The organism is Halorhabdus salina, assembly GCF_013839425.1.
Taxonomy (GTDB): domain Archaea; phylum Halobacteriota; class Halobacteria; order Halobacteriales; family Haloarculaceae; genus Halorhabdus; species Halorhabdus salina.
Window position 1 is genome coordinate 263077 of record NZ_JACDNP010000004.1, and the last position, 57671, is coordinate 320747.

A 57671-nucleotide genomic window follows, 5' to 3' on the forward strand; every position below is an offset into this window, starting at 1 on the left:
GACTCGTGAGAAGGATGCCGAGTTTCTGTGGCTCGATGAATCCATCCCTCGGATTCCGTCGATGGGCGAATCGGAATTCGACCTGCACTTTGATTCGATGGGATTCATGCACACGGCCCACGCCGTCGCCCGCGGCGAACGGCCGCCGGAAGATCTCTTCGAGAAGGTCCGTGCCCGGCGAGCCTACGGGTTCCCCGAACACAGCCGCATCATCAACGCCACCGAGAACCACGACGAATCGCGGATCTATCACGAGGCTTCGGCCAACGGCGTCCGCGACGACCCGGCCGCCGCCGAGCGAGGAGCACTGGCGGCGTCGTTCACACTCCCTGGCGTGCCGATGCTGTACTACGGCCAGGAGCGACTCATCGGTGAATACGGCCAGCGCCGTGAAAGCCCGTTCAGCGATCGCGAGGACGAGACCGACGACATCGAAGCCGACCCGTACAAGCGGGCGTTCATGAACTGGGAAGAGTACGACCAAGACCATCTCGGATTCGTCTCGGATCTTGTCGACTTCTATCACGACTCGCCGGTCACGGGCCCGGAAGCGACGCTGGTCCGTGAAGCCTACCGGACTGATGCCAGCGAGGATATCCTGGTGTTTGGCCGGGACGCCGGCGAGGAAAAGCGTGTGGTCGTCGTAAACTTCGGCGCGGAACCCCAGCAGGTCGATCTGCGCGCCGTCGTCGACACGCACGATCAGTTCTCCGGAGAGGACCTCGGGGTCACAACCGCCGACGACGCGGTGACCGTCGAGGTCGAGACACTCGCTGTCTTCGAGACGCCGACGCTGTTCGATCAGGGCAACTCCGAGTGAAGTCGTCAGCTGAGTGGCTTGCAGTCCGGTGACTCTTCGGTGCGTAGCGCGAATCCACACGATCGGTCCCGAAAACCGGGTGAGTATCGACTGTACGCGTCCAGCAGGTACTCCCGGACCATCCGGCGAGTGTGATAATAGGGCCGGTGAACGCGATCGTCTGGCCCAACACATCGAGCCACTCCTCACGATCGGGAGTTCGTCGGGGCAACCGAACGGTTCGATTCGCCAGAACAGCCGTTACGAGTGGGCGACGTCCCCACGGCAGCAACTCGGAAGGCTGTTGGCAGGATGAGACACGCCGATTCGCACAGGGAGAAAGTCAATGAGGGGGAAGCACTGTGGCAAGCGTGCACGTGAGGCAGCTACGTACCAAGAGCATTGAACGCACGGCCCGGTTCGGTTATGGCTGTTGGTCCGAGAGACGCCAGACGTATGTGTGTCCGTCGAGGTCGATCCCGTCGATCGTGCGTGACTCCGTCGTCACGTTGGTGTACGTGGACAGGGCCCGGTCCCCGTGGGTTCGCGTCGAGACGAAGACGCCATTGTCAGCCCGGTAAGTCGGTTGTTCGGTGAACAACGCCGGATTACGAGTTCGGGTCTCGATCATCTCCTGAAGGCCGGTCCAGATCGTGTGGGCGTCTGGGTCGTCGCCGGTCATCGCGGCTACCTTGCGCTCTTCGTCGAAGGGGCCGCGATGGAGGTAGCGACTGTCGTCGTAGCCGAGTTTCTCGTTCATCTCCTCGAAGAACCGCCGATCGTTCGACATCCCGATCTCGTCACCGTAATAGATAATCGGCGTTCCCTCGACGGAAAACAAAAGCGAGTACGCGAGCAGGACGCGATCGGGATCTGTCTCGAGAAGGTCGTACAGCCGCCCGGAGATCCCCTCACCGTCACGGAAGTCCCAATCGTCGGCCCGGCGGTACTCGTCGTTGAGGAGGTGGCGCTCATCCGGGCTGACGAACTCCAAGGTCAACTCGTCGTGGACACGCAAGAACGTGAACCACTGGGCGGTATCGGGGACGTCAAGCCTCTCTAAGCGGTCAAGCTCGTCGGTGATATAGGTCGGATCGTTCTCAGCGAGCGCCAGGAAGAACGTCGGCATAATTGGAAAATTATACGCGACATGACACTCGTCGCCGTTGCCGAAGTAATCGACGACATCGGACGGTTCCTGATTCGCCTCGGCGATCATGAGTGTGCCCTCCGAAACGTAATCGAAGGCCGCCCGGAAGAGTTGCAAGATCGCGTGTGTCTGGGGGAGGTTCTCACAGTTTGTCCCCTCGCGCTTCCAGAGGAAGGGCGCGGCATCCATCCGGAACCCGTCGACGCCCGCCACTTGCCAGCGGGTCAGGATCCGGATCATATCGATCAGGACTGCTGGATTCTCGTAGTTGAGGTCCGGTTGGACGTCGTAGAACCGGTGGAAGTAGTAATCGTCCGTGGGTTCGTTGTACGTCCAGTTCGAATCCGAGACGCCTTTCAAGAGCAGGCGTGTCTCCGCGTATTTCTCGGTACCGTCGTTCCAGAGATAGTAGTCACGGTAGTCGGCATCTGGGCTTTCGCGAGCATTTTGAAACCACGGGTGCTGGTCAGACGTGTGGTTGATCGGGACATCAAACACTACCTTGATATCGCGGTTGTGAGCCGCCTCGACGAACTCGAGGAACGCCTCGGTCCCGCCGAGTTCGTTCCGGACGCTAGAGAAGTCAGCGACGTCGAATCCCTGGTCGACCATCGGCGATTCGAGGACTGGCAACAGCCAGACGACCGTCACGCCCAACTCTTCGAGATACTCGAGTCGCTCGATCAGCCCGTGAAAATCGTCGGCGAACAAATCCACATACAGCGAGTAGACGACGCCGGTTTGATACCAGTCGGTCTCTGAGGGAACGTACGTAGTCTGTTCGCTGCGTTCCTCGAGTAATTCGAGGAGCGTTGCTTTCCTGTCTGGATACGCCGTCCCATAGATGTCTTCCCACAGCGTTTCGATTGTGTCTGTCATCGTAATCACTCCGTTCGCGGCGTCCCGCACGGGGGTGGCTCCGCAATACGTCACGATGTGAGAGGTACGTACAAAGGTTCGCCGGTCGAGTCCCGACAGTTTCGAGGAGAGACTCATTCGAGAGTCCGCCTGCGATCGTGTCCGTGCCGACATTTAACTCCGCCTACCCGAAAGAGGACGTAATGAGCGACTCGACACAGCCGGGTCGGGACAACGGATTGCCCAACAGGACTCGTGCGCATCGGGGGGGAGGACGCAGTCCACGACGTGGGCCGCCCGGTCGAGAGACGAGCGCGGCCACGTCCAACTATCGCCGCGAGTTTCTGGCGATTGGGAACCGGACAGGAAGCCAGAAGGGGCAGATCGGAGTGTTACTGGCCGATATCGGTCGGATCACCGCTGAGGTCGGAATCCTCACACTTCCGGTGATGCTGTACCTCCCAGTCGCCCCGGTCCGGGAACCCCCTGCCCTGTTCGAAACGTGGATTGTGGCCCTGCTGACGATGATCGTCGGCGGCACGCTCCTCAGGAGTGGCTGGATCTCGCCACCGTTCACCAACGCTCCAGGGTGGGCTCGCTTGTTTCCCACGCTACTCGTGCTCAGACTGCTCTACTTTAATGGCACCCTCCTCGTGGCAGTCCACAGTGGGAGTGTCGTCGCTGGCCAAACAGGGATGGTGGGGGCTGGACTGCTGTGGTCGCTCGGTGTCAGCGGAACGGCGACATTGCTATTCCCCCGTGTGGTCGATACGTGGATGGCTGGCACAGGGTAATGCGATCGATCCGATAAACAATTGGGGAGTTACGTGAAATACCTCGGGGACAAGCCCCGAGGCTTCGCCGTTTAGGACCGCACTGCACCAGCAGGCGAATTTGATTCCCCCCGACCTTCTCCGTGAGGAGGCGACTGGAATTAACACCCGAACGCACGATGCGTCCGTGAGGGGCGGTCGCTCCACCACGACCCGTTGAAACTCCCGTCGCACCGCCAGTGGCGGGACTCCGACTGCGTCTTGTGGCTATGTCCGTACAGAGAGCGATCGACGCCAATGTTCTTGGACCCCATGGAAGGAACGCCCACTGTGTTCGCGGCAGAGAGGAACAACCGTGTGCCAATGAGAGAGATCGGCGACGACGAAGTGACGGGAAATAGGGCCAAGACGTTCTCCGCGGTAGTGTGAAACTCGTGTATGGCACCTAGAGAGACGCCCAGATCGCCTGGAGCCCCTATTGTCGGTGACGGGACACGAGTCAACAGAGCTGCAAAACAACGCTGTGAATCGGTGAGTACCGCATCGTGTCACAAAAGGATGTTATTTGTCGGGAGTGAGAGGGTTTTACAACGACTGTAGTTATATTAGGGGAACATTTAAGTGATCATAGAACACTGGCATAAAATATGCCCAACGGCAACAAAGACAGTTCGTCGAACGTGTCCCGACGGCGGTTCATCCAGGCTGCTGGCGCAGCAGGCGTGACAGCGGGTCTCGCAGGGTGTGGCGGTGGAGACACCACGACAGACAGCGGGGGCGAAACGACCGGTGACGACCAAACCGACGGAGGCATCACGACTGGTACGGCCGACGGTGACGAGATCGGCGGGAAAGTCTCGGTGTTCGCGGGGAAGGTGTGGGAACAGAACGAAGAGAAGTTCACAAAAGTCCTCCACGAGCAGGGCGTTCCGGATTCCGTCGACATCCAACTCAACTCCGCTGCCCAACAGACGGGAAGCAAACAGCAGCGGCTCAGAACACAAATCAACGCAGAGTCGAAAGACCCTGATCTCGTGTTGACCGACAACGGGTGGACGATTCCGTTCATCGTCCGGGGCGACCTCGTCAACCTGACCGATGCGATGAGCGACGAGTTCATCTCACAGGTGAGAGAAGAAGGCGTCCAGTCGATGATACAGACGGGGGAACATCCAAGCACGGGTGATTTGTACTCGATCCCCGTCTTCCCGGACTTCCCGACCGTGCAGTATCGGAAGGACCTCTTCAAAGAGGTCGGCTACACCGAGTCCGACTTCCAGCAGTGGCAGTCGAACCCGATCGGCTGGGGCAAGTTCTCAAGTATCGTCGCAGAAGCTAAGCAGGCCAGCGATGTGGATTACGGCCACGTTTGGCAGGGCAAAAACTACGGCGGACTGTCGTGTTGTACGTTCAATGAATTCCTGACGAGCATGGGTGGGTCCTTCTTCGGCGGCGAGGACAACCTCTTCGGGCCGGTCGGCGATCGACCGGTCACGATCGGAGACGAGAAAGCCATCGACGGTATCGAACTAGCGCGCGATCTGATCTACGGCGAGGGCGAATCGCCGATGGACGTCAAGGGTGTTTCGCCCAAGGAGGTCGGTGGATGGATCGAACCCGACACGAAGAGTATCTTCGAAGCCCGGAACGCCGTCACCCAGCGCAACTGGACGTACGCCATCGGTGGTGCAGCGGACAAGTTCGACGGAACGGACGCAGAACTCGGTGTGATGCCACTGCCGAAAGGGCCCAACGGCTCCTGGCACGCCCAAGGTGGCTGGATCCTCTCGATGAACCCGTACAGCGACAACAAAGCTGCAGCCAAGGAAGTTATCAAAGCCTGGTGGAGCGACGCGATGCACAAAAAGCAACTCGACGTCGCAAACTACATGCCGCCGAAGCCGTCGCTGTACGATTACGTCAAGGAACACCCGACCTACGGGCCGTACTTCAAACCCCTCAATTACGCCGCCGAGAACCTCATGCCGCGGCCGACGACGTCCGTCTGGCCCACGCAGTCGACCATCATCTCGAAGCAAGTCAACGCCGCACTCACGAAAAAGAAATCGGCAGCCGACGCGGCCCAGCAATTGGAAACCAAGATCAAGGCTATCGAGGAGCAGGCCTAGGAAAGACCGCGTCGAAAGCCAGTTCGGCTGGAACGGACACCGACCAAACCCGATGGTGTACCTGTAGTGGGGCAGGTACCAGCGAACGACGGATACCCGTTCCAACGGGCATCTCGTCGACACGTTGGTCGGTCTGGACCGAGCCCGTTGGCAAGTAGGGATAAGCCAAAGACAAGACGCACATTCAAACGAACCACAATATTCAAATGATAGACTTGAGGACGATCGAACGTATGGTTGAGTGGCAATTACACGCAAACGCCAATGGAAGTGCCCCGACCCATGGGAGTTGAGCGAACACAGTCGGCGGGGAGGAGTAGCATCGTCTCGCGCCTGGCGACGTGGACGGAAAACCTGAGCGAGCAAACTTACGCGTTGTTATTGCTGGCTCCAGGATTTCTCATCTTGCTCCTGTTCGCCTTCTGGCCGCTAGCATCGTCGTTCAGGATGTCGTTCTTCGAGGACGTCATCGTCGGCCCGGAGAGTCTCGGCGGGTTCGTCGGGCTCGAGAATTACGTCAGTTTGCTCACCGACTCGAACCCCTTCGCGACGTTGACGTTCCTGGATCCGGCAATGGAAACACCGATCCTTCAGCAGGCACTCATCCTGACGCTGTTGTTCGCGATTATCAGCGTCGCCGGGGAGACCCTGCTTGGGTTCGCGTACGCGATGTTGATGAAGGCGGAGTACCGTGGCCAGCGACTCGTCCGCGTACTGATTATTATCCCGTGGGCCATTCCGATCGTCATCCAGGGGATGATATTCTTCCTGCTGTTCCGGCCCGGGTACGGGTTGTTGACCGGCCCGCTACATCAACTGGGCATCTTCTCACAGTTACCACTGGGAGATGCGTTCAGTGGCTTTGTCATCGTCACGGTAGCCGACATCTGGAAGACGTCGGCGTTCATGGCATTGTTGATCCTGGCCGGGATGGAGAGTGTCAATCAGGACCTGTATGAGGTAGCCGACGTTATGGGCGCCTCAACCTGGCAGCGGTTCCGGTACATCACGTTCCCGCTGGTCTTCCCCGCGCTCATGGTCGCGATGCTGTTCCGGACGATGGGAGCACTCCGCGTGTACGGGATCATAGAATCCACCGGAGTCGGCTGTTCGACGGTTCCATCGATGACGTGTCTGGTGACGGAATTCACCTTCGGATCGACAACGCTGTACGGATCAGCGGCAGCGGTGAGCGTCCTCATCGCCATCACAGTCGGCGTGTTCATCTCCGTATACTTGCTGTTTATCCGATACAGCAACCAGAGCCTGGGGTTGACATAGCATGAGTATCGACGCACAAGACCACGACGACGCAGAAACGCTCGATGATCAGGACGAAGAGTCGAAAAATCGAGTCCAGGCGTGGGCCGCCGACTGGATACGCAATCCACAGAAGGCCTACGCAGTGATGGGCGTATTCATGGGTGGCGTCTTGCTGGCGACGACGTTGTTCCCATTGTACTGGCTGTTTGCGGTCGCGATGGCGCCGCCAGGCCAGACGAACATCCCGCTGATTCCCACGGAGATCGACTTGTACGCTTTCGTCGACATTTTCCAACAGGTGCCGTTCGCACGGTACATGTTTAACAGTCTGTTCTACGCGACCACAGTCACCGTTGTCGTGATTATCGTCGCGAGCCTGGCGGGATACGCGTTCGGTCGCCTGAACTTCCGGGGCAAACTCCCGCTGTTGTTCTCACTACTGGTATTAAGCTGGTTCCCGCCGGCGACGCTGTTCTTGCCGTTGTTCCGGGCATTCAACCAGCAGGTGAAGATGCTCGGCCTCTTCATGCTCCCGGCGGAGATATACGGGACCCCAGGAGCAGTTATCGCCCCGCTCAGTGCGTTCACAATGCCGCTTGCGGTCTTCATCCTTATGACCTTCTACGCGCAGATTCCCGACGGCCTCGAAGACGCCGCCAGAGTCGAAGGATCGACCCGAATCGGGGCGCTATTCAGGGTTATCATGCCGTTGTCGGCACCTGGAGTCGCCACAGCCGGCATCCTGACCTTCATCACCGTGTACACGGAGTTTTTCTTCTCGTTCCTCATGACCGGCGATGCGGCCAGCGAGTGGGCACCGATCGTCAACGGCGTCCTTGCCTTCCAGTCGCGGTACACCGTTCGGTACGACCTACAGGCCGCAGCGAGCCTCGTTGCGATCGTGCCGGTCGCGATCCTCGTCGTCCTCGCACAGGACAAAATTGTAAGCGGACTGACGCAAGGAGCACTCAAGGAGTAAACTAACGATGGCACGAGTTAAACTCGACGACGTATCGAAATCATACGAGGACGTAGTGGCAGTCAACAACATGAATCTCGATCTGGCGGACGGCGAGTTCATCACGCTCGTCGGTCCATCCGGCTGTGGGAAATCGACGACACTCGAGACGGTCGCCGGGCTCACCAAGCCGACGTCAGGGACTATCCATATCGGCGAAAAGGAGGTCACGAACCTCCCGCCAAAGGACCGTGGGATCGCGATGGTGTTCCAGAACATCGCGCTATTTCCCCACATGGACGTCTATGACAACATCTCCTTTGGCCTCCGACTTCGTGATTTCCCGAAAGACGAAATAGACGAGCGCGTCGAAGAGGCAGCCGAAGTTGTCGAACTGGAGGGAATGCTCGATCGGATGCCCGACGAGCTGTCCGGCGGCCAGCGTCAGCGCGTTGCGATTGCCCGGTCGATCGTCCGGGACCCGGACGTATTCCTGATGGACGAGCCGCTGGCGAACCTGGATGCCAAACTCCGAGTCAACATGCGGACCGAACTCCAGCGGCTGCACAAGCAATTGGAGACGACGATCATCTACGTCACCCACAACCAGGCCGAAGCAATGACGATGTCCGATCGGATCGCCGTCATCAATGGGGGCGAGCTCCAACAGATTGCCCCGCCGCTGACCTGTTACAACAAGCCGTCCAACCGGTTTGTCGCGGGATTCATCGGCTCGCCGTCGATGAACTTCACTCCCGCGACAGTTCGAGAGGGCGACCTGCAGGCCGACGGGTACTCCCTGTCGTACGATACGGCCGCCGTCGAAGGCCTCGCTTCCCGCGAGGCGGTCGAAATCGGAATCCGTCCCGAAGATATCTATCTCGTTGAAAACGAGTCAGAAGCGGCCGAGCCGAGTACCCGCGTAGAAGTTGTCACCGACGTGCTCGAACCGATGGGCGACGAGATTTTCGTCTATCTCAAGCCGGTCGAAGCCGGAGCCGAAGACGGGATGGGGAGCGTCGAAGAGCGTGAGGGCCTGTTGATGAGTGTCGATCCAGCGACCGACATCACCGAAGACCAAACGGTCGAGATTGTCTTCGACCGTGCCCGGCTCCACCTCTTCGACATGGAGAACGGCAACGCGATCTCGCACGGAGTGATCCAGGGTGCAATGATGGATACCGGACCCGGCGAAGACGAAGCACAAGCCGACGACTAATCGAGGGCCTCTTTTCGGATCGATAGCCAGGCCGAACCGATCGTCTGACGTCTGGCTCAATCGTCGTATTGCCAGATATCGTCCATCGTCCAGACATCGAGCGAGTGCAGGGAGGCCGATCCTCGACGCGCGACCAGCGAGATATCGGTACTTTCCGCGTCCGGGTACACCCGCGTCGTGAGTGTCTGGCGGCCGTTGGCGAACACCTCGACAATGGTCTTGTCGACGAACACCCGAAGATCAAGTAACTCGTCGTCGTCGAGTTCAAGCGTGCCGACTTCCGGCGGACGCGCCAGTACCTCGGCATCGGTACTCGACCGACTAGTGTCGATCCCGAGGGCGTCACTTCCGCGCCAGTAAGAAATCGTCGTCCGTTCGGACCCATCCCGGGAGCCCAACACCCCGATATCGAGTTGATCGGCATCACCGGGATCGATCGTCGCGTGGAGTTCAATACTCCGACCCCCGGGCTTGGGAAATTGCCACTCGTCTTCGGGCGAGAGAGAGACTGAGTCGACGCGACGGTGATCGCGCCGTATCGTCGTGAGTTCGTCGACGGGTTCGAGACGGAGTCGGCCATCCTCGATCGAGAGATTACGGGGCAGTCCGATCACGCCCGTCCATCCCCCAGTGGGATGATCCTGCCAGTCCATTCGCCCCTCAACAACGTTGAAGAAAGCAACGCGTCGGTCACCCTCGTGGAGGACCGACGGGGCATGGAGGTTGCCCTGATCGACTGGGCCGTGATTCAAGCGGCCGTGCGTTTCGATGTCGAAGGTTAGCTCTTTTTTGTCATACTCGCCGACGTAGTATTGGGGCCCTCGTGGATGGGAGAAAAAGAGAAGGACGTGTTTGTCATCGAGGGCAAAGAAGTTCGGGACGGCCCCGTCCTCGTCAGGGTCTGTGTAGAAACCGTCCTGGATCAGTGGCCCGCGATAGGTCCACTCCCGGAGATCGTCAGATTCGAAGAGAAACTCCGTGGCCCGTCGGTCGGCCTTCCAGCCCGAGAGCGAGCGATATGTCTCTCCGTCGGCCCATAGGCAGGGATCGAAGATCTCGTAGGGCGCGTCTTCGTCGATCGGGACGACGGGGTTGTCCTCGAACTTCTCGAACTTGAGGAGATGGTCGTCAGTTCCCGTCGCGATACAGTTGCCCGCGTCCGTTCCGAAGTACATCAGGATCACACGATCATCCTCGACGAGTGCCTGTCCGGTGTAACACCCGCGTTCGGGACCACTGTCGGGCGCGAGAGCAATCGGGAGATCACGCCAGTGGACGAGATCGTCGCTGACAGCGTGCCCCCAGTGCATGGCTTCTGCCCAATCGCGGGTTCTAGAGATATCCGGCGGCCAAAACTGATAGAAGAGATGATACCGGCCGTTCCAATACACGGCCCCGTTGGGATCGTGAAGCAGTCCGCCCGGCGGGAAAAAATGATAATTCGGACGGAACGGGTCATCGGCAAAGCGTTGTCGCCGGACCCGCGCGTCGGACGTTCGCTCCTCGATAGCGTCCGGAAGTGCCGTCACGTGGTCCATACTACGGGTGCGGGCGAGCGGAAAATAAACCCGACGGGAAGTCGTGACGCAGCGTCGGCGAATTCGTCTCGGGGCAGTCGTCAGTCTTCGATCGATTCGACGACGAGGCGGGTCGCCTCGTAATCCTCGATGACTGCGCCCCAGCCACCGATCTCGATTTCCCGATCCCCGTTATCTAGGACGATCGTCGCCTGGCCGCCGTGATACAGGACCGGCACGTCGGCCGGATATTGCTCAATGCCGGTATAGTGTACGTCGACGATCGTCCCGGCGAGGGAGATCGATGCTTCGGTGTCGATGTCGATAGCGTCGATTGTCGCAGTGATCGTTGCCCCGTCCGAGAGAGGGTCAGCAATGTCCCGGATGCACTCACGGACGTTAATGTACGTCATCGGCGGAGTGTCATCGCTCGTCACGAGTTGCTCTAAGTTCGACTCCCAGATACCCGCGAGGAAAAACCAATGGAAGATATAAGCGTAGGTTCGATCCTTGACGATCATCCCGTATCGGTTCATCGAGAGTTTGTGCGGCGCGAAACAGGTCGTTGTCCGATCAACGACCGCGACGAACGGCACCGGGACTGGCCGATAACCGACTTCCGCTGCGACGCTTTGCAACTCGGAGAGATCGGGGAATTGCGCTCCACTATCTTCGTCAATATAGATCCCAATCCGGATATGAACACCGTTCTCGTGGGCGGCCTTGAGCGCCGGGCGGAGTTGCTCGTACTGGTCGAGATTCACTGCCAGCTGAACCTGATCAGTCGCTTCGCGGATGATCGCCGCCGCCTGATCGAGAACCGTGTCGATCCGTTTGACGAAATTTACCGTGTGGGTCTCGATGGTTGGTGCTTCCCACAGATTCTCAATCTCGTCGGCAGCGGTCTCGAAGTTGGTCGCCCGCTCATGGAGATCCCCTAGAATGGCCTCGGGGCTGAAAGCTCTGGCCCGAAGGCTATCCTGTTCGTAGGTCTCGATGTACCCGGATTCCTCCAAATCTCGCAGAACGTCGTAGATCCGTGGATCGGGAACGTCGCTCTCCTTGGCGATTGTCGTCGCCGAAGCCGATCCGAGTTTGAGAATCTCGACGTACGCGCTCGCCTGGTACGGAGAGAGACCAGCGTCTTCAAGTACCGCCGTGAGTTTCGCTTCGTTCATTGGCTGTGTTTCCGAGGAATTCGTCATTGTACTGAAAAGCGTGACGTCGGTACGGTTTCGGTCGTCACGCCGCCAGCGACGACCCGACTGTTCCGCCGCGTCGAGCCAAGGCCGCCAGTGCAGCCCATCACAAGCAACGTGAGCTGTCGACTATTGTAACCCATTTCAAAGACATATTTACAACCTCAATTGTAAAAACCTTTCCGCGAGCTAGTTTGTTGGCGTACGCGAAACAGCGTATTAAAAGACGTCCGCGAATGTTGACGCCCCGGGCATCAGTGGTTAGCATCCGGCCGACCGGTTGGCAAAGACGGCATCGCCCGTGTTGTCAGCGTCCTCTTAACGCTGGTGAAAGACTGGTGACCGCAAGCGGTGGCTGGCACCCAGTCAGGCAACGCTGTCCTCGGCGGGAAACTCGAACACCCGCTGTTCACACTCCGGGCAGATGCGGAGGTCTTTCGGGGGAACACCAGAGTCCGCATATGCCCCACAGCAGTTAGCCTCTGTCGACGGGACGATTTCGGAGCCACAAACGGGACAGACAGTGAGAAACATCCGAAGGGACCGGGCACCAGCGAGTCGAAGCGAATCGTCGAGAAACGAGTCCAGCGCCCGATAGCCCCCCAACTCAGAGATTGCAACAAGTTTGGAGAGATATTCGTCGTTGGTTCCGAGCACGAACCACAGTTGGTCGTCAACTTCCAGTGGCTCGGCGTCGTCGACATGCGGAATCGTTCGTTCGATCTCGTTTGCAAGTTCCCCGTCTGAAAGCACCGCGAGACGGTCCATTTCCTCGTGCCAGCTCGAATCGACCGCATCAGTGAGTTGGACCGTTTCGTCCTCGACCATGACAACGTCAGCTGCCGCCAGTTCGTCCAGAACGGCACCACCGTCGTCCGCAACGTCCCCGAGTGACGTGGACTCGGCGGGACCTGGTGTCGTCCTGCCGTCGTGAAATATCGAAGACGGGATCGGAGCGGCCTCGATGAGGCGAGGTGCAAACGTTGGCGTGTATGGAACCACATAGCCGCGAATGTAAATCAGGCCCGCGCCAATCGTTGCCACCGCAAGGCTGGCGAGCGTTCGATCTCGTCGATACAGCCACGCCGTGGCCACGCCTACCAGAATGGCGTTGACAACAGTACACGGCAAGCATCGATTCTCGCCGGTATAGGCTGGCTCCCTGAGCCGCTCGAGAAGATCCATATTCCCAGTTTTCGTGACGAGCCGTAATGACTGCTGTGGATACGATTCCTCACGAGGGCGATTACTTGACATCCTCCCCGCGCTGAAGCGCGAGGCTTTCTCCTTGATTCTGCGTAAGTTCGTGGGGATTTTCGCCACTCAGGGGACCGAAATCCTCCCGAGATGTTACAGCCGGCAGTATCACCAAATGTCGCCAGCGATCGATCAAAACAGCAATGGGCGAGGGCTTCCCAGATGAGGCGAGAAGTGAACGTGAACCCACTTTGTGACACGGTCGACGGTATATAGCACTGTCACTGCCGGAATCAAAAGTATGAGCAACCTGAAACACGACGATGGGCTCGAAGTGAGCCAGCAGGCGGATTGCCGTACCCAACCCTCCGGACGCCCGCAGGACAGGCACCGACTCGTTGCCAGCAGTCAGGACGGCTGGCGTACCGAGTGCCGTAGTAGTGGGAAACCGAGCAGCGGAACGATCGAACGGTAGTAACGGACACCGAGCACAGGATACTAGAAGACAGATACGATGGATAGACACGATCCCGACGTCAACCCAGCCAACTGGGACGACGACAATCCGGTGGAAGCGCTACACGAACGACTCACGGACCGCTATGCCGACCACCCTGACGCCGATATCCTCCGTGACCGCATCAAATCGCACCTACAGACGTTCTGGGAGGCGTTCTCCACAGTCTACGGCGATAGCGCCCAATCAGCCGAGTGGGCAATACGGGCTATCGATGCGGCCGTTTCGGGCTACGAAGATCGCAACGACGAGCTCCGTGTACTCGATCGTGAGCGCGCCCGGAATCCCGACTGGTTCCAGCAACCCGACCACATCGCGTACATGGCCTACGTGGACCTGTTTGCTGGCGACCTCGATAGCGTCCGTGAGAAGATCCCATACCTGAAAGAACTCGGGGTGACCTACCTCCACCTTATGCCCCTGCTAGAGCCCCGGAACGGACAGTCAGACGGAGGGTACGCAGTCAAAGACTACCGATCGGTCGATCCCGATCTCGGGACGATGGAGGACCTCCGCAAACTGGCCGCGGACCTCCGAGAGGAGAACATCTTGCTGTCGTTAGACTTCGTGATGAACCACACCGCCCGCGAGCACGAGTGGGCCCAGGCTGCCCGTGCCGGCGAGGAGCGTTTCGAGGACTTCTATCTCACGTTCGAGGATCGAACGAAGCCGGACCAATACGAGGAGACGGTTCCCGAGGTCTTCCCCGACTTCGCGCCGGGAAATTTCACATACAATGAGGCGATGGACCGGTGGGTTTGGACGAGTTTCTATGACTTTCAGTGGGATCTCGATTACTCGAATCCGGACGTCTTCGTCCAGCTCTTGCGAGAACTGCTCTTTGTCGCGAATATCGGGACCGATTCGCTGCGCCTCGATGCGGTTCCGTTCCTCTGGAAAGAGATGGGCACTGACTGCCGAAACTTACCCGAGGCACACTGGATCTTGCGGGCCTATCGCGCCCTAGTTCGGATCGCTGCCCCGGGCGTTCTATTTAAAGCCGAAGCGATTGTCTCACCCGAGGAGACAATCAAGTACCTCGGGACCGGCGGCCACGAGGGCCAAGAGTGTGAGATTGCCTATGGCGCACCGCTAATGGCCCACGCCTGGCACGCGCTGGCTCGTGAGGACGCCCGATTGCTCTCTCACGCGATGGCGGAACTTCCAGCAACACCCGAGTCGGCGACCTGGCTCAACTACGTCCGGTGTCACGACGACATCGGCTGGGGACTCGACAACGGTGACGTTCGGGCCGCCCTCGGACGCGATCCGACAGCCGAGCGCCGGTTCTGTGCTGACTTTTACGCTGGCGACACGACCGACAGTTACGCCGAGGGCTACCGCTTCCAGGTCGAAGAAGCGACCGGTGAGGCCCGGACATCCGGGACGATGGCGGCGCTGACCGGCCTCCAGCGTGCCCGGATCGAAGGCGACAGCGAAGATGTCGACATGGCGATCCGCCGTGGACTCCTGTTACACAGCGTCGTCTACGCGATGAAGGGCATGCCACTCCTCTACAGTGGCATCGAGATCGGACAGCGCAACGACTTCTCGTACCTTGCGGATCCGATGAAAGCCGATGACAACCGCTGGGTCCACCGCCCGTCCTTCGATTGGGACGCCGCCAGGAAACGAACCGAAGACAATACCGTCGAACAGCGACTGTTTGACGGGATCGCCGCTCTCTCGGATGCCCGCAAGGGACTGACGCCAGTACACGCCCAGGCCCAAGAGCGTATCTTGGACATCGGACCCGCGGAAATCTTCGTCGTCGAGCGCGTCTACGACGGCGAGCGCATGTTGGCGATTGCGAACTTTTCCGCTGAGCCACAGGCAGTCCCACTGGAGGGGCTCACGGATGTCTGGACCGACAGCGGGCTAACGAATATCCTCGACGACGAGACGGGCATCTTTGCCGACCGGCGAGTCTTCCTGGCTCCCTACGAGTATCGGTGGTTCCAGCCCGAGCCCAGGTTCGAGTCAGGCGAGCCCGTCTCGACGACCCTCGCGGTCGATGTCGAGACCGACTGGGGAGAGGAAGTCTATCTCACGGGGAGTCTCGACGCCCTCGGTTCCTTCGATCCCGACGACGCAGTCCCGATGAACGCCGAGGACTACCCGACATGGACGACCGAGATCGACGTCCCTAATGGAACGTACTTCGAGTTCGAGTGGATCAAGAAACGAGACGAGACGGTAACCGAGTGGTCGCCAGGTCGGTACGGCGCGAAAGCCGGTGAGGGGATGACGCTCTCCGGGCTGGATCGGCCGTAATCGGCGTTCGTGAACGGGACCACGAGGCAGATTACGGATCGTTCGGCAGCGGCTCGCCTTCGTGCCAATCGTTGTGGCCCTGATCGAACAGCGTCGGCGTCTCGAAGACAGCGAGTGTCTCGACCTCGACAGTGACCGCGTCCTCTTCGCGATCGACGAGTAAGTCCTCGCCGGTGAACAGATCGTATGTCTCGACCGGCAGCCGGAGATCGATCCAGTGAGGGTGGTCAGCGAAGTTGATGACGACGACACGTTTTTCCTCGCCGGCGTCCCGGCCAAACACCAGCACGTCGTTGCCGGCTTCCGCGCGGTGGGCTTCCCGGACCAGCGTCGCTTCCGGGCCCAAGACCGGCGAGTCGTGATAGAAGTCGACGAGATCCGAGACGAATCCGAGATGGTCTTGGTCGTACTCTTCCCAGTTCATGAACGCCCGCTTGTACGGGTCGGCCTTGATATCGCCTGTCTGATCCTCGCGGCCGAAGTAGGGACTCTCGCGGCGCTGCCCGTACTCGGTAATGAGTCGCTCCTGGCCGTAGTACAGCATCGGCACGCCAGGGAGTGTAAACGCCGCGGCGAGAGCCGCGCGCTGGGCCGCTGCGGGGTCGTCACGATGGCCGTGGGCTTTCGCTTCGTGGTACAGTCGGGACTCGTCGTGGTTCTCCGTGGAATTGATCACGCGAGAGTATGCTGGGAAGCCGTCGTGTTGGCGCGCTTCAATCGCGCTGAGGAGATCCCTGGGCGGCCGCTCACCCCGGGCGACGGCGTGGGCGGTTCGCATGAACTCCGTCGAATCAAAGTGCAGGTCGAATTCCGATTCGCCCATCGACGGAATCCGAGGGATGGATTCATCGAGCCACAGAAACTCGGCATCCTTCTCACGAGTTAACTGTCGGGCTTCCGTCCAGAAGGAGTGGGGAACCCCCCACGCGATGTCACACCGGAATGCGTCGACAATATCAGACCAGAAGTCCACGACGGCGAGGATATGCTCTCGAAGCGCTAGATTGCCGAAGTTGAGGTTCGGGTGTAAGCGGACATCGAAGAAACTCGTCTGTGCGGGTGTAGCGTCGATGCCGTTGGTCCGTGACTGCCGGTCGAACCAGTCGAAATACGGTGAATCGGTATCCCAGGACTGAACGTCGGGAAACGCGTACGGATCGTCGGGCTCCCCACCGAGGTCACCGATCGTGTCTTGCCAGGCCTCGTGGTCCCACCCAACGTGGTTGATGACGAGATCGAAACAAACTTTGATATCGTGATTGTGACAACTCTCGACGAAGCGTTCGAAGTCTTCGATCGTTCCCAGATCCTCGGCGACGGAGAAGTAATCGCTGGCGTCGTAGCCGTGCGGGCCGCCCGGCGCAGTATCGACCGTGGCACTCCAAGCCGGCACGATCGGCGTCAGCCAGACAACGTCGACACCCAATTCCGCGAGGTAGTCGACCGTCTCAGTGAGGAACGCAAGGTCGGTTTCGCCGTTCTGGCCGGCGAACGATCGGGTGAAAATCTCGTAGACGACAGCGTCATCGATCCACGCCGGCGGCCGGTTAGGAAGGTCGACGTCCGCGTCGTCCGGATCGAGAACGATTTCGTCGGTCGTACCCAGGCGTACCCCGTCGTAAGGGGCGGCAAACAGTCGCGTCGGTGCCTCGAGCGCTTCGCGGGGAATCCGGGCGGTCGTCCCGTCGACAACGATCTCCGACCGGTCGAGGGACGCAGCGTCGTGCGGGAGGAAAGAGACGTCCAGATCCTCGGGGACAGCGTAGCTGTCGGGCGCGAGTTTCGGGTTCGATTCGATCACGAACTCGCCGGCGTCAGCATCGTAGTCCCCGTCGAGTTCGAGCCGTGGCGGTCCGCCGGTCGCCTCTCGGGCGTCAGTTGGGAGTTCGTCTTCGATGTCGAACAACTCGACGCCATCTTCGGTGACTGGCGGCGGAAACACTTCCAGCGTCAACTCGTGGGTGCCATCCGGTGCATCGAGCTCGAAGACATACATTCCGGGCTCGTCAGGTTCGAACTCGACGGTGCTGTGAGTACCCTCGTCGTACTGCTCAGCATCCGCTTCGAAGGGTGTCGGTGCGTACTCCAGGCCGGCTTTGCTGCCGTCGGGTTTCTCTCGAAGGCGCCAGACGAATGCCTCTTTCCGGTACGGGCTAGGATCGCGTTCTGGCGATCCCGCGATCGTCGGCGCAAGGTTGTCCCTGTCGTAACCATGTGCCATATCAACGTAGATTGGATCGACGATGCTCTCTCCCAACTGTAGGAACCGTGGCGGGCCCGGATGGTGACTGTCAGAATCGTAGTGTTCTACCATAATATTCACCGAATAGACAACAACAGGTGTGAATATTTGAGAGGAGTATCCGAGAGCGTGTTAACCCTTCCCCAGTAGTGCCGTGAGGGCTGGGTGGACGATGAACGTCGATGGCACAGCTATTTTCAACACCCGTTTCCAACGAGTAGATTATGTCCATGCACCATCCCGGACCACCCCGGTTCCTGGCCGTGGGAGAGTCGACCGAACTCGCCCCGCGAAAGCCTGATCCGTCGGGTGCGTACACCTGGCGTATCGAGGCGGCCCCGGACGGAAGTCACGCAGTAGTGGGCGACGACGCCGTCGAGACGTTCGCCCCGGACATCCCCGGACGGTACACTGTCGTCCTCGCAGCACCGGACGGCGAACACGAGCTCACCATCCGGACGTTCCCAGCTAGGATGGCGATCGCCGATGAGACAGCGACCCCCACAAACGGACACAGCGGCGCGAGCGGTAGCAGGAGGAGTGGAAGAACAAGCGGCGCTGAGAGCCGAGCCGATTCGGGCGTCGGCTCCGGGCGCACCCCTCCAGAGCCGGGCAAAGCGCGACCGCGGCTCACACTCGAGGGCGAACAAGACGGTGGAACGGTTGTCTTGCGAGCCCAGCCACAGACCGAACCACACCGCGGCGCGCCACCCGCCAACCTCGACGTCGAATTCTACGTCGACGACCGTGACACACTCGATGACTATTCGGTCGACGGTCGTGTGCTGGAAGTTCCAATTGAGGCACTCGACGACGACGCGCGCGTTCATGCCATCGCGGTCGGCGAGCAGTACAGCGTTCCCGATTCGGTTCGCGTCCACCCGAATGGCGATGTCGATCGCCTCAACGAGCCCCCAGCCTGGAGCAAGGAGATGACACTCTCGGAGATCTACGTCCGGGGATACGTCGACCCCGAGCCCGGCCAATCGATATTCGACGCGATCACCGAGAAACTCGACCACATTCAGGACCTCGGTGTCGACACACTGTGGTTCACGCCCGTCCTCCAGCACGACGGCAATGACCATGGCTACAATATCACAGAGTTCTTCTCGATCGCAGAGGACCTCGGTGGGGAGGACGCATTCCGGGCGTTCATCGCCGAGGCCCACGACCGGGACATGCGCGTACTATTCGACCTCGTCCTCAACCACTCGGCCCGGGACCACGAGTTCTACCAGCGTGCCCTCGCCGGGGACGAGCAGTACCTCGAATGGTACGACTGGGTGGACCAGGAGGCTCGTGAACCTGAGACGTACTTCGACTGGGAGTTGATCGCGAATTTCGACTATACGAACCTCGAAGTCCGTCGACACCTGCTTGATGCCGTCGAGAAATGGGCCGGGATCGTCGACGGCTTTCGGTGTGATATGGCCTGGGCCGTACCCATGCCCTTCTGGCAGGAAATCCGCGAGACGGTCAAAACCATCGACGAAGAGTTCCTGTTGATGGACGAGACGATTCCATACGTCGCGGACTTCCATAACCTCTGTTTCGACGTCCACTTCGACGCCGGATTGTACTTCGATCTGTTGCAGATCGGTCAGGGCAATCAACCGGCCAAACAGCTCTATCACGCCCTGGAGAGTCGCCACCGAATCGGCTTCCCGGATCACGCCGGCTTCCTGACGTACATCGAGAACCACGATGAGGAACGGTACGTTTCGGCAGTTGGCACGCATGCTGTCCAGGCGGCCGCGACAGCGACGTTCACGCTGCCCGGCATGCCGATGCTCTATGCCGGCCAGGAGTTCGGCGAGCGCCAGCGGCGCGGGAAAAGCGACTGGGACCACCGCGACGAGGATTTGCTCGCATTCTATCAGCAACTCAGCGGCACGCGCGAGGAGATCGACGCCCTACGATACGAGGGCGACTTCGAACCGATCGAGGTCGACACAGACTCAGAGCAAGTCGTTGCCTACGCTCGCGAGAACGAGACAACCCGCTACGTCGTCGTTTTGAACTTCGGTCACGAGGTCAAAACAGTCGGACTTCCCGAAGAAACTGTCGAGCCGGTCGACGAACTTAGTGACGAGAACGTAGCCGCGGAGGCCGGTGTTACCGTCGAGGACGCCGTGATCCTGCCAGCAGAGTGAGAGATTTTCGGCCGGCAACGTGGTGGACGTTTCGCACGTCTAATACAGTCGACGCAGGCCACCAGTGCCAGGCGTCGTCTTCAGCAGACAAGATAGAGGAGACAGAAGCAACTCCGAACTCGACACCATTGACAGCCTCCCCGCCCTGAAGGGCGGGGCTTTCTCCTTGTACTTCCGTAATTTCGTCGATCGTTTCACGGGATTGCATCCAGAGAAGGTGATGGTGAAGCGGAGTTCGACGGGACGGAAGTTCTCTCACGAACAAAGAATCCCCAGCGCGTACGGAGTACGCCGATACGACGAGTTACCCTGGCCCGGGTCGGTCGGACCAACCGGGCAGGGCTGCCAAAGGGACTGCACGGCCGTAGCGAGGAAATCGACAAACTCGTGAGTGGGCTCACCGAGCGTGCCGAACCCATCAGGCCCAGACAGCGAGGACAAGTGCAGAAAGACACCGCGCTATCTCCCGAAAGACATGCCCGGAGCTTCCACGCGGGGTGGGTTGAACGGATGTGATTGTCACAAAAGAGAACCGAAGCGACCGATCACAAAGCCGTTCACTTCGTATACGCGTCCAGCAGGTACTCCCGGACCATCCGGCGAGTGTGATAATAGGGGCCGTTGAACGCGATCGTCTGGCGCATCACGTCGATCCACTCCTCGCGATCGTCGTAGTACGTCGGGACGACTTCGTTCTCGAGTTGGTCGTACAGCGCCATCGCGTCCTGGCGGGTCTCTTCTTCGTCGGAAGTCTGGTCTGGGGTACTCTCTTCGGGTTCGGGGCCGATTTTCCAGCCCGTTTCGCCCTCGATATGGCCCTCGACCCACCAGCCATCGAGCGTCCCGAACTGCGGGATGCCGTTGTAGGCAGCCTTCATCCCGGAGGTCCCACAGGCTTCGAGTGGGCGGCGGGGGTTGTTGAGCCAGACATCGACACCCGAGGTGAGCTTTGCGCCCAGTTCCATATCGTAATTCTGGACGTACTCGACATCGACGACACCCTCAAGCTCTTTGGCGTTGGCGACGACATCGCGGATCTTCTGCTCGCCGTTCTCGTCCCCCGGGAACGCCGTCCCGGCGTAGATGACCTGGAAGTCGCCAACGTTCTTGGCGATCTCTCGCAGGCGGTCAGTGTCGTAAAACAGCAGGTCGGCACGCTTGTACGCGGCCGCCCGCCGGGCGAAGCCGATCGTCAGCGTCTCGGGATCGAGATTTGCCCCCTCACGCTCGTTGATGAATTCGATAGTCTCGCGCTTCTGTGCCTGGTGGGCCTCCCAGAGATCCTCGTCGGGAAGCACCGTGGCGTGTTTGAACTTGTAGGGGTTCTCCCGCCACCCCGTGATATGCTCGTCATAGAGGTCACCAAAGGCGTCCCCGATCCAGTAGGGGACGTGAACGCCATTGGTAATCGCATCGATATCAAACTCGGGGAACATGTTCCGCGAGACCTCCTGGTGTTTCTTGGCGACGCTGTTGGCGTAGCCCGAGAGGTGCAGCGCCAACAGTGACATGTTCAGCCCTTGATCGTGACTGTATGCTCGAAGCGGGTCGATGTCGAAAGACGGACCGAGAGCGTCCTCGACCATCGCCCAGTCGAACTGGTCGTGACCGGCCTCGACCGGCGTGTGGGTCGTGAACGCGCTCTTCTCGCGAACCTGCTCCGGGGATAGCCCCCGCCCCTGCAGTAGTTCCGTCGTAAGGAACGCCGCGTGGCCCTCGTTCATGTGGTACGTATCGACCTCGTAACCGAGTTCGTCGAGGATCCGGGTCCCTCCGATCCCGAGAACAAGTTCCTGAGCCAGGGTGACGTCCTCACCGTATCCGGGAGCATAGAGGCGCTGTGTGAACTGGCGGGCTTTTTCGTCGTTGTCGTCGACGTTGGTGTCCAGAAAGATGATCGGGACGACGCCGTCACTCTTCGTCGACTCGACATCGTACCGCCAGGCCGTCACAGTCACGTCTCGGCCGAACACGGAGACGGTCGTCTCGACATCCAGTCGGTCACAATGGTCTTCTACCGGCCAGGGGTCCGGTTCGCTAATCTGTGAGCCATCCGCTTCGAGAGTCTGTCGACAATACCCCTTCTCGTTGAGCTGTGTGACACAAACAGCAGGGACCTCCATGTCGGCCATCGATCGGATCGTGTCGCCAGCGAGGACACCCAGACCGCCGCTGTAGGTGTTGAGAGCATTGTCGATGGCGATCTCCATCGTATAGTAGGCGATTCGTCCATCGAAGTCGGTGGTCGTGTCGGTCGCGGTCATCGTTCCCGGATCTCGATTACCCTCATTTAAAAATCTAATGGAATGTTCGAGTGGGAACGATGACGACAGATAGAAAGCAAACGTACAAAATAGACGAATACAGTGGCTAAAGAACCAAAAAAAGCGTCTTCCGATGTGATATATTCAAACGAATATCGGGATGATTTTATTGAAAATATTTTATTTCTATTTCTTTATAAGCAACTCGCGTCGTGCGGGCGGAGCGTGAACGGATTCCTCACGTCGTGAACAAGCGCACGCCCAAGACGATAGCGAACCCGATCGTCCCGATAACGCCGTAGATGATTGCGACGGCGAACAAGAGTCCAGCCAGCTCGTTGAGTAACGTCTGTTCACCACCTTGTCCGCCGGCGAGGATACTCGTCATAACTGACAAGAGCACGACAGCCAGTTCCAATACGACGAAACCGACGATTGCCGGGTGGTCGTCCCTGAGACCACCAAGCAGCGACTGTGGAGCCACTTTGGCGGCAGAATCTGCGTTCATACGAGTACATTCTCGTCTTCCGTTATAAATATTGTGTCACCAATCGGGGTGAACAAGTGGAGCACAAATTATTTCAACCACGGCTATAAACTATGGGGGTATGCCGGACGGCAATACCGACGCGACGGAGATGAACTGGATGACACGACGCCGGTTGCTGGGTGCCGGTGGTGCGGCGGCAGTCGGCATGTTAGCCGGGTGTGGTGGCGGCGATACGACGACTCAAGAAGACAGCGGTCCGACGGAGACGGAAGGCGAGGGAGCAGACACTGGAGACGAAACCGAGACCACCGAGCAGGGCGATCCGATAGATCCGACCCTCTCGTTTGCCCAGTGGCCCAATCCGAACTCGTCGAACTACAACCCGTACAACACGAAGAACTTCCCGAAGCCCCGTCGGTTCATGTTCGACCGGTTCATGTACTTCAACCTGACGTCGGGAGAGTACGAGGGGTACGCCATCTCGGACTGGGAATGGGATGGCAACTCGATTTCCCTGACCGTCCGGGACGGACTCACGTGGCAGACGGGCCAGTCCGTCACCGCCGACGACCTCCTCGCCCAGCTTGAACTGGACATGTACACCGGTGGGACCCTGAAAAATTACCTCAATGGAGACATTCAGGAGTCCGTACAGAAAATCGACGATACGACGGTCGAACTCCAGTTAAGTGATGTCAACACGTCCATCGCAATGGGCCTGTTGCAGCCAAAGCACATTTACACGCCGTACACCCTCGACGGTGCGTCCTACGAAGGCTTCGGGCGGTTCGTCGAGCGGTATCACGACGCCACGACGGAAGACGAGCGCTCGGCGGTTACCAACGAACTGACCAGCAAGTGGACGATCACGCCCGACGACGAGCCGATCGGCGCCGGCCCATTCCAGTTCGAAGACGCCGACTCACAGCGGACCCTCCTCACGAAGTACGAGGATCACCCGGATGCAGACCAGTTCAACTTCCCGGAGGTCGAGTACCGATACTCACCGTCGAACCAGAAGCGCTGGCAGATGCTCCAAAACGGCGTCACGGACGGGTACGATACCCTGTTCATGCCTGAAAACCAGCTCCAGAAGCTGCCCGACAACGTCGAGGTCGGGACGATCCCGCGACACTACGGAATGGGGCTCATTCCCAACTGGGAGAACAAACACCTCGGCAAGCGAAAGGTGCGCCAGGCGTTCGCCTACGCCATCAATCGCCAACTCGTTGCCCGCAATTCCGGTGGCGGTACCGGGACCAAGGTCGGCGTCAACGTGCCGAGTGGGATCACGAGCCAGCTGGCCGGCGACGTCAAAGAGTGGCTCGGTGACGACTACAGTACCTTCGAGAAATACAGCCACGATCTCGAGAAGGCGGCCCAGCTGATGGAAGAGGCCGGCTACTCGAAATCCGACGGTACGTGGCGCGACAGCGACGGTAACAAGATCTCGATGGATCTGAAAGTGACGTCGTCGTTCTCCGATTGGGTCTCTGCCGACCAAACCATCGTCGCGCAACTGCAGAACTTCGGGATCGACGCCAATTTGCTCACGGAATCGTCCTCGACGTACTGGGGCAAGTCCTACGTCAACAGCGACTTCGATATGGCCTCCCAGTCCTGGACGGACTACGGGCGTCGATACCCGTTCTTCCACCAGAGCTGGATGCTCAACAGCAACGATGCGACGTCCTACTGGAACGTGCCCGAGACCGTCATGGTCCCGCCGTACGGGCAGCCGGACGCCGAACCCCAGGAAGTCAACCCCCTTCCGAAGCTGCAAAAGCTGTCCTCAGCGAGCGGAGACCAGGCCCAGCAACTCGTCAAAGAGCTCGCCTGGACCATCAACCAGTCACTACCGGCGATTCCGATGATGGAGAAACAGGCCCAGACGTTCCTGACGACCGACGACTGGAACGTCCCAGCCAAGGACAGCGACAAGCTCCAGACCTACTGGCCCAACGAGTGGCTCCCGCGACGGGGAGACTGGACGGCCAAGCTCGAATAGACCAGCGACACGCGGGCTGCTGAGCGAGCGGTTGTCCACCACACAACGATAGTCCACTTCCCCGCACGGGGTCGCTCGGTCGGCACGCCGGTGACGACACCATCATAAATACTTCCGTTTCGTCCACAATACACGACGAACAATCATGAATTATGTACTAAAACGAACCGGACGCGCTGTCTTTACCGTCTGGGCCGTCATTACGCTCACATTCGGGTTGATCCGATTGTTACCCGGTGGCCCAATGCAAGCCCTGCGCGGATACCTCATGCAGCAAAATCCGAGCATCACAACATCCGAGTTGCAGGCACGGATTGAGGCGTTGACGGCGATCTCTCCGGACGAACCAATCTGGGTACAGTACGGCAATTATCTTTGGGGGCTCCTCCACGGCGACTTGGGCCAATCCGTCTGGCTCAACAAGCCAGTCTCGACGGTCCTCGCCGAGCGAGCGCCGTGGACGCTGTTCATCATGACAACTGGGTTGTTTCTGATGTTCGTCATCGGAATCGGACTCGGGGCGTTCATGGCCTACCGGGAGGGGAGCAACTTCGACGTCGCGACGACGGGAATCGGGATCCTCCTGCAGTCAGTCCCATTCTACGTCGTTGGCCTGGTGCTGATCGCGTTCGTTGGCTACCAGTGGGAGTTGTTGCCCACCGGCGGTCACTACGCGTCCAGCGTCACACCGGGATTGAATCTCCCATTTGTCTTTAGTTCGATCAAACACGCAACACTCCCGGTCGGCTCACTCGTGTTGACCGGGTTCGGAGGGTGGGCGCTGAACATGCGGGGCAACAGTATCCGTATCCTGGGGGAAGACTACCTCCGGGTCGCGCGGCTCCGGGGGCTCTCGGAGGGGCGTATCGCGCTCCGGTACGTCGGTCGAAACGCGCTTCTGCCGATGTACACGCTGTTGCTCATCTCGATTGGCTACATGTTCGGGGGGTCGGTTATCCTCGAAGAGATCTTCGCGTATCCTGGCCTCGGCCGAAAGCTAATTCAGTCGATCGGGCGGCGTGACTTCCCCGTGATGATGGGCGCGTTCCTCCTCATCACGATCGCAGTGGTGATCGGTGTCTTCATCGCCGATCTGACGTACGGGCTTATCGACCCGCGAGCTAGCGGAGGTGCTGAACGTGAGTCGTACTGACGTAGATTCGGAGTATGCATTCGAAGTAACGGCCGAAGAAACACTGTCCCGGCGCGACCGGATCCGCCACCGCGTCGACCAGTTCCTCCTCGCCCCAGCCCGGATCCTCTGGACTGACTGGCGGGCACGCATCGGGCTGGTCATCATCGGGCTGTTCCTCTTCCTCTCATTGATCGGTCCGAGCCTTGTCGAGCGACCGGAGCCGCTCGGACCGCTCCTGGCACCACCGTGGCCGTGGGGAACTCTCGAATACCCGCTCGGGACGACCTATCTTGGCCAAAGCATACTGTCACAGCTCGTCCACGGCGCGCCAAACATGCTGAAGATGATTCTTTCCGGCGCCCTGTTCACCGTCATCGTCGCGACGGTGATCGGGACGACGGCCGGATACAAGGGCGGGACTGTCGATGGCGTCCTAATGACGATCTCGGATATCGCCATGACGATTCCCGGCCTGCCGCTGGTTATTATCCTCGCGGCATCGCTGCCGATCGCCGGGAATCCGTACCTCATCGGCATTCTGCTGTCGATCAACGCGTGGGCGGGACTGGCCCGTTCGCTGCGATCGCAGGTGCTGACGCTCAGGGAGTCTGAGTACGTCGAGGCATCCCGGATCATGGACATCTCGCTGACGCGCATCCTCGGAATCGACATCATTCCGAACCTGATGCCGTATATCGCAATGAATTTCGTCCAGCAGGCCCGCTGGGTGATCTTCAACTCCGTCGCATTGTACTTCCTCGGCGTGTTGCCCTACAGCAGCACGAACTGGGGTGTGATGATGAACTCCGCATACCAGAAGGCCGGTGCTGTCACGTCACTCGAGGCGTTCCACTGGCTCGCAGTGCCGATGTTCGCGGTCGTTCTCGTCGCACTTGGCCTGACGCTGCTCGCGCAGTCGGCAGATAGGTTATTCAACCCGCGCGTGCGTGCGCGCCACGCCGAGACAGTGACAGGCGAAAACGGACCCGAAGATGAAGAAGAGAGTGAACCGACAACCTCCGTAGGAGCGGTTTCATAATGGCAACGAACGATTCTATCGACACGATGACGCAGGCGGAACCGATCGGCGGTCACGCGGACGATATCATGACCGTCCGAGATTTGGTCGTCTCCTACGAGACGGGCGAAGGCAAGGCAAACGTCGTCAACGGCGTCGACATCGATATCCACCGGGGAGAGATCCTCGGCATCGTTGGCGAAAGCGGCAGTGGTAAGTCGATGTTCGCCTCGGCACTGCTCGACGCCGTCGAGAAGCCCGGACAGGTCTCGGGAGACATCACCTATCAGCCAGAGGGAGGTGAGGCGGTCGATGTCCTCAATATTCCGACCGCACAGCTGAAGTCGCTTCGTTGGGAGGAAATATCGATGGTCTTCCAGGGAGCACTCAGTTCGTTCAACCCGACGATGACGATCAAGGGCCACTTCGATGAGACGCTCAGAGCCCACGACGTCGATCAGGACGAAGGCATCGAACGGGCTAGGGAACTGCTCTCTGACCTGTATCTCGATCCGGACCGAGTGTTAGATTCGTATCCGCACGAACTCAGCGGCGGCATGTCCCAGCGAGCACTGATCGCGCTGAGTATCGTCCTCGAACCATCGGTGCTGGTCATGGACGAACCGACCGGTGCCCTAGATCTGTTGATGCAGCGCTCGATCTTGAGCCTGATCGACGACGTCCAGGAGAAATACAATCTCTCGATCGTGTTTATCACCCACGACCTGCCGCTGGTCGCAGGGTTGGCCGACAGGCTAGCCGTCCTGTACGCCTTCGAGATCGTCGAACTGGGGCCATCAGACGAGATTATCACAGAGCCGGGCCACCCCTACACCAGATCGCTATTGAAGGCCGTTCCGAATCTCGACGCACCACTGGACACAATGCAACCGATCGAAGGATCGGCGCCGCATCCTTCGAACATTCCGGCGGGTTGTACGTACGCCGATCGCTGTTCGCTCGCGACCGAGGAGTGTCTGGAGGAACATCCCCCGTTCCACGACGTCGGGACGGACAACGTCGGGGAAGCGTCGACGGACGCGGACCACTTCGCAGCGTGTTATCACTGGGAGCGGGCCAGAGCGGAGATGCCACTCGAAATCGATGCCGACGCCCACGAGGGCACCGTCGATCGCGACCGGCGCCCGACGGCCGACGACGAGACAGTCGTCACGCTCGATGACGTCGAAGTCCACTTCGAGAAAAGCCAGAACATCCTCGATCTCTTCGAAGAGCCGGACATCGTCCGGGCAGTCGACGGCGTCTCCCTGGAAATTCCGGAAAACGACGTGGTCGCCCTGGTCGGAGAGAGTGGCTGTGGCAAAACGACGCTTGGCAAAACGGGAATCGCCGCCCAGCGACCGACAGGCGGGACAGTCTCGTATCGCAGCCAGGACATCTGGGCAACGAAAGACGATGGGATCGGCGATATCGCCTACGAGGAGATCCGCAAATCCCTCCAGATCATCCACCAGGATCCGGGCGGGGCCTTGAACCCCAACCGGACGGTAATGGCATCCCTGGCCGCGCCGCTGAAACGGTGGCAACCGGACTTAGAGAGCGAAGACCGCCAGGCACGCGTACTGGGAATGCTCGAACGGTGTGGACTTGAACCGGCAGCTGACTACGCCAATCGGTATCCCCACCAACTCTCGGGTGGCGAGCAACAGCGGGTCGCACTGATCCGAGCACTGTTGATGAACCCCGATATGATCCTGGCCGATGAGGCCGTCTCGGCGCTTGACGTCTCCCTGCGCGTCGAGATGATGAACCTCATGTTGGAGCTCCAAGAGCAGTTCAACACGTCGTATCTGTTCATCTCTCATAACCTCTCGAATGCCCGCTATCTCGCCGAGAAATCCGACGGCCGGCTTGGCATCATGTACCTCGGCGAGATCGTCGAAATCGGTCCTGCAGGGGAAGTGCTCTCGGATCCGAAACACCCCTACACGAAGGTCCTGAAGTGGGCAACTGCCTCAGTCGAACCCGACCAGGAAGTTTCGGAGCCACCGATTCGATCGATCGACATTCCCGATCCGGTGAACCCGCCGACTGGCTGTCGGTTCCACACGCGGTGTCCTGAAGCGCGAGAGGTCTGCAAGCACGAGTCTCCGACGCTCGGCGGCGACGTCGAAGGGGGACGAGTCCATTCCGCAAGTTGCTTCCGGGACGACGAAGATCACGAGTACTGGGACAGTGAACCGCTCACCGACGAAGACGAAATGGCCTCCATCGACGAAACAGTATAACGCCCACATTCGCCTGTCATGAGCCAATCGAAACAGCGATCACAAATCATCGAGCAACTCGAACGGCTCGACCTCTCTGATAAGGAGATTGAGACGTATCTGGAGATACTTGATCTGGGAAAGGGGACCGCAAGCGAGATCGCCGACAACGCCGACATCTCGAGGCGATACGTCTACAGTCTCGTCGAAGAACTCGAAGACCACGGCTTCGTGAAGGTCCACGACTACACCGAGCCCCGGATCATCGAAAGTCGACCGCCACTGGAAGTGATCGACGAGATCGTCGGCGATCTCGAAGCAGTTGGCGATCTCCTCTCGCGACGGTACGACGAAAACCCTGACGAGATGATTACCTTCGACGTGATCAAATCCCGCCAGACGGCTCTCAAACAGCTTCGGGGAATGATCGGAGACGCTGAAGAAGAACTGTTCCTCGTTGCCCCGAAGTCCACCTTCGACGAACTGCGACCGGCGCTCTCGGAGGCGATCGATCGGGACGTATCGATCTACCTGCTGAAAACAGCCGGAAACCGGCAGGACCTCATCGAGAATACCGAACAGTACGAAGGCGCTGCGACGGTCGTCCGACACTGGGGAGAGCCGACGCCGTTCGTCCTGGCGCGGGACAACCGGGCTGGCATGATCGGCGATCACGACCTCATCGCCGGGTCACGGCCTGAAGCGGACAGTATCTCAGTCGTCGAGCGGCGCCTGACGACCGCTTTGTTCGGGTCGTACGTGAGTGGGTTCTGGCAGATGGGCGAAGAGATATATCTGGCTCCGCCACGGGACCTGCCGCTCACCTATCACCAAATCCGACCGGCAGCCATCCAGGCGATACTACACGTTGCCAGAGATCAACCTATCAAGGCCACGGCTACTGCCGTGCCGCTGAACGGGAATCGAAAACGAAAGATTACGGGCGACGTCGTCGAGGTCATCCAGGGTCTCGTTGCCCCCACGACGAACGATTTCCCCCTCGAATACGGCCTCAAACTACAGATCGGGGCGGATGAGGTCAGAGTGGGCGGCGAAGGGGCATTCCTCGAGGACTATCGAGCGCTTGATATTACCCTGCACGAATGACGGACTAAGTGCCAGCAATGAGTATGAACACGCTATGGTCGTTCCTGTTGACGATGGATCTCATCCTAATGACGATGCTCGTGCTCGTGTTCCCAGTACTAGAACCTGGCACGGCCGTCCACGCCATCGCAATCGTGACCGGCATCCTACAGCTCATCATTCTGGCCGGTATCGTGCTCATTCTCCGTCTCGATTGGGTGCCCTTTTCCGGGTCTGAAGAGTAACGGACAACCCGACACCAGTCAGTTCGTTGACTGGTTATGACGCGCGTAGTGCAAAAAAAAAACACCGTCACGTCGCTTTGCGACTCACGAGTTGTTCGTCGCAAAAGTGCTCCGGGAGACGAGTACCGCCCGTCTCCCGTGCCCTCGTTCGCTCGCATGCGCTCGCTCTCGAGGACTCCGGCAGGGATTTGAACTCGCTCAGAAATGCTCGCTTCGCTGCGCCTTGCTGATCTGCTCAAACCCTGGGTCGCATTCGTCGCTCGCGAGATTGCGAGCGACAGAAGTGCTCCGGCAGGGATTTGAACCCGATGCCAGACGTTCCTGCTCGTTCGCTTCGCTCACTGTGCAGGCATGCGACTGCCGTGGTTCAAATCCCTCATGCCGCATTTGCGACTCACGAGTTGTTCGTCGCAAAAGTGCTCCGGCAGGGATTTGAACCCTGGTCCTTGCCGTGAGAGGGCAAGATGATTGGCCGGACTACACCACCAGAGCGCACTCACAAATTGCGAAGAGACAGGTTTAACGGTTCCGCTTTCACTCGATTACGCGAGTGTCTCACAGGGCCATGCTCACTCTTCGTTGTCGTCAACATCTTCGAACGGCGACCGGGCTGCGTCAGGTTCGGATCCCGGCAGACTGATGATGTTCTCCCGCCCGACCCGGAGTTTGGTGATCTCGTCGTCGTCTTCCATGTCCGAGAGGAGCATGCTCACCTTGGACTTCGACCACTCGGTAGCGTCGACAATATCGGTCTGTCGCATCCGTCCGCCATGGTCCTCGAGGAGTTGGGCAACCCGGTCGGGGTCACTGAGCAGTTCGGCGTCATCGACACTCGGTTCGGGAGCCGAGGTAGAGTCGGCCACAGTGCCAGCCGAATCTTCAGGGCCGCCAGTCCCAGTGGTCGGGCTGCCTGACTCCTCCGGCTCGAAGACGCCAGTCAGCCAGGCCGAAGCCCCGATCCCGAGGGCGATAAGACCCAATGCCGCCAGAACCAACAGGAGACCGAAATCGGGACTCGTGGCACCGGCCGCGGTCGTCGACGGCGATTGACCAACGGTCGTCAGGGAGGGTGTCGCCGTCGGTGTCGGTCCTGTCCCGCCTGGCTCCGTCCCGCCGGCTTGGTGCGTTGTCGTCGCCGTTGGCGTGACGAGCGCACTGACCGGTTGGAAGGCGACAGACGGATGCTGATCGGTGAACGTTTGCTCGCCAACCCAAGTGACGGAGTCGCTCTGTGGGATCGTCAGCCCGGAGATGTTCGTCGGCGATGGTTCGACCCGGTCGAACGCCAGCTCGGGCCCAGCGACGAATCGCAGTCGCTGATCGGACTGAATGGCAAGGCCGCCCTGGAAGACGTCACTGACGAGGACGCCCTCGCCCTGGCGCTGGCCGAAGTTCGTCCACGTGAACGACATCTCGACGACGCCACGGTTCCCCAGTGGCGTCACGTAGGCGTCACGGCTGAAATTCGTCGCGTTCATCGAGCGCCCAGTGACGTTCGTGCCGGTCGCTGCCAGCGCTGCTGCCTGGTCGACAAACCCCGTATACAGATCCGTCTCATTGTCCCTGAAGTTCGCCGCAAACGCCTCGAAGTTGGCCCGTTCGGTCTCGTTGTCGCCGAACACGCGCGCATACTGGAAAGTCCAACGAGCAGCGGTCGTCTCTGAAACCTCGATGCGGAACAAGGTCTGATCGAAGTCGGCGGCCCCGACTGCCAGGAGTGTCGCCTCACGATCGGCAGCTACTACGGCAGGCGACTGGGAATCAGGGACTGAATTGTCCAGCTGGTCGCCGGACTGCGACGCTATTGGGATGGGACCGTTCGCAGCCGCGATCGGGGCTCCAACGAGCCCGACGATCACCAGGAGGAACCCGACCGCAGCAACCCGTCGGGACATCTGTTTGAGTAATCCCTGCGCCAGCATATAAGCGCTGTGACTGGATTCGTCCCCGCTACGTCGGGTGGAGAGCGAGGGAATTACGCGACGAGATCCGCCGCCAACACTTCGACGGGATGGGGCGGATCGTCACTTGCAGTCTCACCTTCGCCGATCTGGTGGCGACAGGACGCGCCCGGCGCGATGACGCGCTCGCCGGGACTATCCTCGATCTGGTCGAACAGGATTTGGCCGACGGCCTGGCTCAGCGAATAGTGCTCGGCCTCGTAGCCGAAGGAGCCGGCCATCCCACAGCAGCCACTGTCGAGGTGATCAACCGCGAACCCGACACGCGACAGCACCGACGATGTGTGATGGTCTTTCTTGACGGCCTTCTGCTGGCAGTGCCCGTGATAGACAAGAGACTCGTCGGCCGGCTCGACGGCTATGTTCTCGACCAGCCCATTCGTTTCCAGATACTCGAAGACGCCATAAGCGTTCTCGGCGAGGGTGTCGACGTCTGATCCCGAGAGGAGGTCGAGATAGTCGAGCTGGAACATCACCGCGACGGAGGGTTCGACACTCACCACGTCCCAGCCCTCGGCGACGCGTGGGGCGAGCGTGTCGACGTTCTCACGAGCGTGCTCGCGAGCCTTGTCGAGGAAGCCCTTCGAGTGTGCGGCCCGGCCGCTGTCTTCGACCTCGGCGGGGACCTCGACGTGGACCCCGGCGGCTTCGAGTACTTTCACGGCAGCCTTGCCGGCCTGAGGTCGGTTGTAATTCGAGAACGTATCGGGGAACAGCAACACCTTGTGGTCGGCTTCCTCGATCGGAACCTGCGGCCCGCGGTCGGCGAACCAGTCAACGAACGTCTCCCGATAGAAGGTGGGGAACTCGCGCTCGCGGGCGATCCCCAGGAGCTTCTCCTGGACGAGACCCGTCCCCGGCAACGACTGTGCCCAGTTGGAGACGGGGGCCAGCAGACTCCCAAGCGGGAAGAGTCGATCGACGTTCGCAAAGAGCTTGTCCCGGAGGCTGGAGCCGTGTTCCTGATGGTGCTGGTGGACGACTTCGGCTTTGAGCTTGGCCATGTCCACCTCGCTGGGACAGTCCTTCGCACAGCCCTTACAGCCGATACACAGATCGAGCACTTCGGTGACGAATTCCTCGTCGGTGACGTCGTCGGGCAGGTCGCCGCTCATGGCCTGCCGGAGCATGTTCGCCCGACCACGGGTCGAGGTGATTTCTTCCTCGCTCGCCCGGAATGTCGGACACATCACGCCGCCCGTGGTGTCCTGGGGGCCCCGACACCCGCCACAGCCGTGACAGAGTTCGACCATGCCCTGCATGCCGTTGTCGTTGTCCCAGTTCAAGGTCGGCTCGAAGCCCAGATCGAAGTCGTACTCGGGATCGAACCGGAGGTGCTCGGTCATGTCGTGGTCGCCACAGATGTTCCCCGGATTGAGCAACCAGTCGGGATCGAAGACGGTTTTGAGGTCCTCGAAGGTCTCCCACAGATCGTCGCCGTAGAGTTTGCGGTTGAACTGCGAGCGGGCGCGGCCATCACCGTGTTCGCCCGAGACACTACCGCCGTACTCGACGACCAGGTCGGTCGCGCCCTCGGCGATGGCTTCGAACTGTTCGATGCCTTCGGTCGTCTTCGTATTCACCAGCGGCCGGATGTGCAGACAGCCCGGGCCGGCGTGGGCGTAGAAGGCCGCGAACGTCCCGACGTCTTCGAGCAAGTCCTGGAAGTCCGCGACGTACTCGGGGAGGTTCTCCGGTGGGACAGCTGTGTCTTCGATGAAACTGATGTGTTTGGCGTCGGTCGTCCGGCCAAGGAGGATCGGATTGCCACTCTTGCGGAGTTTCCAGAAGCGCTTGCGCTCGTCGTCGTCGTGGGCCTCCTGGACAGCAAAGGCGTAGTAGGGCTCGTCGGTGATCTCGCTGGCACCCTCGCTGGGTTCGAGTTCGCTCTCGCCGTCAGGCACGCGATCGGCGATCAGATCGGCGACCTTCTGGCGACCGTCGTCGTTGCTCTCGGCGTAGAACTCCACCAGCAACATCGCTCCCGTCCCCTCGGGAACCATCTCCGCGACGAGCGGGCCAAACTCCTCAGTCTTGCCAGCCAGTTCCAGTAGCGTGTCATCCAGGACCTCAAGCGCCGAAGGGTCGTGTTCGAGGATGACGGCAACGTCCTCCATCGCGTCGATGAGGTCCTCATAGGCCAGCAGGGCGATGGATTTCGTCTCCGGGACCGGCTCAAGAGAGACTTCCGCTTCCGTAATGATCGCAAGCGTCCCCTCACTGCCCGCGAGCAGGCGCGCCAAGTTGACCGTCCCCTCTTCGGCCTCCTCGACGAGGCGATCGAGATTGTACCCCGAGACGTTGCGTTTCAGGTCCGGGAACCGCTCCTCGACCGTCTCGGCTTCCTCGCTGATGATCCGTTCGACCTCGGCGTAGATCTGTGCTTCGAGGTCGCCGTCGGCGCTCGCGGTTTCACCGATCGCGTCGTCCGCGGCGCTTCGCGCCGCGCTATCGGCCTGCTCCGCTAACTCTTCGAGCGTGACCTCGCCGAACTCCGTCACAGTCCCGTCGGCGAGGACGACCTCAACCGACTCGACGTAGGCGTCGGTCTTGCCGTACTTCAGCGAGTGCGAGCCGGTAGAGTTGTTGCCGATCGCCCCGGCGACGGCACTCTTGTCGCCGTAAGCCGGGTCGGGCGCGAATTTGAGATCGTGTTCGGCAAACGCCTTGTTCATGTCGCCGATGTACGTGCCGGCTTGCACTCGGGCCCGCGCGTTCTCGGGATCCGTCTCCAGCACCGAGTCCATGTGGCGAGTGAAATCCAGGACGACAGCCTCGTTGACGGTCTGGCCGGCCAGACTCGTCCCGCCACCCCGCGGCAGGACCGGGATCGACCGTTCGGCACAGTATTCGACGACGCTTGCGACGTCTGCGGTGGATTTCGGATAGACGACGCCGATCGGCAGCACTTCGTAGGCGCTGGCGTCGGTCGCGTACAGTTCCCGAGAATACTCGTCGAAGCGGACGTCCCCGTCGATCCGTTCGCGAAGATCCGCGACGAGCCCCGGCCGTTGCACCTCGTCGCTCGTATAGTCGTAATCCGCGCGGGCGTCACTCGCCGGATCCGGAATATGCGGCTCGGCGAGGCCCACATTGTCGCTCGTTCCCATGGGCGTACCCTACGACCCAACCGAGATATATGTCACGCTCTCGGTGCGCGTGACACGTCGGGAAAATTGTGGGTTACACTGGCGATACAGCCCTACCCGGCAGACGGTGTCTCTTCGCTAACGGACTCTTCGCTGCTGGATCCATCGATGACGGCCTCCTTCCAGGTGCCGCGGGTGAACCACAGCGCTGCGACGATCCCGCCGATGATATCACCGGCCGCAAAGCCGATCCAGATACCCAGTTCGCCAAGCATCCCGGGATCGACCGCAAGCAGGTACACGAGCGGGACACGACCGAGCCACAGCGCGACGATCGAGAGGACCATCGCGATCCGGGTGTTGCCCGCGCCGCGGAACGCACCCAGAATGACCTGGAACAGCCCCATAAAGCCGAACTCGAAGGCCCTGACTTTGAGATACGTCGCCGCGAACGCGAGCGTGATCGCCGCTTCTTCGGTCCCCGTCCCCAGGAACACGCCGACGATCGGTTCGGGGAAGAGAAAGGCCACGACCGCCGCGACCAGCAGCACGCCGATGGCGACCTTCGAGGCGAGCCAGGTGGCCCGTTCAGCCCGGTCCGGTTTCCCAGCCCCAAGGTTCTGGCCGACCATGGTATTGGTCGCCCGACCCAGCCCCATCGACGGCAGGAACACGATCGTCCCAATTCGGTTTGTGAGGCCGTAAGCTGCGACGACAGCTGGCGAGAACATCGAGACCATCGCCGTCATCGTGATCTGACCCAGCGCCGCTGCCGATTGCTCGGCCGTCGTCGGCAAACCTAGGTCGACGATGTCCCGGATGACACTCAAATCCGGCCACAGGTGGCGGATCTCGACCGCGGGACCGTACCCGCCAAAGAACAGCAGCGCGATCCCGACAACGGCCGCCAGCCCGCGTGAGGAGACCGTCGCGATAGCGGCCCCTTCGATGCCGAGGCCGCTGAAGGCCGTCAGCTCTGCCAACGTCGCACCGATGACATCGAGGCCCGGCGGGGCAAACAGGGGATTGCCGGCGAACCCGAAGATGAGAATCGGGTCGATGATGACGTTCAACCCGACGCTTCCGGCCATCACGTACATCGGGGTCTTGGTGTCGCCGTACCCGCGCATGACCGTCGAGAAGACGAAGAACGTAAACAGGAACGGCAAGCCGAGGTAGAACACCTCCATGTAGTCGTTGGCCATCGGGATGATCCGCTCGGTCGTCGCCGCCCCGGACGGAAGGAGGGCGAGCAACTGATCGGAGAGGAAAAAGCCCATCACGCCCAGAATTGCAGCCATCCCGACGACGAAGGTCAACTGGTTGCCTGTCACTTTACCGGCCGAGCCCTCGCTGTCGGCACCCGTGTATTGGGCGACGAGGATTGCACCCGCAGAGTTGAACCCGCCGGCGATCGAAATAAAGAGGAAAATGAGAGGCCAGGCGATACTCAACGCGCCGACGGCGTCGGCCGAGAAGTGGCCCAGCCAGATCGTGTCTGTCACGTTGTACGCAACGTTCAGCAGTTGAAAGACCACCAGCGGCCACGCGATGGACAGCATCGGACGGATGAGCGTACCCTCGGTGATATTCCTATCCGACTCAGACTCTTCCACGAAGAAAAAGTTCAGCTTCTGTGTTTTAATACCCTTCGAATCGGCTCCCGACGGCCGGATTCGGCCCGATATTCCCACCACACGTGCGAGATTATCGAGCGGGGCTGGCTCCGTCGAGAGGCTGACCGCCACGTTGATTACCGTTTCGTCCGGACGTGTGAGCATGGCACGACACTTGGTTGTCGTCATGGATGGTAGCGAACGGGAAATGGACCTACTGGAGACGGCGACAGAATTCAGTGACTGTCGTGGGGCGGAGTTGCTGGTGTTGCGCACCGCGTCGCCGGCAGACTACGATCAAATGGCAGAGACCATGGAGACAATCGGCGAGATCGAACAGCGGAGTTACTCCGACGACGAACTCCGGGAAGGGCTGAAAAGCGACGCCACGTCGGCAGCCGAGGAGGCCACCGACGGGACTGACGTAGCCACCGAGGTCCGCTTGGCCATCGTCGAGGACGACGAGCGTGCCGACACCATCCTCTCGACAGCGAGAGACAACGACTGCGACCACGTGTTCCTCGTCGGGCAGCGACGCTCACCGACCGGGAAAGCGTTGTTCGGCGACGTCACCCAGGAGGTTATTCTGAACTTCGACGGAGAAATCACCCTCTCGATGGAGTAATCGGTCGCTGGGTATCACGTCGATCAGCGACTGGCGACATTGGGTCGACATCGAACCCAGGCGGGAAGTCACGGAGAACCCCTTCGAGATTGCCCCTTCTGTAAGTTCTTTTTGTCAGGCCATCGATTCGTCAGCCATGGCGACGAGTGTGTCATCCCTCTCGACGTGTCCGGCATGTGGCAGCGGCGACCGCGAACGAGTCAGTACAGATTACGTCCCAGGCGGCACCGACTGGCGGTATTTCGCCTGTGAAGACTGTGGCCACGAGTGGCGGGCCTGAGTCGATCTGGGACTCGTTGTCGTCGCACTGACCGTCGACCATCGGAGTTTTCTAGCCGGTCGTCGACCCGATTCAGAGCTCCTCCGGAAACAGCCTCCGGTCGTGGAACCCTCTCCGGAAACAGCCAGTCGGCACCTCCGGGGGCCGATTTGATGTGTTCGAACGGGGTCACCGGATATTCCGCAAGCAGCCCGACCTTGTGCGCCTTCGGCTGCCCTCGTCGGAAATACTGTCCGTCTCTGTCTCAGACGTTCTCGAAGCGGTCACGAGAGGGCCAGGTGTCGACGTTTCGAGTGGCCCGGAGGAGGGTTCGCTGGGCGGCCGCGTTGAACTGGCCGAACAGCTGGTCCGGTGACCGCCCGTTGAACAGGGCGAGGAGAGTCCGTGATTTGGTCCGATCGTGTGCGAGGAAGGCGTAACTACCGGGCAGCGATCCGTTATGCCAGAGCATCGTCCCTGCCCCACTGCGATCGACAAACCAGCCCAGGCCGTAGTACTGATCGCCACCGTCCCAGTGGCTCACGTCGGGGCGAGCGAGCATTTGCTCCCTGGTTTCCGCGTCCAGTACGTCCGGGACGCCACCCAGCCCATCGATGCCACGGACGAACCGCAACAGGTCCGGGGCCGATCCGACCCACCCCCCGTTGGCGTCCAGGGCTTCTCCCAGAACCCCGGCGCCGTAGGGACGCGGAACCTCCCCTTCTCCGGGGAACGGAGACTCGACCGTGGTGTGACTCAGATAGCGGACCTCCTCGGCGCGGAGATTCGTCTTCCGGGTTGCACCGATGGCGACGTCCCCCGCGCCGAGGGGCTCAAGAATAGTCTCACGGACGTGACTCTCGTAGTCCTCGCCGGTGACACCCTCGATAACACGGCCAAGGACGCAGTAGCCGAAGTTGGCGTACTGGAAGTCGGTGCCGGGATCGTATCCGAGTTCTCGGTTGAGCGCGAATTCAATCGTCGTTTCGGCGCTGGCTGGTGGGGCTGTCCCTTGGGCTTTGGCCACCTCGATCGGCGCGAACACCGGATCGAAGCCCAAGGTCTCGCGGTCCCAGCCGGCCGTATGTGTGAGGAGTTGTCGGACCGTGATCTCCTCGACACGGGGGTCGGCCGGCCCCTCGGCCGGGAGCAGATCCGAACGGATCTCGAAGGCCCGATCGTCGAGCGACAGTTTCCCCTTCCCGACGAGGTCCAGGGTTGCGACGGCGGTGATCGGTTTCGAGAGGCTGCCGACGCGGAATGGGGCCGCCGGGCGGACGGGTTCGTCGCTGTCCGGGCCGACGGTCCCGTACCCGCGCGTGAACACGAGTTGTTCCCGCTCCATCACCGCTACCGTCGCGCCCGGAATCCCCCATTCCTCCAGAAACGAGGGAAGCACCTCGTCGAAGGCCTCGACGTCGCCCGGCTGACCGGTCTTCGGGATCGTTTCGGCCGGCATCGTCGTCTCGGTCTCGCTCCGAGTCGGCGTCACCGCAGTGGTCTGCGTCGGTGTGGTCGTATCGCTGGGTCCGCTGTTCGTCGGCGACGTCGTAGCGTCCGAACAGCCGGCGAAGCCGGCGACTGCCGTCCCGAGGCTCACGAGTACCGATCGTCTGGAGGGCTTCCCCATGCTCACACCATGACTCCGAGATGCCATTCAAGGTTTGGAACGCGGAAGATGACCACATTGGCTACTGATACCTGTCCACAAGTGATCGCGGAAATGGCTAGGGAGGACGCTTCCGGGGAGCGGATGGCCCTGTCGAGAGGGTGATTTCCCCGTCACTACTCGCGTCCCGCTGACGGGATTCGTTTTTCGGGGGGATTTCCCGGTTCCACGGAATCCGTAGACAGCGTCAGATAGCTCAGAGGACGCGAAAACCCGTCCACCTTTGCCTGTTGTCTAAGCTCTTTTTGTCATCCGAGCAATGGAACGGATATGGCAACAAGTGCGTCATCCCTCTCGGCGTGTCCGGAGTGTGGCAGCGGCGACCGCGAACGAGTCAGTACAGATTACGTCCCAGGCGGCACCGACTGGCGGTATTTCGCCTGTGAAGACTGTGGCCACGAGTGGCGGGCCTGAGTCGATCGCGGCCTGAATTCTGCCGACCCGATCTGCGACCACCGGAGTTTTGCCCCCGGTCGTTCTCATCCTGTCTATGACCGACAGCCACGGGCTCGGGCGACGACTCGAACGCTACGTCGCCCGATACGTCGCCGTTGACCTTCCCCGGCGAGGTGACGTTCCGCGATACGTCGCGCCACTGCCCGCGTGGCTCGAAAACGTGGGCTTGCGATTAGCCTGGCCCATCGCCATCGTCAATCTCGTCGGGACCGTCTTTGGCTTCTGGTATTACGCCGGCCGACCGCTGAACCTCACTCCGCCACTGATCGAGGGACAACTCGGCGCTGCACCCCTATCGGCCTGGCCGCTGATCCCCGACAGCCCCGTTGCCACGCTGCTGATCGGCCTCTCGTTGATCGCCTGGCGGCTCGACTTGAACGTCGACTGGCTGCACGTCCTCGCCTTTTTCGGCTGTATCAAACTCGGGTTCTGGACGCCGTACGTCCAGCTATTTCTCAACGGTCCCGAGGGGATCGCCACCTGGCTGTACGTGTTTCTGATCACCAGCCACCTAGCGATGGGCGTCGAGGCCTTCCTCATCCACCGCTATGGTACGTTTACCCTGCCAGCGATTGGCCTCGCCCTCGGCTGGTACGGGCTGAACGATCTCGTCGACTATGTCTGGCCGGTGCTCGAGGGCCCCCATCACACCTGGCTCAGGGCCGAACCGTACGTGAACGGGGCCTTCGACCACGGCGTCGCCGCTCACGACCTCGCTGCGATCGCGGCGGTCGGGCTGACTGTTCTCGCGACGGTGCTTGCACTGCTGACTCGTCGTGTTCAATTGCGGGAGTGACCGCGCAGAAACGGCGCGTGATTACTGCCCGGCGCGATACTCGCCGTGTTTGACGCCCAGCAGCAGGGTTGCCAGGCCGAAAACCGCCAGCCCGCCTGAGACCATCATAACCGTGCTTGTTTGCATGGGGCTCATCACGGTGCCACCAATCAGGACGCCCAGTAAGGTCAGAAAGGCAATGCCGGTCGTCGTCCCGTCGAAGTTGAGTGCCATCAGCCTGGTATAGGTGTTCGACTATTAACGGGGGTCGGGAAGCGGCGAAGGCTGTCGGGAGTTGTCCCTTGAACGTTAGTCTCCCACGACGACGGCCAGATCGCCCTCGGTTTCGAGCAGTTCGCCCTCGCCGGCGTAGGTGTGCTCTTCACGGACCTCGAAGGCATCGGCCTCGAGGGTGACGTCGCCGGCGTGCAACTGCTCGCCGTCGATCTCGTAGTCTCCTTGGCCGATCGCCGCCTCGATGTCGCCCACTTGGTCGCCGTACTTCGGCCCGATCGTGGCGTAATCGAGGTCGATGTCGACGATTTCGGTCCCGATCTCGGGGGCGTCATCCCGGACGACGAGGTCCGCGACGTGCATCGCGCCGCTGATGGCCTCGGCGAAGCCGGCAACGTCCGCGAAGACCTCGACGCGATCCAGATCGGCGTTCAGCGGGAGGCCGTTCTCGGTCTTGTACCGGCGGAGGGCCCCGATAACCGCCATCGCCTGTTCGCCGGCCGCGATGTCAGCGTCGTAGCCGCGAGTCTCTGGCCAGTCAGTCGTGTGAACCGAGTCACCGTTGCCGGCGTAGCGAGCCTGCCAAATCTCTTCGGTGACGTGGGGCAGGAACGGGGCGAACAGTTGCAGGAACGTTCGGTGGGCGACCGAGAGCGCATACGCGGCCGAGTCGTCCTCGCGCTGTTTGGCGATTTCGAGGTAGTCATCACAGAACGTCGACCAGAAGAACGTCCGGAGTTCGTCACGGGCCTTCGAGAACTCGTAGGCGGCGAGTTTCTCAGTGATGTTCTCGATCGTGTCGTCGAGACTCGCCAGCAGCCAGCGATCGATCGCCGCCAACTCGTCGGGCTCGGCGGGCTCCGTCTCGGGCGCGAGTTGATCGACGAGCTTCGAGGCATTCCAGAGTTTCTGGAGCAGGCGCTCGCCGGCTTCGAGGTCGTTCTCCTTGAACGGGAAGTCGTCGCCGATGGAGGTCCCGGCGGCCCAGTAGCGGGCAGCGTCGACGGGGAACGAGTCCAGCACTTCTGCTGGCGAGACGACGTTGCCCTTCGATTTCGACATGGCTTCGCGGTTCTCGTCGAGCACCATCCCGTTGACCATCACCGACTCGAAGGGGACCTCGCCCGTGTGCTCGTAGCACTTCACGATCGTGTGGAACAGCCAGAAGGAGATGATGTCGTGGCCCTGGGGCCGGAGGTTCATCGGATAGAGTTCGGGGTTGTCGAAGGTGAACTCCTCGGCGTCTGCATCGTAGTCCCACCCGGAATTGATCAGCGGCGTCAGCGAGGAGGTCGCCCAGGTGTCAAAGACGTCCTCTTCGGGCGTGAACTCGCTCCCGCCGCACTCGGGACAGGTCTCGACTGGCGGGTCGTCGGCGAGGGGATCGACTGGCAGCTCCGCTTTGTCGGCGAGGATGGTGTCCCCACACTCGTCGCAGTACCACACCGGGATCGGGATGCCCGAATCACGCTGGCGGGAGATACACCAGTCCCACTCCAGGCCCTCGATCCAGTGTTGATACCGGGAGAACATCTTCTCGGGATACCAGTCCATCTCCCGCCCCGCTTTGAGGTATTCGTCGGTCCGATCGAGCATCTCGATGTACCACTGCTCGGTGACGAGGTACTCGACTTCGTGTTCACAGCGTTCGTGGACTTGCACGGCGTGCTCGTGGTCGCGACTCTCCAGCAGGTAGCCCTGACTATCGAGGTCCGTGATGATCTCCTCGCGGGCGTCCTCGGTGCTGAGACCTTCGTACTCGCCAGCGCGGTCGGTCATCGTCCCGGACTCGTCGATGGCGATCCGCAGGGGCAGGTCGTGGGCCTGGTACCACTCGATGTCGGTCTGGTCACCGAAGGTACAGCACATGACGACGCCACTGCCCGTCTCCAGATCGACGCGATCGTCCTCGATGATCGGGACTTCCTGGCCGAAAATGGGAACGCGCGCCGTGCCGCCCACGAGGTGCTGGTTGGCATCGTCCTCGGGATGGACGAACACCGAGACACACGCAGGGAGCAGTTCCGGTCGCGTCGTCGAGATGGTGAACGTCGGGGTGTCGTCTGGCCCCTTGGCGTCGGGATCGTCCGGTGTGGCCTCGGAATCCCCGAACTCGACGACCTCGAAGGCGATATCGTTGAACGTCGTCCCCTTCTCTTTGTCCTCCTGTTCGACCTGCGAGATCGCCGTCTCACAGTCCGGACACCAGATCGTCGGCGCGCGCTGGCGATACTCCCGACCCTGTTCGTAGAGATCGAGGAAGGACAGCTGGGAGAGTCGCTGGACGCGCGGCTCGATCGTCTTGTAGGTGTTATCCCAGTCGATCGAAATCGCCAGCGACTGGACGCTCTCGGTGAAGGCAGCCTCGTAGTCGGCACAGACCTCCCGGCACTTCTCCTGGAACTCGTGGCGCTCGTAGTCCTGGTGGCGAATGTCCAGTTCGCGTTCGGTCAGCCGCTCGGAGGCGATGCCGTTGTCGTCGTAACCGAAGGGAAAGTACGTCGTGTCGTCGGCCATCCGGTGAAAGCGTGCCACGAAGTCCTGCAGTGTGAACTGATAGAGGTGGCCCATGTGCAGATCGCCCGACACGGTCGGCGGCGGCGTATCGATGGTGTACTGCGTGTCGGCGTCGGGCATCTCGGGTTCCTCGTAGGCGTAGGTATCGTGCTCGACCCAGTAGTCCTGCCACTTTGGCTCGACCTCGTCGGGGTCGTAGTCACCCTTGAGCGTCGCCGGTGTCGATTCCTCGTCGGTGTCGGCTGCGTGATCCGTACTCATGTTTTGCAGTTGGTGGTCGGTGATTTCCGTGTTCCGCATTCGCTGGCTGCTGATGGGGCGATCCGGGCGCGACAATGGTGAGGAAAAGGTGGGGCTAGGCCGCCCCTACTACTACGGTATGGGCGTCCACGGCTGGCTCGGTCGGCGGCGCGGCGCGGCCGGCGGACGGGACATACCGTCGCATACACTCGTTTCAGCGGCCCGCCGGATTGAAGGTTTCGTGTTAGATCGGTGCCAGGGATTGTCACGTCCCAAACCCCTTTGGGCGCTGATCGGCCAGCACAGGCATGGATCGCGCCGAAGTCGAGTCCCGCATCGAGGACGCCATCCCCGAGTCCGAGGCGACGGTCACCCATCCGCGGCCAAACGACACCGAGCACCTCGCCGCCGAGGTCGTCTCGCCGGCGTTCGAAGGGAAATCGTTGGTCGAGCAACACGAACTGGTCTACGATGCCGTTGGGGATGCGATGACGACCGAAATCCACGCGCTGAAGGTGATGACCCGGACGCCGGAAGACAGCGAATAAGTGGTACTGAAGAAGATTATTCGAGGTCAGTGTCTGATAACGATAAGAAATTATACTGGATCAGTGATTGTCTTCCAGACACGAGTGGCATAACAGAAAAAATTTAGCACAAGTCAATTAGATACGTCTATGCGAGTTCCATTTGTCCCGGAAAGCTGGAAATATGTGATTATCCCGCTTATTGTAGGCGGTTTCGCCTGGATTATCACCCCATTTGCGACAGTATTCGGGTTTATTTTCTCGACATCTGTTTTAGCATTTTATCGTGATCCAGATCGCCAGATTTCACCGACTGGTGTTGCTTCGCCTGCCGACGGGACTGTCTCAGTAGTTCGAGAGGACGGTGATCAGCTTCGGGTCGGGATTTACATGAGCGTGACAGATGTGCATGTCAACCATGCCCCGATTGCTGGCCGCGTGACCGATATCACACACCAGTCAGGTGCGTACAAACCAGCGTTTTCAAAGGAATCCGAGAATAACGAACAACTCCATATCGACTTCGAGGACTATCGCGTAATTCTAATTGCAGGGTGGTTTGCACGACGAATACACCCATACATTGAGCAAGGAGATTCAGTTTCGAGAGGTGATCGTATCGGCTATATCTCCTTTGGAAGTCGAGCGGATGTCGTCCTTCCACCTCGGTTTACCGAAGAAGACCTCGCTGTCGAGGTCGGTGATACTGTCTCTGCCAACCACACGACGATAGCAGTTGATCCACGTGAAAAACAGTCATGAGACGTACAGGAAACTCAATCGCCAGAACTGACTTGGGTCCGTCTGCAACTTCGAGCCCAGGCCGATCATGTAGAAACGGCCAGTACTGAATTTGCGCTCGCCAATTTGGACACGTTCAGAGAAATTCCACCTGGGTCAGATTCGTTGGTGGAGACACCTGGACGCCTCCAAAGCTGACTCACGGAACAGTTCCGCGATACTGTCGCCAAGTGTTGTGACAGCATGTCACAGGAAGGGGCGGGCGTTGCGGGTTCCCGAACCCATAGACGGGCCCGTAACCTGTGACTGACGATGTCATCTGACACTACACAGAACGTCGAAGACGCACGGGAGCGGGTCGAAAGAGCCATCGCGGACAACGAGGTCGTCCTCTTCATGAAGGGGACGCCACAGCGCCCGCAGTGTGGCTTCTCCCAGCGCGCGATCGGATTGCTCCGCGAGCATCGCGACGAATTCACGACGATCGACGTTCTGGAGGCGCTACCTGCCTATCGGGACGCGCTAGAGGACCACAGCGGCTGGGAGACGATCCCCCAGACCTACGTCGAGGGAGAGTTCGTCGGCGGCAGCGACATCTTGCAGGAACACGAGGCAAACGGCGATCTCACGGGAATTCTGAACGTCTGAGAAGAGAGATAGACCGTGGGGGGTCGACGTCAGCCGCGGTCAGGGCTACGTGCCAGAGACGGCGACATCCGGTCGTTCGCCCGAGTGAGCCCGCACCCAGAGTTCGCCGATTCGCGAGAGGCGGGTCCGATAGGACTTGCCGTGTTCTTCCTGTTCGATATAGCCTTTCCCGCCCGGCCCGAGCCGATCGACGTTGTAGAGCACCTTCGACCGGAAGCTATCAGTGTATTCCTCCTCCAGATCTTCGGCCAGCGCCTGAGCGAGTTCCGAGACGGACTCGAACTCACCGTGTTCGCCCAGCGTGAAGAGGATGAGTTCCTCGAAGGGTTTGATGTTCGAGAAGGAGGCGACGGGGATCTCGACCATGTAGCTGCCGTCGATTTCCTTGGCGCCGATGGTGGTTCCGCGTTCGTCGAACTCCTCGATAAGGTCCTTGGCGCTTGCCAGGCGTTCCTCGACCCGCTCCTCGCCGCTGTCCGCGTCGAGTTCCTCCAGCAAGGCGATCTGCTCGCGCAACTCCTCGGCGAGTTCGGTTTCGAGGTACTTCTCGGGAGCCGTGTAGTAGGTGTGAATCCGCTCGCGGTCGCCCTCGCGCTCGACGGCGATCGAGTGGGCGGCGGTGGCGAAGGCGAAACTCACCGTGCGTGGCATCGCGGAGATGTTGAGCCAGACCTCCGCGTCGGAATCGCGATCCAGTTCCTCGCTGATCAGCGAGAAGCCCTGCTCGAAGGCGGCGTCGTAATCATAGACGTCTTCGACCAGGATGCGCTCGGTATTCGACCCAAGCAGATTCTGGAAGTCCTTCTCCAATTGGCTGGTCAGCAGCCGGGAGTACTCGGCGTTAGCCTCGGTGCCGATAGCCCCCTCCAGCAGGATGGCGCGGTCGACGGTGCGTTGCTCTCGGACCAGCGGCGCGATCAGCCGGTCGTAGTCGAACCCGACCGGAACAATGTGTGTTTGCATGGTAGTGAGTTCTCAGGTGGGCCTGTTAAACGTATTCAGTCTGCGTTCAATCCCTCGAACAGCGACCGATCCGCGTCCTGGCTGGCTGTGGTCACCAGCGAGACCCCGACGGTCAGGATGAGCCCGATGCCCATCCCGACGAGACCAGCCTGCCAGCCCCAATAGGTCGCCGAAACGACATTAGTAAACGTCGCCAGGAGGTAAAACGCCTGACTGAGACCGATCCCAGCGAGCATCCCCGCCCGAGTGGCACCGGGCCAGTACAGGGCGACCAGCACGGGGGGCGTCAACTGGGCGTAGCCCTTGAACGCCGTCGCACCAATCTCGATCAGGGTCAGTTCCGTGCCTAGACTCATCGCCAGCGCGATCAGCGCGAACGCAACCACGGCCAGGCGGGCGACGAAGTCTTCACGGCGGTCACTGGCGTCTGGGTCGACAAAGGGCCGATAGAGGTCTCGCGTCAAGTACGACGATCCGGACAGCAGCATCGAGTCGCTCGAGGACATCATCGCGGCCATCGCGCCCGCGACGACCAGCGCCGCAAACCACGTCGGCGTGTAGGCGTTCAACAGCGGCGGCAGGATGTTGCCCTCGGCGTTCGGGACGACACCAAGTCCGGTCGCCCAGGCGCCAAGGATGAACGCCGGGACGAACAGCAAGATGACCAGCACCGGCCACAACGCAAGGGTTCGCTTGAGGACGCGCTGGCTGCGGGCAACGAAGAATCGCTGGTTGATCTGGGGGAACATGGCGACGCCAAAAGCGATAGCAATCGCCATCGAAAGCATATATTGAGGAGAATACAGCCCTCCACCCAGGGCGAGAAACTCGGAATTGGCCTCGCCCATCGCCGCCGTCAACTCGCCCGGCCCGCCCGCCGAGAGGACGACCCAGGCGAAGGCGACCCAGACCAACCCGAGCATGAATAGTCCCTGGAGGGTGTCTGTCCAGGCGACGCCGCGCATCCCCGCCAGGACGACGTACCCGATCATGAACACGGTTATCAATGTCGCGCCCGCCCAGTAGGGGATCGCGCCCTCAGTGAGCGATTCGAGTGCCCGACCGGCCCCGACTTGCTGGAGCATCACGTACTGCAACAGCCAGAAGAGACTGATCGCCGCGACCAGCCCGCGCAAGGATCGGGAGTTAAACCGGTCGCCAAGCATCTCACCAACCGTGACGTAGCCGTGTTCCCGGCCGATCAGCCACTGCTTATAACCCATCACGTACCACAGGATCCCGAAGATGACACCGTCCATCAGTCCCATAACGAGGATCCACTCCGGGCCGGCCGCGAACGCCAGATTGGGGCCGCCAAAGAACGTAAACGCCGAGAGGAGCGTCGCAAAGGTCGTAAACAGGAGGACAACAGTCCCGATCGTCCGGCTGGCCAGGTAGTAGTCCTCGGCCGAGCGCTCGGTCAGGCGGTAGGCCACCAGGCCCACCGCCAGGGCGACGAGCAGGTATCCGACGACAATGCCTACCTGGAGACCCAGGTCAGCCATCACTGACACCCCCCTCGATGCCGACGCCCCAGGCACGTCTGGTGAAGGCATAGAAGACGATCGCCGTCAGACACATCCAACCGACGTGCCACCACAGCCACAACGGGAGACCGGCGACGACGGCGTCGCTGCCCCAGAGGAACCATGGGATCGCCAGGCTACTCAACAAGAGGGCAACAGCTCCCCAAAACCACGTTGCACGGGCGTCTCCCATCTGTATATTCGATGTGTCGACGTTTCGGTTTAATAGTTGCTACCCATATCCAATCGGCCCATTCGAAAAGAAAACCTGAACAAAATCAGGGCAAAGAGGACGAATCCTATGCAGTTCTCGAACGGGCGAGCAGGGGACAGATTCCGTCGGTGGGACCGTCCCATCCGGTGACCCCAGTCGCCCGATGTCTGCATCCCGACAGGTATTTGCTATCGGCTACCGTATTCGTGGCCGTCCATGCGATCGGCCATGGCATCATCACCATCATCACGCCTCAAAGCGGGGCAGATCACCAATGCAAGATTCAGCAAAATATCTCATTCACGCACAGATCGAAGCCAACGGGGTGGTCGAGCGAAGTGACGTCGTCGGCGCGATCTTCGGCCAGACCGAGGGCTTGCTCGGCGACGACCTCGACCTCCGAACCCTCCAGGAGTCATCGAAAGTCGGCCGGATCGACGTCGAAGTCGAGGCAGCAGGCGGGCAATCTCGCGGACACGTCACGATCGCCAGCGGCCTCGATCGAGTCGAAACGGCCATTCTCGCGGCCTCCCTGGAGTCAATCGACCGCGTTGGCCCGTGTCGATCTGACGTCGAAGTCACCGAGTTGGAAGACGTTAGGACGGCAAAACGCAGAGAGATCGTCGATCGGGCCGAAGAACTGCTCGCGGCCTTCGACGAAGAGGCCGTCACCAGCGAGGAACTCGTCGAGGAGGTCCGCCGTCGGGTCCGGATCGACCGGATCACCGAATACGAGGGGTTGCCGGCCGGCCCGCGCGTGACAGACAGTGACGCGATCGTCGTCGTCGAAGGTCGTGCTGACGTAACGACGCTACTCGAGTACGGGATCAAGAACGCAGTTGCCGTCGAGGGGACTGATGTCCCCGATTCCATCGCCGAGTTGACCCAGGGTCGGACCGTAACAGCGTTCCTCGACGGGGATCGCGGTGGCGACCTCATCCTAAAAGAGCTCGCACAGGTCGGCAACGTCGATTACGTCGCGTTCGCCCCAGCGGGTCGCTCCGTCGAGGATCTCTCGCGGTCTGAGGTGACCGGCGCACTCCAGGAGAAAGTCCCCTACGAAGCGGTCACCGAGGAGACAGCACCAGCGACCGAAGACGAGAGAGCAGCTTCGATGCAGAACGACGACGAGGCCACCAGAGCTAGCCCGGCGGCACGGAGTGGACACGGAGACAGCGAGGACGAACAGACCCCAGCCGCCGATGCCCAAACGGGGGCGCAAGCAGACGATGGGACTATCGAGCAGACAGCGACAGGCGAACGTGAAACCGAGGCCGAGGCGGATGTGGAAGCCGAGCCCGACGAAGACGAGACCCTGGACGACCACGTCCAGGCCGTGATCGGGGACGGTGCGGCCGCGGTTCGGTTGCTCGATGATTCCCTGGCGACGCTGGCGGAGGCACCTTCTGAGGAGGCGTTCGAGGCCGTCCGTGGCGCGGATCCGGTTCCCGCCACGGTCATCCTCGACGGCGAGGTTACCCAGAAACTGCTCGACGTGGCCGCCCAGCGCGGTGTGCCTCGGATCGTCGCCGCCGACCGCGGCGAGTTCGTCAAACAGCCGACGAGCGTGCGCGTCTCGACCGTCGAAGCTGCCTGACGACTCGCTCCTCGATCACTCGAGATCGCGACCCAGGAGAAGTCCGACGCCGGACCCGGAGTCGAACTGCTCGGGAAGTCGTTTGAGGACATCGAACCCGCGTTCGCGGTAAAATCCTCTGGCAGCCTCGTCGTCGGAGTGGACGGTCACGCGGAGTTGTTTGGCCCCGTTTCTCACAGCCCGATCCCCAACGGCTTCGAGTAATCGCGTCCCGATTCCGTCTCGCTGGTGGGCGGATACGACCGCGAGTTCCGGGACATATGCGACTGTGCCAGGAGTCAACGCCAACACGTAGCCGACCGGCTGATCACGGACCGCGACCAGTGCCAGCCCGGCCCCATCGAGGATGGCAGTCAGTAACTCCGGGGCCGGTTCGGACAGCGTTCGGTTCTGGATCGACCGCACTGCCGGCAGATCCGCGTCCCTGGCAGTCCTGATCCGTACCGAAGAAGCGGCGTCAGTCACACCAGCCCCACGCCGACGGCAAGCGCGCCGCCGACCACACCCGCTGCCAGCGTGGCCAGGAAATTCACGCCCTGGTTGCCCAGCCAGCGGTCTTCCAGCGTGGCCCCGAGCACGCTGTCGACGGTCATGCCCACGAATCCGCTGGACACGATGACTCCAGCACCTGGCAAGCCAATCGTCTCGAATGCGACCAGCGCGATAGCCGCGATGATCGTCGCACCCGAAATCCCGGCGAGTTCGCCCTGCCAGGTAACGCCGCCGTCTGTGCCCGGTTCGACTCGTTCGAGCGTCGTGATCAGCCGCGGCTTGTCGTAAAGCCCGCCGAACTCACTGGAGAGGGTGTCACTCATCGCCGCCGCCACCGACCCTGCGAACACGAACAGAAACACGTCCGGTGAGAGGGTCGTCAGTCGGGGACTTGCGGCGGCCGCCAATACGGCCCCAAGCGCAACCAGCGAGTTCGCCAACACGTTCCCGCTGCCGCGTTCCCCCTCGTTCTCCTGGGCGACCCCGCGGCTGACTTTCTCGTCGTATCTGAACTTGCTGGCCAGCCCGCCGCCACCAAAGAAGGTGATCAGCATGGCGAACCAACCGTAATCCCCGACGACGATCGTCAGCAGGCTGAGGAACACGCCCGTCAACATGCCCGGTAACGACGCCGTATCCAGCGCATACGAAACGTACCCGAGCGCGATCGTGATCGCGAGCGCGAGCGCGATGCCAGTCGGCGTCACCGAGAGTGGGAGATCGGCGAACAGCCACAGGAGTAACCCGATCGAGATGAGCACGAGCGGATCGTCGCGTTCGAACAGGACCGAACGGAGAAGTGCACCGAGTAAGGCACCGCTAACGGCTAGGAACACGATCACAGGCATTGCCGATTCGGTCCCGACGATCGCCCCCGCGGCAAGGTGTCCGAGAACGCCGGCGATCGATCCGGCGGCAACGAACCCGGTCGTCGATCCCACGGGATCGGCTCCCAACTCGCGAGCGACGTGGCCACCGAGATTGCCAACCCCGAGGACGAACGCGGCCATCACCGGAACGGTAACCGGCACGTCGAACTGCAAGGCGAGCAGCCCAAGTGCGGCGATAGAGAGTGAAAACCCGGCCAGACCGTACAATCGCCCGTCTCGTCGATCGCCGGGGCGAGCGAAGAGTTCGAAGACGAACCCGGAGTCGATGAACTGTAAGGCGGCGGTCGCGAGCGCCAGAAACGGGACTATCCCGAGGACCGTCGCGGCCGCCGGCGGCAACTGGCGAGCGGCGAATGGGATGAGGAGCGTCCCCGTCCCGACGACGGCGAACGCTCCCGCGCGTCGGACTGCGGTCGTCACTGTCGGCGGTTTCCCCGAGAGCTACTTACCAGTTCCGACCCGTACTCGACCATCGGCGGACGTATTGCAGAATTGTCGAGTTGCCAACACTCTGCCAGTCGTTGATCCCGTGACCTTCTTGTCGACCCGGCGAAAAGCCGAGCTGTGGGACTGTACGACCGCTACCTCGCCGCTCGCGTCCGCTACAGCGACGCCGACCTGCCCGAGCGCGTCGCGATCGTCCTGACCGAACGGGACTTACTGGAACAGGGAGCCTACGAGACACTGCAAGCCGTCTTCGAGTGGGCCATCGAGTACGGCGCCGAGCAGCTGATGGTCTACGTGAGCGTCCTCGACGAGGGGGCCGTGCCGACCCTACAGCGTGAGCTCGAAGCGATCGACGCACCGCGACCGGTCGCCGTCCGTGGCCCCGAGGACGACCAGCGAGCCCAGGCCCCGATCGCCATCTCGATCGGCCTGGGTGGGAAACACGAGTTCGCCACCGCCGTCCGTCGACTCGCACGCGAGGTCGAGGCCGGCGACCTGGCACCGCAGGACATCGACGAGGACGAGATCGAACGCCGGCTCGTGTTTCCGACCGAACCCGACCTCGTGATCAAGACGGGTGCCGAACGGCTCTCGGATTTCATGATCTGGCAGTCGGTGTACTCTGAGTTGTACTTCACTGACGTCAACTGGCGGGACGTTCGCAAGCGAGAGTACCTCCGGGCGATCCGTGACTACCAGCAGCGACAGCGCCGATACGGACGGTAATCGGCGTGCTGGCCCAACGCGGATACGAGAACACCGGCAGGTGACGTCGAAGCGCCTTTAGTCGGGACCCGTAAACGTCCGGTATGGGCGAGTCGTATCAGGCGGTCGTCTACGACCTCGATGGGACGCTGGTCGGCCTCGACGTCGACTGGGCGGTCGTCACGCGCGAGGTCGCCGATCGTCTCGAATCCCGGGGCGTGGCGACGGCAGACGTCGATCTGTGGACACTCCTGAAACGAGCCGACGCCGCCGGCGTCGGCGACGTCGCCGAAGAGGTGATTTCGGCCCACGAACGCGTCGGCGCCCGAACGTCCGATCGGCTCGCACTGGCGGACGAGCTACCGCTTGGGGTGCCGGTCGGGGTATGCTCGTTGAACGCCGAGTCCGCAGTCCGTACGGCGCTGGACCGCCACGACCTGGCGCTGGCCGTCGATGCCGTCGTCGGCCGTGACACTGTCGCGACCCAGAAACCCCATCCAGAACCGCTGCTCACCGTCGTCCGTCGGCTCGGGGTCGACCCGGCCGAGACGCTGTTCGTCGGTGATTCCCGAACGGACGAGACGACTGCCGAGCGCGCCGACATGCCGTTTCAATACGTCACGGAACGCCTGTCGGAGTAACGCAGCGCCGAGTGGCCCCGTCGCCGTGACCTATCGCCGCCGGCGCGCGTACAGATAGACACCGATCGCCGTCAGGAACCAGACGACAGCGCCGACCCGGACGGCAAAAATCGCTTTCTCATTCCAGGTTGGGACGGTGACTCCAAGGGAGGCAACGGCAACGATGGGTGCACCGACGACAATCGTGAGCGCGAAGGTGACCTGCATGACCCAGCCGTAGTCGACGCCCGCTGGGTCGGTACTGTCGATACGGTCGGGCACACGAATCGCTGGGGCCGGCCGGCCCTTGCGTCTATCGGTCGCCCGGGACCCGAAGGCGTAAGACCGAGCCGCGAGTGGCTTCAGGATATGCCAACCGTCAGGGACGTTCGAGGAATGGCCGGCGATGAGCCGATCACGATGCTGACGGCCTACGACGCCCCGACCGCCGAGCTGGCCGAGCAGGCGGGCGTGGACGTGCTTCTGGTCGGTGACAGCCTGGGTAACGTCGTGCTCGGGCACGATACCACACTCCCCGTCACCGTCGAGGAAATGCACAGCCACACCGCCGCGGTCGTCCGCGGGACCGAGGAGGCACTGGTCGTCGCCGACATGCCGTTCCTCAGCGTCGGCGTCGAGGAGAGCGAGTCGATCGAGCACTGCGGGCGCATGCTCAAAGAGGCCGGCGCGAACGCAGTCAAAATCGAGAGCGGGCCCCACACGGTGGAGTTGACCGACCGCCTCACGGACCTGGGAATCCCCGTCATGGCTCACCTCGGGCTGACGCCACAGCACGTCAACCGTCTGGGCTACACCCGCCAAGGGACGAGCCAGGACGCAGCCGACGAGATTCGTGACCTCGCCCGCGCCCACGCCGAGGCCGGCGCGTTCGCGCTGGTGCTTGAACACGTTCCGGCGAACCTCGCGGGTGCTGTCACCGATGCCCTGTCGATCCCGACAATCGGCATCGGCGCTGGCCCCGATTGTGACGGTCAGGTGCTCGTCGTCGACGACGCCGTCGGGCTGAGTGAATCGGTCCCGCCGTTCGCCGAGGCCTTCGGGGACGTCCGCTCGGCCTACACCGACGCCATCGGCGACTACGTCGAGGCCGTCGAGGACGGCTCGTTCCCCACCGAGGAACACAGCCACGACGAATCCTCCCTCGATTTCGACTGAATTCGGTGTGAACCGCATTTCTACCGTTAGTCTGTTACCCCCGGACACAAGGGGCATATTGGCGATAGTTTTATATACCCCTAGAGCTAACTCAAGGTTAGCATGACACTCGAACAGCAGACGGTTGGGGACGCGGAGATCCGCCGGTTCGATTACGACGACGCAACGACGTTCGTGGCTGATCTCGGCGACGGGGCCGCCGTCGACGTGGTCGGTGACACGGCGATCGTCGTCACCGACGGTAGGCAATACGACCTCTCGTTGCCCGAAAATCAGGACGCAACAGCGTTTATGAAAAACGGCGTCCTCACTATCGAGGTGAGCCCATGAGACTCACTGTCAAGCCGTTAAAACAGAAAGACGCCGGCCGCGGTCTGGCCGCCGTCGATCGCGCAGCGATGGACGAGATCGGCCTGGAAAACGGCGATTACGTCGTCCTGGACGGGAACGGTGGGCGGGCAGTCGCTCGGGTCTGGCCGGGCTATCCCGAAGACACCGGCGAGGGGATCGTCCGGATCGACGGCCAACTCCGCCAGGAGGCCGACGTCGGTATCGACGATCGCATCGACGTCGAGAAAGCTGACGTCAAGCCTGCCCGATCCATCTCCGTCGCCCTCCCCCAGAACCTCCGGGTTCGTGGAAACATCGGCCCGCACGTCCGCAACAAGCTCTCTGGCCAGGCCGTTACGACCGGCCAGACCGTCCCGTTCTCGCTGGGACTCGGCCCAGTCTCGTCGGTCGGCGGCCAGAAGATCCCGCTGAAGATCGCCGAGACGGATCCTGAGGGAACGGTCGTCGTCACCGACCAGACCGAGATCGAGGTCAGCCAGCAGCCGGCCGAGCAGATCACCGGCGAAGCACCCGAGGACGCCCGCCAGACGCCCGACGTGACCTACGAGGACATTGGCGGCCTCGACGACGAGTTAGAGCAGGTCCGGGAGATGATCGAGTTGCCGATGCGCCACCCCGAGCTGTTCAACCAACTCGGCATCGAACCGCCCAAAGGCGTTCTGTTGCACGGCCCGCCGGGGACCGGCAAGACGCTGATGGCCAAGGCCGTCGCCAACGAGATCGACGCGTTCTTCACCACGATCTCGGGCCCGGAGATCATGTCCAAATACTACGGGGAGAGCGAAGAGCAATTGCGGGAGATGTTCGACGAGGCCGAAGAGAACGCCCCCGCGATCGTCTTCATCGACGAGATCGACTCTATCGCGCCCAAGCGTGACGACACCAGCGGCGACGTCGAACGCCGCGTCGTCGCCCAACTGCTCTCGTTGATGGACGGCCTGGAGGAGCGCGGCGACGTCATCGTCATCGGTGCGACCAACCGGCTGGACGCGCTGGATCCCGCCCTCCGTCGTGGCGGCCGCTTCGACCGCGAGATCGAGATCGGCGTCCCGGACAAGAAGGGCCGCAAGGAGATTCTGCAGGTCCACACCCGCGGGATGCCCCTGGACGAGGAGATCGACATCGACGAGTACGCCGAGCGAACCCACGGGTTCGTCGGGGCTGACCTCGAACAACTCGCGAAGGAGAGCGCGATGAACGCCCTCCGGCGCATTCGCCCCGAAATCGACTTAGAGGCCGACGAGATCGACGCCGAAATCCTCGAATCGCTCGAGGTGACCGAGACGGACCTCAAGGCAGCGCACAAGGGCATCGAACCCTCCGCACTCCGGGAAGTGTTCGTCGAGGTGCCCGATGTCTCCTGGGAAGACGTCGGTGGCCTCGAGGACACGAACGAACGCCTCAGAGAGACCATCCAGTGGCCCCTGGAGTACCCGCAGGTCTTCGAGCAGATGGACATGCAGTCCGCAAAGGGCGTGCTCCTGTACGGCCCGCCAGGGACCGGCAAGACGCTGCTCGCGAAAGCCGTCGCCAACGAGGCCGAGAGCAACTTCATCTCCGTGAAGGGGCCGGAGTTGCTCAACAAGTACGTCGGGGAGAGCGAGAAGGGCGTTCGTGAGGTCTTCAGCAAGGCCCGCGAGAACGCCCCGACCGTCATCTTCTTCGACGAGATCGACTCCATCGCGGGCGAACGTGGGACGAACATGGGCGACTCGGGCGTCGGCGAGCGCGTCGTCTCCCAGTTGCTGACGGAACTGGACGGCCTGGAGGACTTAGAGGACGTCGTGGTCATCGCGACGACCAACCGGCCGGACCTCATCGACGCCGCACTCCTGCGGCCGGGCCGACTCGACCGGCATATCCACGTGCCCGTCCCGGACGAAGAAGCCCGCCGAAAGGTCTTCGAAGTCCACACGCGCGACAAGCCCCTGGCCGAGAACGTGGATCTGGATGACCTGGCTCGCCGGACCGAGGGCTACGTCGGGGCCGACATCGAGGCGGTCGCCCGCGAAGCCGCCATGGCAGCCACCCGTGAGTTCATCCGGAGCGTCGACCCCGAGGATGTCGACGACAGCATGGGGAACGTCCTGATCAACGCCGAGCACTTCGAGACCGCGATGGACGAGGTCGGTCCGAGCGTCGACAACGACACCCGCGAACGCTACGAGGAGATCGAACAGCGCTTCGACAAGCGTGAAAACGAGCTCGAAGAGACCGAAACGTCCCGAACGTTCCAGTAAGGGCCGCTAACGCCACTACTCGCCGCCGTCCGCCGCCTACGATTTCTTGATTTCGACGCCAGTTGCCTCGGCTGCAGTGACACGCAAGTCCAGATCGGCGAGATACTGGCTCGTCCGTTCGGGCACTGGCAGCCCGGCCTGGCGACGCGCGCGAAGGATCGGCACCGCCGATTGCAGGTCTTGCACGGTCGAGAGGGTGGGCGACGGCGCGAGCACGTCCGCCGAGAGTTCCGCATCCGTGGCCCGCTCGACGATCGTTTCGACCATCGGCTGGCGGTCGATCCCGTCGAAGTCGAGCGTGTCAGTGAACCCCGCGTAGTAGATCCCGCCGGCCGCTGCCGGGCCGACGACGACCGCGCTGGAGCGGA

48 protein-coding genes and 1 tRNA gene (1 of these 49 running past the window's edge) are annotated in these 57671 nt (G+C 61.1%); 27 read left to right on the plus strand and 22 right to left on the minus strand.

What is annotated here, in order from left to right; translation table 11 throughout:
• Positions 1–820: alpha-amylase family glycosyl hydrolase (locus HZR20_RS14350; RefSeq protein ID WP_258560386.1), on the plus strand; the 820-nt coding region annotated here is incomplete at its 5' end.
• Positions 821–1223: 403 nt separating this feature from the next.
• Here the strand turns inward: HZR20_RS14350 and HZR20_RS07725 are convergent.
• Positions 1224–2828 carry an alpha-amylase family glycosyl hydrolase gene (locus HZR20_RS07725; protein WP_181686004.1) on the minus strand — a complete coding sequence of 535 codons (1605 nt, stop codon included), beginning with the start codon at positions 2826–2828 and terminating at the stop codon, positions 1224–1226.
• Positions 2829–3010: 182 nt separating this feature from the next.
• On the opposite strand from HZR20_RS07725, the gene HZR20_RS07730 reads away from it, so the two are divergent.
• The 5 genes from HZR20_RS07730 (at position 3011) to HZR20_RS07750 (ending at position 9149) form a co-directional block, all read left to right on the plus strand.
• Positions 3011–3601, plus strand: coding sequence for a hypothetical protein (locus HZR20_RS07730; protein WP_181686005.1), 591 nt, complete (start codon positions 3011–3013; stop codon positions 3599–3601).
• A 626-nt stretch (positions 3602–4227) separates the two neighbouring features.
• On the plus strand, positions 4228–5709 hold the full coding sequence (locus HZR20_RS07735) for an extracellular solute-binding protein (RefSeq protein ID WP_181686006.1): 1482 nt from the start codon (positions 4228–4230) through the stop codon (positions 5707–5709).
• Between the two features lie 282 nt (positions 5710–5991).
• On the plus strand, positions 5992–6990 hold the full coding sequence (locus HZR20_RS07740) for a carbohydrate ABC transporter permease (protein WP_181686007.1): 999 nt from the start codon (positions 5992–5994) through the stop codon (positions 6988–6990).
• A gap of 1 nt (position 6991) precedes the next feature.
• A complete protein-coding gene (locus HZR20_RS07745; protein WP_181686008.1) occupies positions 6992–7951 on the plus strand; it encodes a carbohydrate ABC transporter permease in 960 nt (319 codons plus the stop codon).
• A gap of 7 nt (positions 7952–7958) precedes the next feature.
• On the plus strand, positions 7959–9149 hold the full coding sequence (locus tag HZR20_RS07750; protein WP_181686009.1) for an ABC transporter ATP-binding protein: 1191 nt from the start codon (positions 7959–7961) through the stop codon (positions 9147–9149).
• Between the two features lie 56 nt (positions 9150–9205).
• Here HZR20_RS07750 and HZR20_RS07755 read toward each other — a convergent pair whose 3' ends face one another.
• The 3 genes from HZR20_RS07755 to HZR20_RS07765 all read right to left on the minus strand — a co-directional run bounded on the left by HZR20_RS07755 (position 9206) and on the right by HZR20_RS07765 (position 13050).
• Positions 9206–10687 carry a glycoside hydrolase family 32 protein gene (locus HZR20_RS07755; RefSeq protein ID WP_181686010.1) on the minus strand — a complete coding sequence of 494 codons (1482 nt, stop codon included), beginning with the start codon at positions 10685–10687 and terminating at the stop codon, positions 9206–9208.
• 80 nt (positions 10688–10767) lie between these two features.
• The gene (locus tag HZR20_RS07760; protein ID WP_181686011.1) at positions 10768–11844 is read right to left on the minus strand and encodes a TrmB family transcriptional regulator; all 1077 of its coding nucleotides are present in this window, start codon (positions 11842–11844) and stop codon (positions 10768–10770) included.
• A gap of 387 nt (positions 11845–12231) precedes the next feature.
• The gene (locus tag HZR20_RS07765; protein WP_181686012.1) at positions 12232–13050 is read right to left on the minus strand and encodes a hypothetical protein; all 819 of its coding nucleotides are present in this window, start codon (positions 13048–13050) and stop codon (positions 12232–12234) included.
• A gap of 526 nt (positions 13051–13576) precedes the next feature.
• On the opposite strand from HZR20_RS07765, the gene HZR20_RS07770 reads away from it, so the two are divergent.
• The gene (locus HZR20_RS07770; RefSeq protein WP_181686013.1) at positions 13577–15853 is read left to right on the plus strand and encodes an alpha-amylase family glycosyl hydrolase; all 2277 of its coding nucleotides are present in this window, start codon (positions 13577–13579) and stop codon (positions 15851–15853) included.
• 31 nt (positions 15854–15884) lie between these two features.
• On the opposite strand, the gene HZR20_RS07775 is transcribed toward HZR20_RS07770, so the two are convergent.
• Positions 15885–18167, minus strand: a complete 2283-nt coding sequence (locus HZR20_RS07775) for an alpha-amylase family glycosyl hydrolase (RefSeq protein WP_181686014.1) — start codon at positions 18165–18167, stop codon at positions 15885–15887.
• 158 nt (positions 18168–18325) lie between these two features.
• Here HZR20_RS07775 and HZR20_RS07780 point away from each other — a divergent pair, with 158 nt between their 5' ends.
• Positions 18326–20251 carry an alpha-amylase family glycosyl hydrolase gene (locus HZR20_RS07780; RefSeq protein ID WP_181686015.1) on the plus strand — a complete coding sequence of 642 codons (1926 nt, stop codon included), beginning with the start codon at positions 18326–18328 and terminating at the stop codon, positions 20249–20251.
• A 255-nt stretch (positions 20252–20506) separates the two neighbouring features.
• On the opposite strand, the gene HZR20_RS07785 is transcribed toward HZR20_RS07780, so the two are convergent.
• The 3 genes from HZR20_RS07785 to HZR20_RS07795 form a co-directional block, all read right to left on the minus strand.
• Positions 20507–20692 (minus strand): 4-alpha-glucanotransferase, encoded by a 186-nt coding sequence (locus HZR20_RS07785; RefSeq protein WP_258560387.1) that lies wholly within the window; start codon positions 20690–20692, stop codon positions 20507–20509.
• Positions 20693–20808: 116 nt separating this feature from the next.
• Positions 20809–22515: an alpha-glucan family phosphorylase gene (glgP, locus tag HZR20_RS07790; protein ID WP_181686016.1), complete on the minus strand. Its 1707-nt coding sequence runs from the start codon at positions 22513–22515 to the stop codon at positions 20809–20811.
• 238 nt (positions 22516–22753) lie between these two features.
• Entirely contained in the window at positions 22754–23023 is a 270-nt protein-coding gene (locus HZR20_RS07795; protein ID WP_181686017.1) for a hypothetical protein, read from the minus strand.
• A gap of 100 nt (positions 23024–23123) precedes the next feature.
• Between HZR20_RS07795 and HZR20_RS07800 the strand changes: the two genes are divergently transcribed.
• From HZR20_RS07800 to HZR20_RS07825, 6 genes are all read left to right on the plus strand, one after another.
• On the plus strand, positions 23124–25013 hold the full coding sequence (locus tag HZR20_RS07800; protein ID WP_181686018.1) for an ABC transporter substrate-binding protein: 1890 nt from the start codon (positions 23124–23126) through the stop codon (positions 25011–25013).
• A 145-nt stretch (positions 25014–25158) separates the two neighbouring features.
• Positions 25159–26166, plus strand: coding sequence for an ABC transporter permease (locus HZR20_RS07805; protein ID WP_181686019.1), 1008 nt, complete (start codon positions 25159–25161; stop codon positions 26164–26166).
• Positions 26153–27187, plus strand: coding sequence for an ABC transporter permease (locus tag HZR20_RS07810; protein WP_309484910.1), 1035 nt, complete (start codon positions 26153–26155; stop codon positions 27185–27187). The genes HZR20_RS07805 and HZR20_RS07810 overlap by 14 nt, the downstream gene beginning before the upstream one ends.
• Positions 27187–29415 carry an ABC transporter ATP-binding protein gene (locus HZR20_RS07815; protein ID WP_181686021.1) on the plus strand — a complete coding sequence of 743 codons (2229 nt, stop codon included), beginning with the start codon at positions 27187–27189 and terminating at the stop codon, positions 29413–29415. The genes HZR20_RS07810 and HZR20_RS07815 overlap by 1 nt, the downstream gene beginning before the upstream one ends.
• A gap of 18 nt (positions 29416–29433) precedes the next feature.
• Entirely contained in the window at positions 29434–30501 is a 1068-nt protein-coding gene (locus HZR20_RS07820) for a TrmB family transcriptional regulator sugar-binding domain-containing protein (RefSeq protein ID WP_181686022.1), read from the plus strand.
• Positions 30502–30518: 17 nt separating this feature from the next.
• A complete protein-coding gene (locus HZR20_RS07825; protein ID WP_181686023.1) occupies positions 30519–30725 on the plus strand; it encodes a hypothetical protein in 207 nt (68 codons plus the stop codon).
• Between the two features lie 417 nt (positions 30726–31142).
• Here HZR20_RS07825 and HZR20_RS07830 read toward each other — a convergent pair.
• The 4 genes from HZR20_RS07830 to HZR20_RS07845 form a co-directional block, all read right to left on the minus strand.
• A tRNA-Glu gene (locus HZR20_RS07830) sits at positions 31143–31217 on the minus strand.
• Between the two features lie 77 nt (positions 31218–31294).
• A complete protein-coding gene (locus HZR20_RS07835) occupies positions 31295–32620 on the minus strand; it encodes a helix-turn-helix transcriptional regulator (protein WP_181686024.1) in 1326 nt (441 codons plus the stop codon).
• A gap of 80 nt (positions 32621–32700) precedes the next feature.
• On the minus strand, positions 32701–35796 hold the full coding sequence (locus HZR20_RS07840; RefSeq protein WP_181686025.1) for an FAD-binding and (Fe-S)-binding domain-containing protein: 3096 nt from the start codon (positions 35794–35796) through the stop codon (positions 32701–32703).
• A gap of 92 nt (positions 35797–35888) precedes the next feature.
• Entirely contained in the window at positions 35889–37337 is a 1449-nt protein-coding gene (locus HZR20_RS07845; RefSeq protein ID WP_181686026.1) for an MATE family efflux transporter, read from the minus strand.
• Between the two features lie 217 nt (positions 37338–37554).
• Between HZR20_RS07845 and HZR20_RS07850 the strand changes: the two genes are divergently transcribed.
• Both HZR20_RS07850 and HZR20_RS07855 read left to right on the plus strand, forming a co-directional pair.
• Complete coding sequence (locus HZR20_RS07850; protein ID WP_181686027.1) at positions 37555–38016, plus strand: universal stress protein; 462 nt, start codon at positions 37555–37557, stop codon at positions 38014–38016.
• A gap of 136 nt (positions 38017–38152) precedes the next feature.
• Positions 38153–38296, plus strand: a complete 144-nt coding sequence (locus tag HZR20_RS07855) for a hypothetical protein (protein WP_181686028.1) — start codon at positions 38153–38155, stop codon at positions 38294–38296.
• 244 nt (positions 38297–38540) lie between these two features.
• On the opposite strand, the gene HZR20_RS07860 is transcribed toward HZR20_RS07855, so the two are convergent.
• Positions 38541–39905, minus strand: coding sequence for a serine hydrolase domain-containing protein (locus HZR20_RS07860; RefSeq protein WP_181686029.1), 1365 nt, complete (start codon positions 39903–39905; stop codon positions 38541–38543).
• A gap of 309 nt (positions 39906–40214) precedes the next feature.
• Here HZR20_RS07860 and HZR20_RS07865 point away from each other — a divergent pair, with 309 nt between their 5' ends.
• Positions 40215–40358 carry a hypothetical protein gene (locus HZR20_RS07865; protein ID WP_181686030.1) on the plus strand — a complete coding sequence of 48 codons (144 nt, stop codon included), beginning with the start codon at positions 40215–40217 and terminating at the stop codon, positions 40356–40358.
• A 76-nt stretch (positions 40359–40434) separates the two neighbouring features.
• Positions 40435–41196 (plus strand): DUF1405 domain-containing protein, encoded by a 762-nt coding sequence (locus tag HZR20_RS07870; protein WP_181686031.1) that lies wholly within the window; start codon positions 40435–40437, stop codon positions 41194–41196.
• 21 nt (positions 41197–41217) lie between these two features.
• Here the strand turns inward: HZR20_RS07870 and HZR20_RS07875 are convergent, their stop codons facing one another.
• A complete protein-coding gene (locus HZR20_RS07875) occupies positions 41218–41409 on the minus strand; it encodes a DUF7333 family protein (protein WP_181686032.1) in 192 nt (63 codons plus the stop codon).
• A 75-nt stretch (positions 41410–41484) separates the two neighbouring features.
• The gene (locus HZR20_RS07880; RefSeq protein WP_181686033.1) at positions 41485–44187 is read right to left on the minus strand and encodes a valine--tRNA ligase; all 2703 of its coding nucleotides are present in this window, start codon (positions 44185–44187) and stop codon (positions 41485–41487) included.
• 287 nt (positions 44188–44474) lie between these two features.
• Between HZR20_RS07880 and HZR20_RS07885 the strand changes: the two genes are divergently transcribed.
• From HZR20_RS07885 to HZR20_RS07895, 3 genes are all read left to right on the plus strand, one after another.
• The gene (locus HZR20_RS07885; protein ID WP_181686034.1) at positions 44475–44714 is read left to right on the plus strand and encodes a BolA/IbaG family iron-sulfur metabolism protein; all 240 of its coding nucleotides are present in this window, start codon (positions 44475–44477) and stop codon (positions 44712–44714) included.
• A gap of 129 nt (positions 44715–44843) precedes the next feature.
• Positions 44844–45455, plus strand: a complete 612-nt coding sequence (locus tag HZR20_RS07890; protein ID WP_181686035.1) for a protein sorting system archaetidylserine decarboxylase — start codon at positions 44844–44846, stop codon at positions 45453–45455.
• Between the two features lie 291 nt (positions 45456–45746).
• Positions 45747–46082, plus strand: coding sequence for a glutaredoxin family protein (locus tag HZR20_RS07895; protein ID WP_181686036.1), 336 nt, complete (start codon positions 45747–45749; stop codon positions 46080–46082).
• A 45-nt stretch (positions 46083–46127) separates the two neighbouring features.
• Here the strand turns inward: HZR20_RS07895 and HZR20_RS07900 are convergent, their stop codons facing one another.
• The 3 genes from HZR20_RS07900 to HZR20_RS07910 are packed head-to-tail and all read right to left on the minus strand — an operon-like array spanning position 46128 to position 48764.
• Complete coding sequence (locus HZR20_RS07900) at positions 46128–47045, minus strand: HFX_2341 family transcriptional regulator (RefSeq protein WP_181686037.1); 918 nt, start codon at positions 47043–47045, stop codon at positions 46128–46130.
• Positions 47046–47080: 35 nt separating this feature from the next.
• Positions 47081–48553 (minus strand): sodium:solute symporter family protein, encoded by a 1473-nt coding sequence (locus HZR20_RS07905; protein WP_181686038.1) that lies wholly within the window; start codon positions 48551–48553, stop codon positions 47081–47083.
• The gene (locus HZR20_RS07910; RefSeq protein ID WP_181686039.1) at positions 48543–48764 is read right to left on the minus strand and encodes a DUF3311 domain-containing protein; all 222 of its coding nucleotides are present in this window, start codon (positions 48762–48764) and stop codon (positions 48543–48545) included. Before HZR20_RS07910 ends, HZR20_RS07905 begins: the two co-directional genes overlap by 11 nt.
• Positions 48765–49059: 295 nt before the next feature.
• On the opposite strand from HZR20_RS07910, the gene dnaG reads away from it, so the two are divergent.
• On the plus strand, positions 49060–50382 hold the full coding sequence (dnaG, locus tag HZR20_RS07915; protein ID WP_181686040.1) for a DNA primase DnaG: 1323 nt from the start codon (positions 49060–49062) through the stop codon (positions 50380–50382).
• 15 nt (positions 50383–50397) lie between these two features.
• On the opposite strand, the gene HZR20_RS07920 is transcribed toward dnaG, so the two are convergent.
• A complete protein-coding gene (locus HZR20_RS07920) occupies positions 50398–50847 on the minus strand; it encodes a GNAT family N-acetyltransferase (protein ID WP_181686041.1) in 450 nt (149 codons plus the stop codon).
• On the minus strand, positions 50844–52184 hold the full coding sequence (locus tag HZR20_RS07925; protein ID WP_181686042.1) for a DUF92 domain-containing protein: 1341 nt from the start codon (positions 52182–52184) through the stop codon (positions 50844–50846). Before HZR20_RS07925 ends, HZR20_RS07920 begins: the two co-directional genes overlap by 4 nt.
• A gap of 144 nt (positions 52185–52328) precedes the next feature.
• Between HZR20_RS07925 and HZR20_RS07930 the strand changes: the two genes are divergently transcribed.
• On the plus strand, positions 52329–52937 hold the full coding sequence (locus HZR20_RS07930; protein ID WP_181686043.1) for an undecaprenyl diphosphate synthase family protein: 609 nt from the start codon (positions 52329–52331) through the stop codon (positions 52935–52937).
• 83 nt (positions 52938–53020) lie between these two features.
• Positions 53021–53557 carry an HAD family hydrolase gene (locus tag HZR20_RS07935; RefSeq protein WP_181686044.1) on the plus strand — a complete coding sequence of 179 codons (537 nt, stop codon included), beginning with the start codon at positions 53021–53023 and terminating at the stop codon, positions 53555–53557.
• A 30-nt stretch (positions 53558–53587) separates the two neighbouring features.
• On the opposite strand, the gene HZR20_RS07940 is transcribed toward HZR20_RS07935, so the two are convergent.
• Positions 53588–53818, minus strand: a complete 231-nt coding sequence (locus HZR20_RS07940) for a DUF5822 domain-containing protein (RefSeq protein ID WP_181686045.1) — start codon at positions 53816–53818, stop codon at positions 53588–53590.
• A gap of 87 nt (positions 53819–53905) precedes the next feature.
• Here HZR20_RS07940 and panB point away from each other — a divergent pair, with 87 nt between their 5' ends.
• The 3 genes from panB to HZR20_RS07955 all read left to right on the plus strand — a co-directional run bounded on the left by panB (position 53906) and on the right by HZR20_RS07955 (position 57303).
• The gene (gene panB / locus HZR20_RS07945) at positions 53906–54712 is read left to right on the plus strand and encodes a 3-methyl-2-oxobutanoate hydroxymethyltransferase (RefSeq protein ID WP_181686046.1); all 807 of its coding nucleotides are present in this window, start codon (positions 53906–53908) and stop codon (positions 54710–54712) included.
• A gap of 102 nt (positions 54713–54814) precedes the next feature.
• Positions 54815–55042, plus strand: coding sequence for a DUF7127 family protein (locus HZR20_RS07950; RefSeq protein WP_181686047.1), 228 nt, complete (start codon positions 54815–54817; stop codon positions 55040–55042).
• On the plus strand, positions 55039–57303 hold the full coding sequence (locus tag HZR20_RS07955) for a CDC48 family AAA ATPase (protein WP_181686048.1): 2265 nt from the start codon (positions 55039–55041) through the stop codon (positions 57301–57303). Before HZR20_RS07950 ends, HZR20_RS07955 begins: the two co-directional genes overlap by 4 nt.
• A 36-nt stretch (positions 57304–57339) precedes the next feature.
• Here the strand turns inward: HZR20_RS07955 and HZR20_RS07960 are convergent, their stop codons facing one another.
• A protein-coding gene (locus HZR20_RS07960) for a DUF2064 domain-containing protein (protein ID WP_181686049.1) crosses the window boundary here: on the minus strand, positions 57340–57671 show its 3' portion. 400 nt of this gene lie beyond the right edge of the window; the window shows 332 of its 732 coding nt (coding positions 401–732); the start codon falls outside the window, past its right edge; it ends in the stop codon at positions 57340–57342.

Excerpts from the sequence above, each read along its gene's own strand:
- HZR20_RS07725 (WP_181686004.1), bottom strand. The coding sequence starts at position 2,828 with ATGACAGACACAATCGAAACGCTGTGGGAAGACATCTATGGGACGGCG.
- HZR20_RS07730 (WP_181686005.1), top strand. The coding sequence starts at position 3,011 with ATGAGCGACTCGACACAGCCGGGTCGGGACAACGGATTGCCCAACAGG.
- HZR20_RS07735 (WP_181686006.1), top strand. The coding sequence starts at position 4,228 with ATGCCCAACGGCAACAAAGACAGTTCGTCGAACGTGTCCCGACGGCGG.
- HZR20_RS07740 (WP_181686007.1), top strand. The coding sequence starts at position 5,992 with ATGGGAGTTGAGCGAACACAGTCGGCGGGGAGGAGTAGCATCGTCTCG.
- HZR20_RS07745 (WP_181686008.1), top strand. The coding sequence starts at position 6,992 with ATGAGTATCGACGCACAAGACCACGACGACGCAGAAACGCTCGATGAT.
- HZR20_RS07750 (WP_181686009.1), top strand. The coding sequence starts at position 7,959 with ATGGCACGAGTTAAACTCGACGACGTATCGAAATCATACGAGGACGTA.
- HZR20_RS07755 (WP_181686010.1), bottom strand. The coding sequence starts at position 10,687 with ATGGACCACGTGACGGCACTTCCGGACGCTATCGAGGAGCGAACGTCC.
- HZR20_RS07760 (WP_181686011.1), bottom strand. The coding sequence starts at position 11,844 with ATGAACGAAGCGAAACTCACGGCGGTACTTGAAGACGCTGGTCTCTCT.
- HZR20_RS07765 (WP_181686012.1), bottom strand. The coding sequence starts at position 13,050 with ATGGATCTTCTCGAGCGGCTCAGGGAGCCAGCCTATACCGGCGAGAAT.
- HZR20_RS07770 (WP_181686013.1), top strand. The coding sequence starts at position 13,577 with ATGGATAGACACGATCCCGACGTCAACCCAGCCAACTGGGACGACGAC.
- HZR20_RS07775 (WP_181686014.1), bottom strand. The coding sequence starts at position 18,167 with ATGGTAGAACACTACGATTCTGACAGTCACCATCCGGGCCCGCCACGG.
- HZR20_RS07780 (WP_181686015.1), top strand. The coding sequence starts at position 18,326 with ATGCACCATCCCGGACCACCCCGGTTCCTGGCCGTGGGAGAGTCGACC.
- glgP (WP_181686016.1), bottom strand. The coding sequence starts at position 22,515 with ATGACCGCGACCGACACGACCACCGACTTCGATGGACGAATCGCCTAC.
- HZR20_RS07795 (WP_181686017.1), bottom strand. The coding sequence starts at position 23,023 with ATGAACGCAGATTCTGCCGCCAAAGTGGCTCCACAGTCGCTGCTTGGT.
- HZR20_RS07800 (WP_181686018.1), top strand. The coding sequence starts at position 23,124 with ATGCCGGACGGCAATACCGACGCGACGGAGATGAACTGGATGACACGA.
- HZR20_RS07805 (WP_181686019.1), top strand. The coding sequence starts at position 25,159 with ATGAATTATGTACTAAAACGAACCGGACGCGCTGTCTTTACCGTCTGG.
- HZR20_RS07815 (WP_181686021.1), top strand. The coding sequence starts at position 27,187 with ATGGCAACGAACGATTCTATCGACACGATGACGCAGGCGGAACCGATC.
- HZR20_RS07820 (WP_181686022.1), top strand. The coding sequence starts at position 29,434 with ATGAGCCAATCGAAACAGCGATCACAAATCATCGAGCAACTCGAACGG.
- HZR20_RS07825 (WP_181686023.1), top strand. The coding sequence starts at position 30,519 with ATGAGTATGAACACGCTATGGTCGTTCCTGTTGACGATGGATCTCATC.
- HZR20_RS07835 (WP_181686024.1), bottom strand. The coding sequence starts at position 32,620 with ATGTCCCGACGGGTTGCTGCGGTCGGGTTCCTCCTGGTGATCGTCGGG.
- HZR20_RS07840 (WP_181686025.1), bottom strand. The coding sequence starts at position 35,796 with ATGGGAACGAGCGACAATGTGGGCCTCGCCGAGCCGCATATTCCGGAT.
- HZR20_RS07845 (WP_181686026.1), bottom strand. The coding sequence starts at position 37,337 with ATGCTGTCCATCGCGTGGCCGCTGGTGGTCTTTCAACTGCTGAACGTT.
- HZR20_RS07850 (WP_181686027.1), top strand. The coding sequence starts at position 37,555 with ATGGCACGACACTTGGTTGTCGTCATGGATGGTAGCGAACGGGAAATG.
- HZR20_RS07855 (WP_181686028.1), top strand. The coding sequence starts at position 38,153 with ATGGCGACGAGTGTGTCATCCCTCTCGACGTGTCCGGCATGTGGCAGC.
- HZR20_RS07860 (WP_181686029.1), bottom strand. The coding sequence starts at position 39,905 with ATGGGGAAGCCCTCCAGACGATCGGTACTCGTGAGCCTCGGGACGGCA.
- HZR20_RS07865 (WP_181686030.1), top strand. The coding sequence starts at position 40,215 with ATGGCAACAAGTGCGTCATCCCTCTCGGCGTGTCCGGAGTGTGGCAGC.
- HZR20_RS07870 (WP_181686031.1), top strand. The coding sequence starts at position 40,435 with ATGACCGACAGCCACGGGCTCGGGCGACGACTCGAACGCTACGTCGCC.
- HZR20_RS07875 (WP_181686032.1), bottom strand. The coding sequence starts at position 41,409 with ATGGCACTCAACTTCGACGGGACGACGACCGGCATTGCCTTTCTGACC.
- HZR20_RS07880 (WP_181686033.1), bottom strand. The coding sequence starts at position 44,187 with ATGAGTACGGATCACGCAGCCGACACCGACGAGGAATCGACACCGGCG.
- HZR20_RS07885 (WP_181686034.1), top strand. The coding sequence starts at position 44,475 with ATGGATCGCGCCGAAGTCGAGTCCCGCATCGAGGACGCCATCCCCGAG.
- HZR20_RS07890 (WP_181686035.1), top strand. The coding sequence starts at position 44,844 with ATGCGAGTTCCATTTGTCCCGGAAAGCTGGAAATATGTGATTATCCCG.
- HZR20_RS07895 (WP_181686036.1), top strand. The coding sequence starts at position 45,747 with ATGTCATCTGACACTACACAGAACGTCGAAGACGCACGGGAGCGGGTC.
- HZR20_RS07900 (WP_181686037.1), bottom strand. The coding sequence starts at position 47,045 with ATGCAAACACACATTGTTCCGGTCGGGTTCGACTACGACCGGCTGATC.
- HZR20_RS07910 (WP_181686039.1), bottom strand. The coding sequence starts at position 48,764 with ATGGGAGACGCCCGTGCAACGTGGTTTTGGGGAGCTGTTGCCCTCTTG.
- dnaG (WP_181686040.1), top strand. The coding sequence starts at position 49,060 with ATGCAAGATTCAGCAAAATATCTCATTCACGCACAGATCGAAGCCAAC.
- HZR20_RS07935 (WP_181686044.1), top strand. The coding sequence starts at position 53,021 with ATGGGCGAGTCGTATCAGGCGGTCGTCTACGACCTCGATGGGACGCTG.
- panB (WP_181686046.1), top strand. The coding sequence starts at position 53,906 with ATGCCAACCGTCAGGGACGTTCGAGGAATGGCCGGCGATGAGCCGATC.
- HZR20_RS07950 (WP_181686047.1), top strand. The coding sequence starts at position 54,815 with ATGACACTCGAACAGCAGACGGTTGGGGACGCGGAGATCCGCCGGTTC.
- HZR20_RS07955 (WP_181686048.1), top strand. The coding sequence starts at position 55,039 with ATGAGACTCACTGTCAAGCCGTTAAAACAGAAAGACGCCGGCCGCGGT.